The sequence below is a fragment of the Roseivivax sp. CAU 1761 genome, assembly GCF_054482755.1.
Genome location: NZ_JBTLRM010000020.1, coordinates 1 through 51,920, shown reverse-complemented (window position 1 = coordinate 51,920; position 51,920 = coordinate 1). Strand labels below are relative to the sequence as shown.

The 51,920-nt window shown below is 62.7% G+C and carries 68 protein-coding genes and 1 pseudogene; 39 read left to right on the top strand and 30 right to left on the bottom strand.

What is annotated here, in order from left to right; translation table 11 throughout:
* Nucleotide 1 precedes the first annotated feature (1 nt).
* The 6 genes from ACXYMW_RS13150 to ACXYMW_RS13125 form a co-directional block, all read right to left on the bottom strand.
* Nucleotides 2–751 (bottom strand): helix-turn-helix transcriptional regulator, encoded by a 750-nt coding sequence (locus ACXYMW_RS13150; protein ID WP_459035781.1) that lies wholly within the window; start codon nucleotides 749–751, stop codon nucleotides 2–4.
* Nucleotides 752–871: 120 nt separating this feature from the next.
* Nucleotides 872–1,372, bottom strand: coding sequence for a YciE/YciF ferroxidase family protein (locus ACXYMW_RS13145; protein ID WP_459035792.1), 501 nt, complete (start codon nucleotides 1,370–1,372; stop codon nucleotides 872–874).
* A 171-nt stretch (nucleotides 1,373–1,543) separates the two neighbouring features.
* Entirely contained in the window at nucleotides 1,544–1,765 is a 222-nt protein-coding gene (locus ACXYMW_RS13140) for a DUF1127 domain-containing protein (protein ID WP_459035780.1), read from the bottom strand.
* 149 nt (nucleotides 1,766–1,914) lie between these two features.
* Nucleotides 1,915–2,517, bottom strand: a complete 603-nt coding sequence (locus ACXYMW_RS13135) for a hypothetical protein (protein ID WP_459035779.1) — start codon at nucleotides 2,515–2,517, stop codon at nucleotides 1,915–1,917.
* Between the two features lie 387 nt (nucleotides 2,518–2,904).
* On the bottom strand, nucleotides 2,905–3,582 hold the full coding sequence (locus ACXYMW_RS13130; RefSeq protein WP_459035778.1) for an XF1762 family protein: 678 nt from the start codon (nucleotides 3,580–3,582) through the stop codon (nucleotides 2,905–2,907).
* 2 nt (nucleotides 3,583–3,584) lie between these two features.
* Complete coding sequence (locus ACXYMW_RS13125) at nucleotides 3,585–3,821, bottom strand: hypothetical protein (RefSeq protein ID WP_459035777.1); 237 nt, start codon at nucleotides 3,819–3,821, stop codon at nucleotides 3,585–3,587.
* 79 nt (nucleotides 3,822–3,900) lie between these two features.
* On the opposite strand from ACXYMW_RS13125, the gene ACXYMW_RS13120 reads away from it, so the two are divergent.
* A complete protein-coding gene (locus ACXYMW_RS13120; protein ID WP_459035776.1) occupies nucleotides 3,901–4,692 on the top strand; it encodes a DUF2243 domain-containing protein in 792 nt (263 codons plus the stop codon).
* 10 nt (nucleotides 4,693–4,702) lie between these two features.
* On the opposite strand, the gene ACXYMW_RS13115 is transcribed toward ACXYMW_RS13120, so the two are convergent.
* Entirely contained in the window at nucleotides 4,703–4,924 is a 222-nt protein-coding gene (locus ACXYMW_RS13115) for a hypothetical protein (RefSeq protein WP_459035775.1), read from the bottom strand.
* The gene (locus ACXYMW_RS13110) at nucleotides 4,911–5,336 is read right to left on the bottom strand and encodes a hypothetical protein (protein ID WP_459035774.1); all 426 of its coding nucleotides are present in this window, start codon (nucleotides 5,334–5,336) and stop codon (nucleotides 4,911–4,913) included. The genes ACXYMW_RS13115 and ACXYMW_RS13110 overlap by 14 nt, the downstream gene beginning before the upstream one ends.
* 375 nt (nucleotides 5,337–5,711) lie before the next feature.
* On the opposite strand from ACXYMW_RS13110, the gene ACXYMW_RS13105 reads away from it, so the two are divergent.
* Both ACXYMW_RS13105 and ACXYMW_RS13100 read left to right on the top strand, forming a co-directional pair.
* Nucleotides 5,712–6,206, top strand: a complete 495-nt coding sequence (locus ACXYMW_RS13105) for an MbcA/ParS/Xre antitoxin family protein (protein ID WP_459035773.1) — start codon at nucleotides 5,712–5,714, stop codon at nucleotides 6,204–6,206.
* Nucleotides 6,203–6,466 (top strand): hypothetical protein, encoded by a 264-nt coding sequence (locus ACXYMW_RS13100; protein ID WP_459035772.1) that lies wholly within the window; start codon nucleotides 6,203–6,205, stop codon nucleotides 6,464–6,466. The genes ACXYMW_RS13105 and ACXYMW_RS13100 overlap by 4 nt, the downstream gene beginning before the upstream one ends.
* Here ACXYMW_RS13100 and ACXYMW_RS13095 read toward each other — a convergent pair.
* Both ACXYMW_RS13095 and ACXYMW_RS13090 read right to left on the bottom strand, forming a co-directional pair.
* The gene (locus ACXYMW_RS13095) at nucleotides 6,447–6,746 is read right to left on the bottom strand and encodes a hypothetical protein (protein WP_459035771.1); all 300 of its coding nucleotides are present in this window, start codon (nucleotides 6,744–6,746) and stop codon (nucleotides 6,447–6,449) included. The two genes, ACXYMW_RS13100 and ACXYMW_RS13095, sit on opposite strands and share 20 nt — an antisense overlap.
* A 65-nt stretch (nucleotides 6,747–6,811) precedes the next feature.
* Nucleotides 6,812–7,705, bottom strand: a complete 894-nt coding sequence (locus tag ACXYMW_RS13090) for a hypothetical protein (protein WP_459035770.1) — start codon at nucleotides 7,703–7,705, stop codon at nucleotides 6,812–6,814.
* A gap of 207 nt (nucleotides 7,706–7,912) precedes the next feature.
* Here ACXYMW_RS13090 and ACXYMW_RS13085 point away from each other — a divergent pair, with 207 nt between their 5' ends.
* From ACXYMW_RS13085 to ACXYMW_RS13055, 7 genes are all read left to right on the top strand, one after another.
* Nucleotides 7,913–8,164, top strand: a complete 252-nt coding sequence (locus ACXYMW_RS13085; RefSeq protein WP_459035769.1) for a hypothetical protein — start codon at nucleotides 7,913–7,915, stop codon at nucleotides 8,162–8,164.
* Entirely contained in the window at nucleotides 8,161–8,376 is a 216-nt protein-coding gene (locus ACXYMW_RS13080) for a hypothetical protein (RefSeq protein WP_459035768.1), read from the top strand. The genes ACXYMW_RS13085 and ACXYMW_RS13080 overlap by 4 nt, the downstream gene beginning before the upstream one ends.
* Nucleotides 8,377–8,379: 3 nt before the next feature.
* A complete protein-coding gene (locus ACXYMW_RS13075) occupies nucleotides 8,380–8,787 on the top strand; it encodes a hypothetical protein (protein WP_459035767.1) in 408 nt (135 codons plus the stop codon).
* 358 nt (nucleotides 8,788–9,145) lie between these two features.
* A complete protein-coding gene (locus ACXYMW_RS13070) occupies nucleotides 9,146–10,096 on the top strand; it encodes a transferrin-binding protein-like solute binding protein (protein ID WP_459035766.1) in 951 nt (316 codons plus the stop codon).
* A gap of 477 nt (nucleotides 10,097–10,573) precedes the next feature.
* Nucleotides 10,574–11,455, top strand: coding sequence for a transferrin-binding protein-like solute binding protein (locus tag ACXYMW_RS13065; RefSeq protein WP_459035765.1), 882 nt, complete (start codon nucleotides 10,574–10,576; stop codon nucleotides 11,453–11,455).
* 2 nt (nucleotides 11,456–11,457) lie between these two features.
* Nucleotides 11,458–12,699, top strand: coding sequence for a surface lipoprotein assembly modifier (locus ACXYMW_RS13060; protein WP_459035764.1), 1,242 nt, complete (start codon nucleotides 11,458–11,460; stop codon nucleotides 12,697–12,699).
* A 151-nt stretch (nucleotides 12,700–12,850) separates the two neighbouring features.
* Nucleotides 12,851–13,027: a hypothetical protein gene (locus tag ACXYMW_RS13055; RefSeq protein ID WP_459035763.1), complete on the top strand. Its 177-nt coding sequence runs from the start codon at nucleotides 12,851–12,853 to the stop codon at nucleotides 13,025–13,027.
* Between the two features lie 59 nt (nucleotides 13,028–13,086).
* Here the strand turns inward: ACXYMW_RS13055 and ACXYMW_RS13050 are convergent, their stop codons facing one another.
* Nucleotides 13,087–13,311, bottom strand: a complete 225-nt coding sequence (locus ACXYMW_RS13050; RefSeq protein WP_459035762.1) for a DUF1127 domain-containing protein — start codon at nucleotides 13,309–13,311, stop codon at nucleotides 13,087–13,089.
* Nucleotides 13,312–13,438: 127 nt separating this feature from the next.
* Nucleotides 13,439–17,116: a calcium-binding protein gene (locus tag ACXYMW_RS13045; RefSeq protein ID WP_459035761.1), complete on the bottom strand. Its 3,678-nt coding sequence runs from the start codon at nucleotides 17,114–17,116 to the stop codon at nucleotides 13,439–13,441.
* 240 nt (nucleotides 17,117–17,356) lie between these two features.
* Between ACXYMW_RS13045 and ACXYMW_RS13040 the strand changes: the two genes are divergently transcribed.
* Nucleotides 17,357–17,779, top strand: coding sequence for a chlorhexidine efflux transporter (locus tag ACXYMW_RS13040; RefSeq protein WP_459035760.1), 423 nt, complete (start codon nucleotides 17,357–17,359; stop codon nucleotides 17,777–17,779).
* On the opposite strand, the gene ACXYMW_RS13035 is transcribed toward ACXYMW_RS13040, so the two are convergent.
* Nucleotides 17,773–18,450 (bottom strand): SOS response-associated peptidase, encoded by a 678-nt coding sequence (locus tag ACXYMW_RS13035; RefSeq protein ID WP_459035759.1) that lies wholly within the window; start codon nucleotides 18,448–18,450, stop codon nucleotides 17,773–17,775. The two genes, ACXYMW_RS13040 and ACXYMW_RS13035, sit on opposite strands and share 7 nt — an antisense overlap.
* Before the next feature lie 188 nt (nucleotides 18,451–18,638).
* Between ACXYMW_RS13035 and ACXYMW_RS13030 the strand changes: the two are divergent.
* The 6 genes and pseudogenes from ACXYMW_RS13030 to ACXYMW_RS13005 form a co-directional block, all read left to right on the top strand.
* Nucleotides 18,639–18,989: pseudogene (locus tag ACXYMW_RS13030) on the top strand (FAD-dependent oxidoreductase); the annotation flags it as partial.
* Nucleotides 18,892–20,391, top strand: a complete 1,500-nt coding sequence (locus ACXYMW_RS13025; RefSeq protein ID WP_459035758.1) for a BCCT family transporter — start codon at nucleotides 18,892–18,894, stop codon at nucleotides 20,389–20,391. The pseudogene ACXYMW_RS13030 and the gene ACXYMW_RS13025, both read left to right, overlap by 98 nt.
* Before the next feature lie 58 nt (nucleotides 20,392–20,449).
* Nucleotides 20,450–21,574, top strand: coding sequence for an enolase C-terminal domain-like protein (locus ACXYMW_RS13020; protein WP_459035757.1), 1,125 nt, complete (start codon nucleotides 20,450–20,452; stop codon nucleotides 21,572–21,574).
* Complete coding sequence (locus ACXYMW_RS13015) at nucleotides 21,571–22,728, top strand: mandelate racemase/muconate lactonizing enzyme family protein (protein ID WP_459035756.1); 1,158 nt, start codon at nucleotides 21,571–21,573, stop codon at nucleotides 22,726–22,728. Before ACXYMW_RS13020 ends, ACXYMW_RS13015 begins: the two co-directional genes overlap by 4 nt.
* Nucleotides 22,706–23,359 carry a GntR family transcriptional regulator gene (locus ACXYMW_RS13010; RefSeq protein ID WP_459035755.1) on the top strand — a complete coding sequence of 218 codons (654 nt, stop codon included), beginning with the start codon at nucleotides 22,706–22,708 and terminating at the stop codon, nucleotides 23,357–23,359. The genes ACXYMW_RS13015 and ACXYMW_RS13010 overlap by 23 nt, the downstream gene beginning before the upstream one ends.
* A gap of 86 nt (nucleotides 23,360–23,445) precedes the next feature.
* Nucleotides 23,446–23,898, top strand: a complete 453-nt coding sequence (locus tag ACXYMW_RS13005; RefSeq protein WP_459035754.1) for a hypothetical protein — start codon at nucleotides 23,446–23,448, stop codon at nucleotides 23,896–23,898.
* A gap of 19 nt (nucleotides 23,899–23,917) precedes the next feature.
* Here ACXYMW_RS13005 and ACXYMW_RS13000 read toward each other — a convergent pair whose 3' ends face one another.
* Complete coding sequence (locus ACXYMW_RS13000; RefSeq protein ID WP_459035753.1) at nucleotides 23,918–24,220, bottom strand: hypothetical protein; 303 nt, start codon at nucleotides 24,218–24,220, stop codon at nucleotides 23,918–23,920.
* A gap of 155 nt (nucleotides 24,221–24,375) precedes the next feature.
* On the opposite strand from ACXYMW_RS13000, the gene ACXYMW_RS12995 reads away from it, so the two are divergent.
* Complete coding sequence (locus ACXYMW_RS12995; RefSeq protein ID WP_459035752.1) at nucleotides 24,376–27,288, top strand: calcium-binding protein; 2,913 nt, start codon at nucleotides 24,376–24,378, stop codon at nucleotides 27,286–27,288.
* A 157-nt stretch (nucleotides 27,289–27,445) separates the two neighbouring features.
* Here the strand turns inward: ACXYMW_RS12995 and ACXYMW_RS12990 are convergent, their stop codons facing one another.
* Complete coding sequence (locus ACXYMW_RS12990; RefSeq protein WP_459035791.1) at nucleotides 27,446–27,706, bottom strand: c-type cytochrome domain-containing protein; 261 nt, start codon at nucleotides 27,704–27,706, stop codon at nucleotides 27,446–27,448.
* A gap of 277 nt (nucleotides 27,707–27,983) precedes the next feature.
* Here ACXYMW_RS12990 and ACXYMW_RS12985 point away from each other — a divergent pair, with 277 nt between their 5' ends.
* A complete protein-coding gene (locus tag ACXYMW_RS12985; protein ID WP_459035751.1) occupies nucleotides 27,984–28,565 on the top strand; it encodes a hypothetical protein in 582 nt (193 codons plus the stop codon).
* 143 nt (nucleotides 28,566–28,708) lie between these two features.
* The gene (locus ACXYMW_RS12980) at nucleotides 28,709–28,936 is read left to right on the top strand and encodes an antitoxin Xre/MbcA/ParS toxin-binding domain-containing protein (RefSeq protein ID WP_459035750.1); all 228 of its coding nucleotides are present in this window, start codon (nucleotides 28,709–28,711) and stop codon (nucleotides 28,934–28,936) included.
* 40 nt (nucleotides 28,937–28,976) lie between these two features.
* On the opposite strand, the gene ACXYMW_RS12975 is transcribed toward ACXYMW_RS12980, so the two are convergent.
* A complete protein-coding gene (locus tag ACXYMW_RS12975) occupies nucleotides 28,977–30,692 on the bottom strand; it encodes a hypothetical protein (RefSeq protein WP_459035749.1) in 1,716 nt (571 codons plus the stop codon).
* 303 nt (nucleotides 30,693–30,995) lie between these two features.
* Here ACXYMW_RS12975 and ACXYMW_RS12970 point away from each other — a divergent pair, with 303 nt between their 5' ends.
* Both ACXYMW_RS12970 and ACXYMW_RS12965 read left to right on the top strand, forming a co-directional pair.
* Nucleotides 30,996–31,412 carry a CopG family transcriptional regulator gene (locus ACXYMW_RS12970; protein ID WP_459035748.1) on the top strand — a complete coding sequence of 139 codons (417 nt, stop codon included), beginning with the start codon at nucleotides 30,996–30,998 and terminating at the stop codon, nucleotides 31,410–31,412.
* Nucleotides 31,413–31,438: 26 nt separating this feature from the next.
* Nucleotides 31,439–32,521 (top strand): extracellular catalytic domain type 1 short-chain-length polyhydroxyalkanoate depolymerase, encoded by a 1,083-nt coding sequence (locus tag ACXYMW_RS12965; RefSeq protein ID WP_459035747.1) that lies wholly within the window; start codon nucleotides 31,439–31,441, stop codon nucleotides 32,519–32,521.
* Between the two features lie 596 nt (nucleotides 32,522–33,117).
* Here the strand turns inward: ACXYMW_RS12965 and ACXYMW_RS12960 are convergent.
* Nucleotides 33,118–33,324, bottom strand: a complete 207-nt coding sequence (locus ACXYMW_RS12960) for a cold-shock protein (protein WP_459035746.1) — start codon at nucleotides 33,322–33,324, stop codon at nucleotides 33,118–33,120.
* A 305-nt stretch (nucleotides 33,325–33,629) separates the two neighbouring features.
* Nucleotides 33,630–33,842 carry a hypothetical protein gene (locus tag ACXYMW_RS12955; protein ID WP_459035745.1) on the bottom strand — a complete coding sequence of 71 codons (213 nt, stop codon included), beginning with the start codon at nucleotides 33,840–33,842 and terminating at the stop codon, nucleotides 33,630–33,632.
* Nucleotides 33,843–33,970: 128 nt separating this feature from the next.
* Between ACXYMW_RS12955 and ACXYMW_RS12950 the strand changes: the two genes are divergently transcribed.
* Nucleotides 33,971–34,936, top strand: coding sequence for a LysR family transcriptional regulator (locus ACXYMW_RS12950; protein WP_459035744.1), 966 nt, complete (start codon nucleotides 33,971–33,973; stop codon nucleotides 34,934–34,936).
* 98 nt (nucleotides 34,937–35,034) lie between these two features.
* Complete coding sequence (locus ACXYMW_RS12945) at nucleotides 35,035–35,859, top strand: DUF481 domain-containing protein (protein WP_459035743.1); 825 nt, start codon at nucleotides 35,035–35,037, stop codon at nucleotides 35,857–35,859.
* Nucleotides 35,860–35,915: 56 nt separating this feature from the next.
* Here ACXYMW_RS12945 and ACXYMW_RS12940 read toward each other — a convergent pair whose 3' ends face one another.
* On the bottom strand, nucleotides 35,916–36,299 hold the full coding sequence (locus tag ACXYMW_RS12940; RefSeq protein WP_459035742.1) for a DUF6750 family protein: 384 nt from the start codon (nucleotides 36,297–36,299) through the stop codon (nucleotides 35,916–35,918).
* 144 nt (nucleotides 36,300–36,443) lie between these two features.
* On the opposite strand from ACXYMW_RS12940, the gene ACXYMW_RS12935 reads away from it, so the two are divergent.
* The 3 genes from ACXYMW_RS12935 to ACXYMW_RS12925 are packed head-to-tail and all read left to right on the top strand — an operon-like array spanning nucleotide 36,444 to nucleotide 39,234.
* Entirely contained in the window at nucleotides 36,444–37,466 is a 1,023-nt protein-coding gene (locus ACXYMW_RS12935) for a hypothetical protein (protein WP_459035741.1), read from the top strand.
* A complete protein-coding gene (locus ACXYMW_RS12930; protein WP_459035740.1) occupies nucleotides 37,463–37,774 on the top strand; it encodes a hypothetical protein in 312 nt (103 codons plus the stop codon). Before ACXYMW_RS12935 ends, ACXYMW_RS12930 begins: the two co-directional genes overlap by 4 nt.
* Nucleotides 37,775–37,803: 29 nt before the next feature.
* Complete coding sequence (locus ACXYMW_RS12925) at nucleotides 37,804–39,234, top strand: D-alanyl-D-alanine carboxypeptidase family protein (RefSeq protein WP_459035739.1); 1,431 nt, start codon at nucleotides 37,804–37,806, stop codon at nucleotides 39,232–39,234.
* Here ACXYMW_RS12925 and ACXYMW_RS12920 read toward each other — a convergent pair.
* Complete coding sequence (locus tag ACXYMW_RS12920; RefSeq protein ID WP_459035738.1) at nucleotides 39,218–39,640, bottom strand: hypothetical protein; 423 nt, start codon at nucleotides 39,638–39,640, stop codon at nucleotides 39,218–39,220. The genes ACXYMW_RS12925 and ACXYMW_RS12920 overlap by 17 nt on opposite strands.
* 118 nt (nucleotides 39,641–39,758) lie before the next feature.
* On the opposite strand from ACXYMW_RS12920, the gene ACXYMW_RS12915 reads away from it, so the two are divergent.
* A complete protein-coding gene (locus ACXYMW_RS12915; protein ID WP_459035737.1) occupies nucleotides 39,759–41,087 on the top strand; it encodes a hypothetical protein in 1,329 nt (442 codons plus the stop codon).
* Nucleotides 41,088–41,090: 3 nt separating this feature from the next.
* On the opposite strand, the gene ihfB is transcribed toward ACXYMW_RS12915, so the two are convergent.
* Nucleotides 41,091–41,402, bottom strand: coding sequence for an integration host factor subunit beta (ihfB, locus tag ACXYMW_RS12910; RefSeq protein WP_459035736.1), 312 nt, complete (start codon nucleotides 41,400–41,402; stop codon nucleotides 41,091–41,093).
* Nucleotides 41,403–41,526: 124 nt separating this feature from the next.
* On the opposite strand from ihfB, the gene ACXYMW_RS12905 reads away from it, so the two are divergent.
* Together ACXYMW_RS12905 and ACXYMW_RS12900 are read left to right on the top strand one after the other, a co-directional pair.
* Entirely contained in the window at nucleotides 41,527–41,985 is a 459-nt protein-coding gene (locus ACXYMW_RS12905; protein WP_459035735.1) for a GNAT family N-acetyltransferase, read from the top strand.
* A 64-nt stretch (nucleotides 41,986–42,049) separates the two neighbouring features.
* Nucleotides 42,050–42,670 carry an ApaLI family restriction endonuclease gene (locus ACXYMW_RS12900; RefSeq protein WP_459035790.1) on the top strand — a complete coding sequence of 207 codons (621 nt, stop codon included), beginning with the start codon at nucleotides 42,050–42,052 and terminating at the stop codon, nucleotides 42,668–42,670.
* Between the two features lie 3 nt (nucleotides 42,671–42,673).
* Here the strand turns inward: ACXYMW_RS12900 and ACXYMW_RS12895 are convergent, their stop codons facing one another.
* Complete coding sequence (locus ACXYMW_RS12895) at nucleotides 42,674–43,252, bottom strand: RNA 2'-phosphotransferase (protein ID WP_459035734.1); 579 nt, start codon at nucleotides 43,250–43,252, stop codon at nucleotides 42,674–42,676.
* Nucleotides 43,253–43,379: 127 nt separating this feature from the next.
* Here ACXYMW_RS12895 and ACXYMW_RS12890 point away from each other — a divergent pair, with 127 nt between their 5' ends.
* From ACXYMW_RS12890 to ACXYMW_RS12865, 6 genes are all read left to right on the top strand, one after another.
* On the top strand, nucleotides 43,380–43,943 hold the full coding sequence (locus ACXYMW_RS12890; protein WP_459035733.1) for a hypothetical protein: 564 nt from the start codon (nucleotides 43,380–43,382) through the stop codon (nucleotides 43,941–43,943).
* Nucleotides 43,944–44,019: 76 nt separating this feature from the next.
* Complete coding sequence (locus tag ACXYMW_RS12885; RefSeq protein ID WP_459035732.1) at nucleotides 44,020–44,220, top strand: hypothetical protein; 201 nt, start codon at nucleotides 44,020–44,022, stop codon at nucleotides 44,218–44,220.
* Between the two features lie 18 nt (nucleotides 44,221–44,238).
* Nucleotides 44,239–44,556 carry a hypothetical protein gene (locus ACXYMW_RS12880; RefSeq protein WP_459035731.1) on the top strand — a complete coding sequence of 106 codons (318 nt, stop codon included), beginning with the start codon at nucleotides 44,239–44,241 and terminating at the stop codon, nucleotides 44,554–44,556.
* A 33-nt stretch (nucleotides 44,557–44,589) separates the two neighbouring features.
* The gene (locus ACXYMW_RS12875; protein WP_459035730.1) at nucleotides 44,590–44,892 is read left to right on the top strand and encodes a hypothetical protein; all 303 of its coding nucleotides are present in this window, start codon (nucleotides 44,590–44,592) and stop codon (nucleotides 44,890–44,892) included.
* Between the two features lie 5 nt (nucleotides 44,893–44,897).
* On the top strand, nucleotides 44,898–45,455 hold the full coding sequence (locus tag ACXYMW_RS12870) for a hypothetical protein (RefSeq protein WP_459035729.1): 558 nt from the start codon (nucleotides 44,898–44,900) through the stop codon (nucleotides 45,453–45,455).
* A 15-nt stretch (nucleotides 45,456–45,470) separates the two neighbouring features.
* Nucleotides 45,471–46,310, top strand: a complete 840-nt coding sequence (locus ACXYMW_RS12865; RefSeq protein ID WP_459035728.1) for a hypothetical protein — start codon at nucleotides 45,471–45,473, stop codon at nucleotides 46,308–46,310.
* A gap of 296 nt (nucleotides 46,311–46,606) precedes the next feature.
* Here ACXYMW_RS12865 and ACXYMW_RS12860 read toward each other — a convergent pair whose 3' ends face one another.
* The 3 genes from ACXYMW_RS12860 to ACXYMW_RS12850 form a co-directional block, all read right to left on the bottom strand.
* On the bottom strand, nucleotides 46,607–46,735 hold the full coding sequence (locus tag ACXYMW_RS12860) for a hypothetical protein (protein WP_459035727.1): 129 nt from the start codon (nucleotides 46,733–46,735) through the stop codon (nucleotides 46,607–46,609).
* A 74-nt stretch (nucleotides 46,736–46,809) separates the two neighbouring features.
* On the bottom strand, nucleotides 46,810–46,974 hold the full coding sequence (locus ACXYMW_RS12855) for a hypothetical protein (protein WP_459035726.1): 165 nt from the start codon (nucleotides 46,972–46,974) through the stop codon (nucleotides 46,810–46,812).
* 44 nt (nucleotides 46,975–47,018) lie between these two features.
* On the bottom strand, nucleotides 47,019–47,468 hold the full coding sequence (locus ACXYMW_RS12850; RefSeq protein WP_459035725.1) for a hypothetical protein: 450 nt from the start codon (nucleotides 47,466–47,468) through the stop codon (nucleotides 47,019–47,021).
* A gap of 235 nt (nucleotides 47,469–47,703) precedes the next feature.
* On the opposite strand from ACXYMW_RS12850, the gene ACXYMW_RS12845 reads away from it, so the two are divergent.
* The 3 genes from ACXYMW_RS12845 to ACXYMW_RS12835 are packed head-to-tail and all read left to right on the top strand — an operon-like array spanning nucleotide 47,704 to nucleotide 49,386.
* Nucleotides 47,704–48,075: a hypothetical protein gene (locus ACXYMW_RS12845; protein ID WP_459035724.1), complete on the top strand. Its 372-nt coding sequence runs from the start codon at nucleotides 47,704–47,706 to the stop codon at nucleotides 48,073–48,075.
* Nucleotides 48,076–48,133: 58 nt separating this feature from the next.
* A complete protein-coding gene (locus ACXYMW_RS12840) occupies nucleotides 48,134–48,859 on the top strand; it encodes a hypothetical protein (protein ID WP_459035723.1) in 726 nt (241 codons plus the stop codon).
* A gap of 56 nt (nucleotides 48,860–48,915) precedes the next feature.
* A complete protein-coding gene (locus ACXYMW_RS12835) occupies nucleotides 48,916–49,386 on the top strand; it encodes a CAP domain-containing protein (protein ID WP_459035722.1) in 471 nt (156 codons plus the stop codon).
* A 4-nt stretch (nucleotides 49,387–49,390) separates the two neighbouring features.
* Here ACXYMW_RS12835 and ACXYMW_RS12830 read toward each other — a convergent pair whose 3' ends face one another.
* From ACXYMW_RS12830 to ACXYMW_RS12810, 5 genes are all read right to left on the bottom strand, one after another.
* Nucleotides 49,391–49,567 carry a hypothetical protein gene (locus ACXYMW_RS12830; protein WP_459035721.1) on the bottom strand — a complete coding sequence of 59 codons (177 nt, stop codon included), beginning with the start codon at nucleotides 49,565–49,567 and terminating at the stop codon, nucleotides 49,391–49,393.
* A gap of 66 nt (nucleotides 49,568–49,633) precedes the next feature.
* Nucleotides 49,634–50,818 carry a M24 family metallopeptidase gene (locus ACXYMW_RS12825; protein WP_459035720.1) on the bottom strand — a complete coding sequence of 395 codons (1,185 nt, stop codon included), beginning with the start codon at nucleotides 50,816–50,818 and terminating at the stop codon, nucleotides 49,634–49,636.
* 86 nt (nucleotides 50,819–50,904) lie between these two features.
* Complete coding sequence (locus tag ACXYMW_RS12820) at nucleotides 50,905–51,261, bottom strand: hypothetical protein (protein WP_459035719.1); 357 nt, start codon at nucleotides 51,259–51,261, stop codon at nucleotides 50,905–50,907.
* A complete protein-coding gene (locus ACXYMW_RS12815; RefSeq protein ID WP_459035718.1) occupies nucleotides 51,242–51,604 on the bottom strand; it encodes a hypothetical protein in 363 nt (120 codons plus the stop codon). Before ACXYMW_RS12815 ends, ACXYMW_RS12820 begins: the two co-directional genes overlap by 20 nt.
* Nucleotides 51,605–51,668: 64 nt before the next feature.
* Nucleotides 51,669–51,920, bottom strand: a 252-nt coding sequence (locus tag ACXYMW_RS12810) for a hypothetical protein (RefSeq protein ID WP_459035717.1), incomplete at its 5' end; no start/stop codon positions are given.

Sequence of the window (51,920 nt, the reverse complement as noted above, 5' to 3'; positions counted from 1 at the left end):
GTCAGAGGGCGAGCTGCCCCCGGGTAATAGCCAAAGCGAGCGTCTGGTCACGGGTCTCCGCGCGCATCTTCCGACATGCTTCCTGGATGATGGCCCATACCGCGAGCTCCCGGAGAACCATCTTCTCAGCGATCTCGTCCTCCCTCATGCCGTTGGCCAGGTAGCTCAGTACGGCGCGCTCCCGGCCGTCGAGATGCGACCAGTCCGATCCGAAGGCGTAGCCCTGGTGGGGCTCGGCACCCGGAGGCTGCAGTGCACACGACATCATCGCCGAGATCGAGGCGAAGGCGCGCGCTGTGCCCGGCCCGAACAGGCCGCGGGGGTCATCGAGGCAGCTCAGCGTTACGCCCTTCCCGATGCCCCCTTCAAACCAGCTGTGGGCGACGAAATAGTTCGCGTCGTAATGCGGCAGCGCGTCATGGAGGGCACGAATGCGCGGCACATCGATGTTCACCTTCGCCTCGTAGGAGACATCGTAGACCGAGGGAGGGGCCCCGCTCATCGCGGCCTGGAGAAGGGGGTCGATCTCATGGAAGCGCTGTACGGCGTAGTCGGCCAGCCAAAGGGGATCCATAGAGCTTCGCATCCAGGCGATCTGGGAATTGTCACGCAGGAAGGCGCCGGCATTCACGCCATTCGCGCCGATCTTCCCGGCCACAGCGTTGACCGCCAGCCAAGCCTGCTCGGGTCCATTGGCCTGGGCGAGCCGGTCGGCCGCGTCGATCAGGAGGTTTGCGTATCTGGTCGTCATCGTCGGCCGCATCCGAGGGAGTCGCCGGAGAATGCTGTGCCGCAGCGTCAATGTCCATGCTGGACGTGATTAGCGCCATCTGGACGGCGCCCCCGTACTACAGACGAGGGCGCCGGGCGGTCAGGCCGCCTTGTTCAGGTTGCTTTCGGCGAGCTTGCTCAGTTTCTCGTCGGTGGCCTTCTCTTCCTTCAGCGTCTGCTTGAAGAGCTTGGCGCACTCCTTGTGCCCCATCTCCTCGGCCCAGGCGATCAGGGTGCCGTACCGCGCGATCTCGTAGTGCTCGACCGCCTGGGCGGCCGCGGCGAGGGCTGCGTCGAGGACCTTCTGGTCGGCGATCTCGCCCGAGATCTCGTCAGCTTCCTTGATGATGCCGTCGATGGCCGGGCATTTCTCGGCCTTGGGCTTCTCATCCAGCGACTTGAAGGCATCCTCGAGACGTTTGATTTGGGTCTTCGTCTCTTCGAGATGGTCCTCGAAACCCTTACGAAGGGGGCCTTCTGAGGCCTTCTTGATCATCTTCGGCAGCGACTTCTCGATCTGCTTCTCGGCGTAGTAGATGTCCTGCAGTGTGTGCAGGAAGAGATCGTGGAGACTTTCGATGTCTTTCGACAAGAGCGCCATGTGAGCTTCCTCCAATACAAGCAGCGACCGCTCGCTGCTTCGTGCCGGGAAACTCTGAAAATGCGATGGCGTTCCCACGCCTCTCGCGGGCATCGGCTACTTCCCGCCCAAGGAAGGCGCTCCATGCGGCGTACCGCCGGTAAGCGACCTTCACCTGGGCTCGGAAGCTACTCAGACGTACATCTGGTCGGCGAACACGTGGCGCACGATGTCTTCGCGACGAATGCCGCGGGCCTCGAGCTCGGCGTCCGAAAGCGAGGACAGGAACTCGACGCGGCGGTAGCGGGAGTTGGACTCGGCGACCAGGACGAAGAAGCTCCCGATCCGGGACAGAAGCGCGCGGAACGGGTTGCCTCGGGCGGGTGCCTGGGATTCAAAATCGACTGCGGACATAGTGGCTCTCCTTGTCAGGCTTTCTTTGCCTGTGTTCACGAAGAGAACTAGTTGCTGCGCTGCGGCATGAGAACCGCCATTGCATCATCGCCGCGTCCCGCTGGCTGCATGCCTCTGAAATCCCTCGGCATGAAGCGCCGAGTAAGCGATCAGGCGGCAAGCATTCCATGGTCGTGGTGTTCGACGTCTGTGCCTGGCGCCGGGGTCGAGAGCACGCCGATCTTGGTGGCCACCTCGAGGCGTGCGCGCCGGCGGGCGGCCTGCAGCTTCCGACGGGAGCGCTCGACCAGGGCCAGTGAGACGCCGGACAGGAACAGAGGGATGACCATCTCCGCCAATCCGCCGTTGAGCCCTGCCAGAGCGCTCCAGACGCAAGCGACTAGGACCGTCAGGCACGCCGCGATCTGGACCCATCCGATCATGATGCTTCCCTCCGACGGTGTAGGCTCCCAGCCGGCCGAGACCTTGGCGGGCCGCCAGCGCAGTGGACCGGAAAGGTGGCAGTTCGAGCCTGCCCGCAATCTCAGCACGCTCCAGCACGTCTTGCCGCGGGCCTCGCCCTCGTAAACCAGGACGTCGACGATTTCAGACTTTTTGAGGATTTTCAGGTCGCCAGCATCCAGGTCACAGAACGCGCGCTTGCGGCCGCTGTAGGGCACGATGTCGAGTTCGCACGAACCTGCGACGCCGCCGAGTACGGTTGCGTCGTCGCCTGATACGGCGTCACCGATGATTTCGACATCCTGATGCATGTCGCCCTGCCACGTCTTCTTCCGAGAATCTTCAAGGGGACGGGTAGGACAAGACTAGTTAACGCGGAGTATAAAAATCAGGCGATCTGCTTCGATGTGTGCGAGTGTCACTCACAAGCAACGAGACGTCGGCCATTTGAACGGGGGCGGATACGGATGGTTGTCTGCCGGAGTATACTGATTACCTGCGGGGCAGATCGGGCCGCCCTCCTCCTCCCGAGCGACCCGATCCACGTGAGATGGCGCCCTCCTCCCTTGGCGTCACCTCGATGAGCCGGTCCGTTGGGCTCCCGTTCAGCGGGCCGGCTTTCTCGCCGCACGAAAGTGCACAACCGGCTACATGTAAAGGGAATTCCTCTCTGCACTGCAGCGACAGAGGTTAGCTGATCAGGCGCTACGAAGTACCCTTGCCCACCGCACCTTCGGCTCCGTGGGAGTGGGATTGCTTCTCCCTCGACTTGGGCGTGACCACCCACCTCCGCGGCTGCGGTCTTCTTCCGCCCATCCCGAGGCGCGGAGACTGGCCCCGCTTTCCGAGGACAGCGTGTAGGTGATGATCTTGCTGTATCCCCGGCGCCGGGCTTCGCGGGCCGCCCATCCGTAGAGCATGGAGGAGGCGTTGAAGCGATGCGCGCTGGGCATCGAGCGATCCAGGCAGAGACGGTTCACCTCCAGAACCTGGGTGGCATCGATCATCCGGGCCACGGGACGCCCCACCATCGCCACCCCGATGAGAGACGGCCCGTTCCAGCAGCCGAGGCCGAACTTCCACCCTGCAGGCGGCCGGCAATGCGCATGATGACGGCGGACGAACTCCTTCGCGACCGCGAACCTGACCGGCCGGACGGAAAGTCTGAAATCGAGCAGCAGGGACGGTGTCTCGGAGGATACCCCACGGATCGCGCAACCCAGAAGGACATCGGCACCCATCTGCCGGAGGATTTCGGCCGCGTCTTTCGGATCGCCCGCGAACTCGTGGCCCCATGCCTCGTGGAGCTCGGCGAAGGAAGCCTGCCCGCACCACGGGCAGACGTCCACCTCGGCGCTGGCGGCATCGAAGGCCATTTTCAGAGTTTTGCCTCAATCTCGGAGACGTGGACCAGGAACGGTGGCAGGTGCTTTGGATGCACGTTCCGCGGGTCGGGCCGCCAACTTTCACCGGCATCCTGTTTCGGGAAATGCCCGTGCCAGGCGCCGGTCCGGCACTCCGAACACTGGGCCTCCTCCCGCGCCTTTGCCAACCAGTACCATCCGGTGGCGGTGTTCTCGACGGCGTTGCATTTGGTGCACGCGAAAAGCGGCATGATGGGTCTCCTACATTCTGAAAATTCGTTTCCCGGGCGCGATCAGCGACGACGGGGAACCCCTCAGCCGCGCGGCGCCTTGAGCCACCGGGAGGGCATCGTCATGAATACAAAACGGTCGACTGCATACGGGGTGGTTCTGGGCATTGGGCTCGGAGGCTTCTTCGATGGCATCCTGCTGCACCAGATATTGCAGTGGCACCACTTGCTGAGCTTGGTCCCCGGCATCGACGATCTCCGCACCCAGATCCTCTGGGACGGCTACTTCCACCTGCTCATGTACGTCCTCGCGGGAGCCGGGTTCTGGGGCCTGTGGATGGCTCATCGTCGGGGCGAACCGCTGGGCCAGCGCGCATTGACCGGCTCTCTGATGGCCGGCTTCGGCCTCTGGCACATCCTCGACAGCATTCTCTCGCATTGGGTACTGGGCATTCACCGCATCAAGGTCGACAGCGCCAACCCGCTTCTGTGGGACCTCGGCTGGTTCGCGGTATTCGGCCTCCTCCCCCTCGCCGTGGGGTGGACCTTCCTGAAAGGTGGTGGCGGCCCTGGCAACGGTGCCGGCCCCCGCGGCCGTCCTGTAGCGCTCGGATTGATGTCCGCCATGTCTTTGGGCGCCGGAACTTGGGCCTTGCAGCCACCTTCTGACCAGCCCCTCACCGCGGTGGTTTTCCGGAGCGACCTCGAGGCGGAAGCCATCAGCGCCAGGCTCGAGGACCTGGGCGCCGAGCTCGTCTGGGCAGACCCATCCATGGGGGTGGTGGTTGTCGATCTTCCTCATTCCAGTCGATGGGACCTCTACCGCCACGGGGCGTTGCTGGTGAGCGGAACGGGCGTGCCGGCCGGGTGCTTCTCCTGGAGCGCAGCCTGAGGGTTGCTCATCAGTGCAGTGTCGTGGGGTGAACCAGAGCGTTCCGAGCGATCCCTCTGGCGACGAGCAGCCGCATGGCATTCGCGGCAGCGGCATCCTGGACATCCAGGTTCACCGGGCAGAGATCCTGAATTCGCTGCAGTGCTCCCTCGAGCCGCGCGAGACGGGCATCCAGTGCGGCCAGGTCTGGGTCACTGGCATAGAGAGCAGGCGACTTTTCAGGCTTCGGCATAGGTCTCGAGCTCCTTGGCCGGAAGGTCGTCTGCGAGCGTGTCCGGGAGCGGGACCTTCCCAGGCTTGAGGCTGGCGAGGTACTTCGCGCGGTCCGCAGCGGCGCAGGAGGAGTTGCGGTAGGCGGTCAGCACGAAGAGGCATTCCTGGACGGCTTTGCGCATGTCGGCGTCCTCCCCGATCATCGAGGGTCTCACAGACCCGGCGGGGTCTACGGATCGGCCCGGAAGAATGAGGTTGCACAGCCACTGGACCGGCGCGCCGATCCTGCCGGGGCAGTCAGAGCGCGGGTACTTCACCCGCTCCAGCGTCACCGTTCCGAACTTCGCGAGCAGGTTCAGCAGGCTTTCGGCATCATGCGCTTCGGGCTTGCCGCATCCGCCTGCCAAGAGGCCACTGTCCACAACTCCCATGAGATCACCTTTCCTTGTGGGCAAGGTAACCGAACAAGGAAAGGGAGGCAACAAAGAACTGGCACCCTGCAGGCAGGATGGCCTATTTCAGACCCGCCGCCCGAGCAAGAAAGACAAGTGCCAGCTTTTCGAGCGACGTGAGTGGCGCCGCCATACCTCGCTCGCTGCCGGAGATGACAGCCTCTCATGTGCCGGGTTTGCTTCCTTGGAACTGGCAACCCTCGCAGCGCAGCAAAGCCGCCTGACCGCGTCCCACGCCGGATGCTTACGGGTGCTCGGCCGTCTCGCTCGCATTCAGGCCGGACCGATGGACTAAAGTTTGACATGTCCATATCTGGACCATACATTCGGATCAAGACAAACTCTGTGCATGCCATGCAAGCCGCAACCCGACAGCCGCTCTTCCAGACGCAATACACGGGCCCCGGGCGCGCGCGCTTGAGCGGGCCCGGATTACGCGCATTCCGCAATGTCGCCGATACTTGGCAGCTGACTGAGGTGCAGCGCATTGCAGTTCTGGGCCATCCCGGGCGTTCCACCTATCACGGCTGGATGCAGAAGGCTCGAGATGGCGCGTCGCTGACCCTTCCGCACGACACCCTGCTGCGCGTCTCCGCGGTTCTCGGGATCCACAAGGCATTGCGCATCTTGTTCAGCAATCGCGCGCAGGCGGTCGAATGGCTCACCAGCTCGCACCGCGGCACGGTCTTCGGCGGGGCCTGCCCGCTCGAGTTCATCACCGAGGGCGCGTTGGACGGCATGATGACCGTGCGGCGTTACCTCGACGGATGGCGGGGTGGCCACGTGGGCCACGGTGCTTCGGAGGGCAGCTTCGCCCCTGTCACGGAAGAGGACCTGGTTTTCCTGTGAGCGTCGACCTCTCGGCCGAGCCGCGCTGCCGCGCCCCAGCCGAAACCATCCGTCTGTTCCCGTCCCGGTTTCCGCCGATCAACGCCTTCGAAGACGTCGCCAGCGCCGAGGATCTCGAAGCGGTGATGGAACTGGAGGGCTGGACCAACAATTGCCTTGCCGGACCACGGCTCGACCCGCCTGGCACCAGGCGCCGTGACATCGTCTCCAATGTCGAGCGGTCTGTTCTCATCTCCACGCTCAAAGATCGAAGTAGGTGATGTGGAAGGTTTGCGTGAACTGCGCTCCCACCGGGCCGAGTGCTTCCCAGCCCGTCTTCTGGGCAGCAGCGCGCACTTCTTTGGCACTGAACTCGTGGACCTCGCTGCCGAGCTTCGAGGCGAGTGCATTCAGATCGTCGAGCAGGCTGGCGGAGATTTGGCTGTTCCCGCTCGCCCAGAAGAAGGCGCAATGCGTGTGCTTCTCGGCGAGGCCAGGGTTCAGCATCTTGGCATAGTTGCGCCCCTGATACCCCGTGGACGTCTTGTGGAAGTTCGGCATCTCGATCTCCTTCGTGTCAACATACCGTACCCTGCCGTCTGTCCATGCGCAATGGCACCTATTCCTTATTTTTCCTCCATGTCCTCCTGCAGACGGACGCGGTGGCCCTGCCGCATGCAGGCGGCGCGGAGCTTGGCTTCACGCTTGTTCTGGGGTGGCTTCGGATCGACCTCCCAGAGACCGTTGGCGCTGGGCGCGATGATGAGGTCCCAGGTCTTCCCGATGCCGAGGTCTGCGCGCACGAGGATTTCCTGGGCGTTGGGGTGCGGCCTTCGGACCGCGTATCCACGCCCTCTCAGGAAGCTTATCCATTCGCGGGTCTCGCGTTCCGCTTCCCCGAAGATCCGGATGGCCTCGTCCCGCCGACGGGCCCGGTCTTTCCGGGCCCATGGATCGATCTCGAAGTCCGCGGGAAGCGGCCGTACGGTCTCGATCCTGAAAACGCGGTCCTCCCGGATCGTCCACGGATGGAAATCATGGCCGATGATCGCGCGTGATTGGATGTATGTCCGCTTCCGGCGGGCCAGGCGCACCGTATCGGCCAGGTCGTCGAACTGCCGGCGCAGCTGCCCCTTTCGCCCGTGGATGACGTGATCATCGGTTTCCCGCGCGATCATCAGGGCCAGGTGGTCCAGCTGCTCCTCGAGTTCGGCCGCACAACCGGGCTGGTTCGAGAAGACCACCTCGCCGCGAGCCTCGATGCGTTTGCGCTCCTTGGCCTCCGAGGAGGTTTCCAGGACCTCGATCTCGCATGAGCCGTCTGCTGGCAGCTCGATGACCCGCGGCATCCCCGAGCTGGTGCGGTGAGACGTCGAGGCGATGAAGTACATGCCCGCAACACAGGCGACGGTCCCGACCGTGTGCTCGACCTCGCCCACCTCCTCCACCTCGACAGGGGGCAAGAACCTGGCTTCCACCAAGTCCCCGTGGCCAATTTCAGGAAGTCTTCCGGCCTTCATAATTCTCCCCTTTCAGACGGTGCCGGTCCTCGGCTTGGACGCACTTTCACTGGCTGCCGGCGGTCTGGTTGCGAACTGAAAATCCTTCACCGGAAAGGACACCCCACAGTAGTCATCGGATGACACCAAGTTCAACAGCCAATCCACGCCTAAAGGATTGACCATTCGCTTTCCTTGTGTCGCTGTATAACAAGTAAAGGATACACGATGCGAAAGCTGTTCTCCGACATTCGCCGCGGGGCGGGACGTCTCCCGGACATGGGCGAGCACCCTGGCACGAGCTTTGCTGTCTGCCTGATCCTTCTCACGGGATTGGCAGGCTTTGCGAAAGGCAACTCGGCGGCACTCGTGGGACTGGCAGCAGGGTTTGCAGTCTATGGCCCCTTGTGGGCGCATGGCTGCGTCGAGCGGGCAAGAACGCAGGATCGCATCCTCAAGAAACGGAGAATGAATTCATGACTGTGACAGGCGAAGAGATCGCTTGCTTTGCGGCTGATGAAGCCAAGGCCCTGCGCGCCGAGGTGGCTGAATGCACGCGATGCGGAGAGGACGGCTGGTGCGCGCCCCTCGGGCCGAAAGCCGATGGCAGCTTCGTCACCTCGCGGCCCTGCCCGAACGGATGCGCCGGCCGGATCGCGGATGCCGTGCGCTTCGAGACGGGGAAGTGGTGACCCATGCTTGATGCGGAAGCGGGCTTCGATCTCGAGGATGACATCCATCCCGACGGTGACGAGGGTGCCGAGCCCCGACCGGACTGGATCTCCGACCACGCGGTGAAGCGCATTCGCCAGCGCCTGGGATTGCCGAAACGGGCTGCCCAGCGCGAGGCCGAGCGGGCGCTTGAGGGCGCGCATGTCCGCCACTTCACGGGCAGCTTCCGCCGGTATCTCGACTACCTTCGCCACCTCCACGGAGTGGGCGCCCATTATCGCATCACGCGGTCGGCGATCTTCGCGTTCAAGTACGGCAATCTGGCCACCGTCTTCCCGGTCCCCCCGAAGCACCGGAAGTCCGCGAACGCGCAGATGGAGCGACTGCTAAAACGGGCCGATGCGAACCTGGCGGAAGCGGAGACTTCGTAACCCTGCCGCTCCGGCTTTCCATAGAACGGGTCATTCTACCTGCCCCCGAGCGGCCAGTCGACCCGCCCATTAGGGTGGTTGCCATTTGGCAATCTTGTTCACTGGCAAACAGCGAAGAGAACTGGAAGTTTCCCCTCTCTCCGGTCGGTCCATTACTTTTTGATTCTTTTTTTTGTTTGCTTTTGGGGGTTTACACTCTGCCCTGAGCCGTGCTCGTTTCCCCCTGCCCGCTGATTGCTGGCAGGTCACCATCGGCAGAACGCGCCCCATGTCTATAAGAACATACCGACCGCCGAGAGATGTTCTCGGCAGGGAGAACGATGGCTGGCTAATGAAAAAGACATACTTTCGAGGCACCATGAAATACATCATTCTCACCACTACCGCTATCACCCTGCTCAGCGCATGTGGCTTCGGCGGCGGCATGGGCGATGACTTCGACGACGGAAGCATCGACGGCGGCACCATTGACGGCGGCGGGGATCCGGGAGGTCCTGTCCGCGACTACGACGCAGCAACTCCCCTGAACTCCTTCTCAGAATCCGCCGGACAAGGTGGAACTTACAGTGCCGCGGGTATCGTAACGTCCGCTGAAGTCACCACCAATGGCGGGAAGGTCACGTGGGTCGCTGATCCGGAAACAACGCCGGGCGCACAACTCCACATTCATCTGGAAGATGAACTGCTTCGAGCTGTGCGAGTAAGTCGGAGCGGTGCCGATTTCACCTTGGACGAGGACAACGGAGCACTGATATCAGGCTCCGAAGACGGAACGCGAATTGCGTTGCTTTCCCAGGATGAGCGGACCGGTGCCCTACTGGCCGATCCCCGTGGCACCGGCTTCGAGTACCAGTCGTTCGGCGTATGGGACGTTAGCCAGGGGATGGTCGGACACGGAGCTGCAGGCTCTTTCGGCGTGCGCACCTCAGCAAACGCGTTGCCGGCGGCCGGGACCGCGAGCTACCACGGATCGTCTGTTGGTCAGGTGGTCACAGAGGGGGAAATTTATCTGACCGACTCCCGGGTTGCCGTCACCACCGACTTTGAGACCGTCGCCATGACGAGCTCGGATACCTCAATCGTCGATATGAGCACGGGCAATGCCACTACTGCAGCGCGCCCTGACCTGGACTTTACCGCCTCCGGCACGCTGACCGGCTCGGGTTTCACCTCGAACATCGACACCGCCGGTATCGAAGGCTCGGTGAACGGGCAGTTTTACGGACCTGGCGCCGAGGAGGTGGGCGGGACGTTCGCTGCGAAGGCGGGTCAAAGCACCTACTTGGGCGCCTTCGGCGCGGCTAAGTAAGCGTAGGCCTCTCCCGCGCTGAGAAAGCTTTCCTGTCCTACGACGCGAACGCATAAATCTGACGGAATGCTCACTGTGAGCATTCCGACCCTCTTCTCTTTGAGGCGAACCAATGACTGGGATGCAGTAACCGCACCTCGAGGGGCATCTATTTTACAGTGCATTGCAACTCAGTCGACCCGCCCGTTTGGGCGGTTGCCATTTGGCAATCTTGTTCGTTGGCAAACAGCGTAGAAAAATGGAAGTTTCCCCTTTCCTTAGCCAGCTCGTTGTTGCTTGATTCTGTTTTTTTGTTTCGTTTTAGGGGTTTACACGCCACCCTCAGCCGTGCTCCTTTCCCCCTGCCCGCTGATTGCGGGGTCGCCACCATCCGCAGAACGCGCCCCATGTCGAATACGAATATGCCGATTGCCGAGTAAACCTCCTGGCAGGGAAGCCGATGGCTGGCGTACACGAGAACCTAATTTTCGAGGGACCATGAAACACATCATTCTCACCACTACTGCGCTTACTCTTCTCGGCGCATGCAGCAACGGCGGCGGTAGCGGCGGCATCAATGCGACACCCCTGAAGTCCTTCTCCGAAGCTGTTGAGCAAGGCGGAACCTACCAGACGACCGGGATTGTGACTTCAGCCGCTTACACGACCAACAGTGACGATGAAGTCACCTCGGTTGGCGATGCTGAAACGGCGCCGAACGCCCAGCTTTACATGCACATCGAGGAAGAGTTGCTCCGAGCCGCACGCGTCAACCAAAGCGGCGCGGACTTCGCATTCAACGAAGGCAAAGGGGCAGAGATTGTCGGCTCCGAAGATGGTCAAGTCTTCGTCGTGGTGAACGAAGACGAAACCATGGGCGGGCTGTTCGCCGACCCAGCCGGCATCGGTTTCGAGTATCAGTCGTTCGGCGTCTGGGACGTCATGGGCGAAGACAACGCCGGCCGCGCCGCAGCCGGTTCCTTTGGCGTTCGCACCGCGGCCGACGCCATGCCCACCACGGGTACGGCCTCCTACTCGGGCCAATCCGCGGGGCAAGTCGTTACGGATGGTCAGGCCTACCTTACCGGCTCCCAGGTAACGCTGAGCACTGACTTTGAGACGGTGGACATGTCGAGCACCGATACCACTGTCGTCGACATGTCCACTGGTAACGTCACGACCACAGCCCGTCCTGACTTGGATTTCACCGCGTCGGGCGATCTGGACGGTTCCGGCTTCACCTCGAACATCGACACCGCCGGGTTCGAAGGGTCGGTGAACGGGCAGTTCTATGGCCCCGGCGCCGAGGAAGTGGGCGGCACGTTTGCCGCGACGACCGGCGGCAGCAACTACATGGGCGCCTTCGGCGCAACGCAGTAAGCGTGAGCTTTCGCAAGACAATTGCAGTGGCCGCCCTGGCGGCCGCTGCTTTGGTTTCGGAGGCCGGCGCGCAACCCCAGCAGGCGGCTTCCATCTCCACCGGGACGGCGTTTCAAGCGGCTCTCATTTCTCTGAATTCCGGCCGCCCCGAACCCGCTATCCGAATTTTCAGAAAAATCCTGGCCGCTAATCCGGGCCTGGTGCGCGTTCGCCTCGAGCTTGCCAGGGCCCTCTATGCCGCGGATCAGTATTCCCAAGCCAAGGAGCAGTTCCGCATCGTCCTGTCGAGCGGTGACCTTCCCCCGAATGTGCGGGCCAACGTCATACGCTTCATCCGGCGGATCGATGAGGACCGCGGCCTGCGAACCGATTTCAGCATTGGTCTCCGCGCGCCGTCCGGGAGCGGGCGATCCTACGAGAGCGACGAGATCGAGGTCATCATGAATGGCCGTCCGTTGACGTTCCAGATGGATCGGGAAGACCCGCCCGCCACGGGAGTCGACCTGCAGGGCTCGATCCGAAAGCAGTGGCCTCTGAGGACCTATGAGAACGGCTCGAAGCTCACTGGATACCTTCGCGGCAAGGGCGCAGTCTACGAGACGCGCGACACGGAGTGGGACACCGCCAACGCCGAGGTCGGGGCGGGCCTCCAGCTCACATGGCCGAAGTCCACTGGCTTCGTCGAGGCTACGTATGGGCGCGGCTTCGAGGCATGGGAGCTGACCGAAACCCGGGTGGGAGTGGGCTCCGGCATCCAGGTCCGCCGGGATTCCGGCCTGACAACCGCGGTCAGCCTGTCGTTCCAGGACGTTACCCTTGCGAAGTACTCGGATGCCAAGGCCGCGCGCACGAACGTGTCGTTCGAGGTGATCCGCCCTCTCGCAGGCCGCGACCAACTGACGCTCGGGGTGTCTTACCAGCGCCAGAACGCAGATCGCGGGGACCTGGCATACGATTTCGCGGAGATCAGGGCGTCCCGGAAGACCGAGACTGCCGGCGGGTTCGTACTGGAGCCGTCGCTCTACGCACAGATCTTCCGGCAGGAGGACCCCACGCCCGGGCTCCCGCGCTCACGGTCCGAGGAGGAATACGGCGTCGATCTCCGCGTCGAGAAGCCTGACGTCTTCGTCTTTGGCCGTCTGACCCCGTACGTCGAGGTGGGCGCCTCGAAGCGGAACAGCAACTTTGATGCCTACAGCTACCGCGACGTACGCATCAACGCGGGGTTCTCGAGCGCGTTCTGACCACGAACCGGACTGTTTCCCTGCCGGCCCGCGGGAGAGCTTGCATGCTCCTGCGGGCCGGCCTATTTCCAGTTCATGACCTGATTTCTTGCCTCCGCTGCACCGTTCATGCCCGCCATCCCGGTGGGCCGGTGCCTATGGAGGCAGATTAGTGAAGCACGACAAGATCGGCGAGCGCGACCGCGCAGCCAAACGGGACCGCATCATCCGCACGGCGGAATGGGTCCTCCTCAAGGCCTACCGGGCGTCCTACCGCAAGGAAATCCTCGAGAGCCAGTTCCGCATCAAGGAAGGCATCATTCGCGAGATGCGGCGGCGGGCCAGGTAACAAAAGAAGAGGCCGCGCGGCATCCCCGGGCGGCCTCTTCTTTTCAGAATGTCTGGAGTTCAGGCCTTCCAATCGGCCGCTGCCTGCGCCGCGATCCGGCGGATGTCGCTGCGTGCAATGCCGATGTCGGCCAGTTCGCGGTCGTCCATGGCTGCGAGTTCGCGGAACACGCGGTTGGACTCGCGGCGGCGCGAGAACCAGGCAACCAGGCGGTTCCAGGTCGGCTTCGTGTCCTCGAAATGGGATGTCTTGCCGCGGAAGGCGGCGTGGTCTGCGGTCGTCATTTCAGTAGTTTCCTTCATCGTTGAGCAGCAGGTATGCCGCAGCGCAGCGATGGGCAACGGCCGCGGCCGCAAAGGCGGTATGCTCCGCAAGCAAGGCGGGAGCGCTACCATGGGCCGCGGACTCCGGTCACCCGAAGAGAGCGTCTCCCGTAACTCCGTCGTAGCCGAGGAACGTGATGTCAACGGTATCTCTCACGAGGATCGTCGTGCTGCCGTAGGTCAGCAGGGTGTCCGTCCCGGAAGAGGTGTCGACGGTCACGTCCGTGGAATTGTTCGCTCCGGAGAACTGCAGGATGTCCTGAACCGCCGCCGTTCCGTCGTCAAAGCCTTCGACCGTGTCGCTGCCGTCAGACGTGTCGAAGATGAAGGTGTCCGCCATATCCGCGCCAGGGTAGCCCGGATCCTCGCCATAGAGGGTGTCATTCCCGTCGTCGGCGCCACCTTCCACGAAATCGTTCCCGGTCCCGCCGAAGAACTCGTCGTCGCCCGCCCCGCCCAACAGGGTATCGGCACCATCGCCGCCATAAAGGGTGTCGGCCCCGAGGTTACCCATCAGGCTGTCGTTGCCATCCTCGCCGTGCAGCTCGTCGTCTCCATCACCCCCGCAGAGCGTGTCGTCTCCGAGGCCGCCGTAGACGAAGTCGTCTCCTTCGTCCCCGCAGAGTTCGTCGTTACCTGCCCCGCCGATCAGGGTGTCGCTTCCGGTGCCACCGTACGCTTCGTCCGCGTCGTCGCCCCCTTCCAGGATGTCGGCACCGTCTCCTCCGTGCAGCGTGTCAGCACCGGCGCCGCCGAGGATGCTGTCATCGCCGGCGCCGCCGTCGAGGAAGTCCGCCCCCGAGCCCCCATCGAGGGTGTCGTGACCATCTCCACCGTCGAAGTCGTCATTTTCAGAGTTTCCGAGGAGGCTGTCATTGCCGAGGCCACCCTGCAGTGTGTCAGCACCCGTCCCGCCGTCCAGCGTGTCGTTGCCAGCATCTCCGGCCAGGGAGTCATCATCCGCGCCACCGAGGAGGGAGTCGTTGCCCCACCCACCGAGCAGGGTGTCTGACCCCGCATCTCCGTTCAGGGTGTCGTCGTCTTCCTCGCCTTCCAGCCGGTCTGCAGCATCGCCGCCACTCAGGACGTCGGAACCTGAGCCCCCGTACAGCGTGTCGGCATCCGCCCCACCGTCCAGCGCATCGTTGCCGCCCTCGCCGTAGAGAACGTCGACCCCCGATCCGCCCAGCGCCGTGTCGTCTCCATCCCCGCCGCGGAGGGTGTCGTTCCCGTCCTCGCCCTCGAGGCGGTCATTTTCAGAGTTTCCGAGAAGGCTGTCATCGCCGAGGCCGCCTTGAACGGTATCCGCGCCCGCGCCGCCGGCCAGGGTATCGGTGCCGGCCCCACCCGTCAGGGCGTCCTCGCCATCGCCGCCCAGAGCGGAATCGTTGCCGTCCCCTCCATCAATGGTGTCGTTGCCTGCATCCCCGGAGAGGAGGTCATCCCCGGCATCACCCAGAATGCTGTCCCCGCCGGCGCCGCCATAGACGGTGTCGATCCCATCACCGCCGTTGATCGTGTCGGAGCCGGCGTCCCCGTTCAGGAGGTCGGCCTCATCACCCCCGTCGAGAAGGTCGGCACCATCTCCTCCGTGGAGGGTGTCCACCCCTGCACCGCCGCGCAGGTCGTCGTTTTCAGAACCTCCGTCGAGGACATCCGCGCCATCGCCACCCTCCAGGGTGTCGGAACCAGATCCGCCTTCGAGGCTGTCAGCTCCTGCCTCGCCGTAGAGGACGTCTGCATCAGCCCCGCCCAACGCGGTGTCGTCGCCCGTTCCGCCGAACAGGGTGTCATTTCCCTCGTCGCCCTCGAGGACGTCGTTTTCAGAGTTTCCGAGAAGGCTGTCATCGCCAAGGCCGCCGGCCAACGTGTCGGCACCTGCCCCCCCGTCCAGGGTGTCCTGGCCATCTCCACCGGTCATGAGGTCGGCGCCACTGCCGCCCAGCGCCGAGTCATCTCCTGCGCCACCATCGATGGTGTCCTGGCCGGTTCCGCCGTGGAGGGTATCGGCCCCTTGCCCGGCATCGAGCTCATCGGCACCAGAGCCGCCTTGCAGGTCGTCATTGCCATCGCCACCGATCAGCGTGTCCGCGCCCATGTCCCCGCGAAGCGTGTCTGCGCCGTCCTCACCCTCGAGGAGATCGGCGCCATCCCCGCCGTGGAGTTCGTCACCGTCGCTTCCGCCGCGGAGGACGTCGTCACCCGCCTCGCCCTGCAGGGTATCCCGACCAGTTCCGCCGCCCAGGACGTCGTCGCCTTCACCGCCCGCCAGGCTGTCATCCCCGGCATCCCCGTCCAGATGGTCAGCGCCAGCCTCACCGAGCAGGGTGTCCGCTCCATCGCCGCCGGAGGCCGTGTCTTCGCCATCGCCCGCGAGAACGCTGTCGTCACCGGCCTCCCCGTAGAGGGCGTCGCCCCCTTCGCGGCCGTAGAGAACATCGTTGCCCTGGCCGCCGAGCACGGTGTCATCGTCCGTACCACCGTCCAGCGTGTCGTCTCCTGTCCCGCCGGCGAGGCTGTCACGACCGTCCTCACCGTAGAGGAGGTCACCGTCTGCGCCTCCATCCAATGTATCGTCGCCCAGACCGCCAGAGATGGTGTCCCGGCCGCTGTCGCCGCGAAGGTCATCGTTTCCGGCATCGCCGTCGACGGAGTCGTTTCCAGCCCCGCCGTGCGCGGTATCCTGGCCCGAGCCACCGTGAACAGTGTCATCCCCGTCACCGGCCTCGAGGAGATCGTCCCCTCCACGCCCATCGACAACGTCATCGCTATCGAGCGACCGGAAGTGCTCGTCTTCGTCGCTGCCCGTGAGGACGTCCTCGAATACCGTCCCAGTGATCGGCCCGGGCTCCGGCGTGGGCTCGGGGACTGGCACAGGTTCCGGCATCGGCTCGGGCTCGGGCTCGGGAGTAGGTTGGGGTTCCGGCTCCGGGACCGGTGCAGGCTCCGGGAGCTCAGGCAGCGGGACCGTCGGCCCAGGACGAGGGAGATCAACCAGGATCGGGTCCTCGAGCGGATCGGGCCCCGGGAGCGGAGACGTCGTCTCGAAGGGCTGCCCAGGGCGAGCGGAATGGCCGCCGTGCCCGGGGTTGACCGAGTACGAAATCTCCAGGATCGACCCGGCCTCTGGTCCTGGGCCACTTCCCTCGCGGAGGGTGCGACCTCCCGATCCCATGTCCCCCGGCACGGGCTCCCCAAACTCAAAGCTCAGATCACCGCCATTTTCAGAGTTTTCCGCCGCCTCCGCAGGGCCGACATCCTCCGGTGAAGGCATTGCTGGAAGCGCTGCGTTCTCCTCCCCCTGGTTCACGACTTTCGCGTCGCCGCCCGCCTCGTGATCGACGCCGTCTTGCCCCTGTTCCGCGGGCTTCCCGAAATCCGGGCGTAGGTGGGCGTACTCGTCGAACATCCGACCCTCGAGATCGGACATCTCTTCGGCCTTCTTGGCACCAGGCTGGTCCGGGAAGCGAAGATCGTTTTCCGGCATCCTCAGCTCATCGATCTCGGCATCCTCCCGGCCGGGCCGCACCTTCAGGGTTTTCGTGAAGTCGGGGCCCCGGTAGATCAGCGCCGAGGCATCTTCACCCCAGTCCTGTTCGCTCGCCGCGGCAATTTCCTCGATCCCGGGCAACGCGTCCGCCTTGGCCTTCATGGTCAGAAGCAGGATCGCCTGGATCTGGAACAGGACAGCCAAAAGCTGCTTTTCGTTGCGGCCACGAAGCATGGACCGCAACTTGTTTCCCGCCTTCGGGGTGCCGTTTTCCATGGCCCGTCCTCCAGTCTCTACACTCGTCTATAAAGTCTGAAGTTGCGGTGAGAACGTGAAAAACAAGTATGACCCCTAACCCATGCAGTGGAAGGAATGCGAAAAAATCGTGGTTTGGAGCGCCTTTGTGTTGACCTCCGCAGGGGAGGCTTTATAGGGGCGCCGAGACAATATCCTTGCCTGTCCTGCACATAGACGGGATCGGCGAGGCGATTCAATGAAAGAGAAGGGGGTGCTGTCATGCGCACTCTTTCCGAGCCGTTGCGCAAGGCGGCGAGCTACGAGTTAGTGTCTGTTGTTTTGGGGCTGCCCATCCTGTCGGGTCTCCATGACCAGGGATACGGGCCGATGTTCTTGCTGCTCACCCTGGGATCGGTGATCGCGGCTACCTGGAACCTGGTCTTCACGAGGGTCGTCGAGAATTCCCTGAAAAAGCGAACCCGCCGTACCGGCATGCAGCACCACTGGACCATGGACCACGCCCTGGCGTATGAGGCAGTCCTACTGGCAATCATGCTTCCGGTGACATCCTGGGCGCTGGGCATTTCCTTTTTCCAGGCCTTCATAGTCAGCGCCACGATCTCGGCCTACTACGCGATCTACAGCGTGGCCTTCACCTGGGTCTACGGCGCCTTCATCTCAGATCCTGAAAACGCCTACTGAAGGGAAGGCTCGCTCTTCATCTCTTCACCGTGCCCTGCGAGCTTCATGCGGGACGCTGGGAACGGTTTGAGGAGGTCGAACGCGTCGGCGGGTGATCCGGACAGCCAGGTCTCGAAGGCGTCCTCCGGAAGGATCACCGGCATGCGGTCCGGGTGCACGGGCTTCACCAGTTCGTTGGGCGTGGACGTCACCATCGAGTAGGTCAGGATGTCGACCTGCTCGTCCTTGTAGTAGCCCCTGTGCTGCTTCCAGATGCCGGCGAACGCGTAGGGCTGTGGTTTCCCTCCACCATCGGTGACGGTGAACCAGTGGTAGTCGGCAGGTGCCCGGCCCTTGGCCTCGCAGAACGACGTCGCGGGGATCAGGCAGCGGCGTTCCTCGAAGCTCTGACGCCAGAAACCCGAGCTGCGGAGCTTGTCGTCCCGAGCGTTGTTGATGGCCTTCGGCTGGATGGGCTTGCCCGTCTTCTTGCTCTTCTGGGGCATCACGAAGCCCCAGTGCATGTCCAGGGCTTCCCGTTCGCCCTCGTTCAGGCGGACCACCGGCCCATCGTATTTCGGGAAGATCGCGCGCCTGGGCTCGAAGTTTCCGAGCCGGTCGTTGGCAGCCGGCACGTCGAACAGCGAGCGCATGGCGTCCTTCGGCATCGAAGCGGCGTATAGATTGCACATCGCGGGCTCCTGACCTTCCTACGGGCAGAATGGCGTGTTTACCTGCTCAGGCAATCACGTAGCCCTCCTAAGGGCTCGAGAAGGGGGGTAGCGATGACCGAGACCGCTCCTCGGATGTCGTTTTCAAGGTGTAAAACGTCGGTTTTCGTTCGCGTATATCCGAAATATATTTGCAATGTATCGACGATATGGAGGGCGCTTGCATGATTCGTTCGGTACAAACACTGGGTTCTGAAATCGCGGCCACGGCGCCGCTGCATGGGAGCTTCGATGTTCTCGTAGTGGGTGCCGGACCGGCCGGGATTGCAGCTTCCGTGACAGCAGCGGAAGCGGGTCACTCAGTCCTGCTTGTCGAGCGGCTTGGATACTGCGGTGGCGCGGCAGTCTCAGGAATGTCAGGCACCATTTGCGGTTCAACGGCCGGTCGAAACAGACCGGCGGATGCAGATCACATCCATCGCGATCATCATTGTCGTCGCCGGAATCCTGTCGGCATTTCCGGAAACAGCGAAGACCACCCTCGACAGCGTCTTCAAGTACATGACACACACTTTCGACTTCGCGTTCCTGCTGATCGGCTTCGCAGCGCTTGTGTTCGTCGTCTGGCTGGCGATGTCGAAGTACGGTGCAACCCGGCTGGGCGGCGCTGAGAGTGGCCCCGAATTCACCTGGGGTGCTTGGGGTGCGATGGTCTTTCTCGCCGGCATCGCGTCTGGCCTCATGCTCTGGGGCGCCACTGAATGGGCATACCACTACGCGTGGACGCCGTTCGGCATCGAGGCGCAGTCGCCGCAGATGTTCACCGTCGGGCAGGCCTACGGCATCTTCCATTGGGGTCCGACTGCCTGGGCTCTCTACTGCGTGCCCGCCGTGGCGATGTCCTACATCTACTACGTGCGAAAGAAGCATGTCTACAAGGTCAGTGAAAGCTGCCGCGGAGCACTGGGTAGCCTCGTCGACGGACCTGTGGGAACGGTCATCAACTACCTCTTCATCTTCGGCATTCTCGGCGCCGCTGCGACCTCGCTGGGACTGGGCACACCGATGATCGGCGGCGCCGTTGCAGCGGTGATTGGAGTCGAGGCAAACCTTTGGCTCGATGTCTCGATCATCATCGCCTGTACGGCCCTGTTCACTCTTTCCTCGGGCCTCGGCCTCGAAAAGGGGATCAAGCGGCTTTCGCTCTTCGGCACGCTGCTCACCCTGGCAATCGTGGTCTACACCTTTCTCGCCGGCCCGAGCGGCTTCATCACCCGCCTCGGAATGGACAGCCTGGGCTACGCAGTCACCAACTTCATCGAGATGAGCCTCTGGACCGACAGCGTCGCCGCATCGGGGTTCCCACAGGCATGGACGGTTTTCTACTGGGCGTGGTGGGTAGCCTATGCGCCGTTCATGGGCCTCTTTGTGACCCGCATTTCGCGCGGCCGGACGATCCGTGAGGTGGTTACGGGAATGCTGTCCTTCGGCTCGGCGGGCTGCGCGATCTTCTACATCGTGCTCGGCGGCTACGGGATCAACCTGCAGATGGAAGGTGCGCTCGACATGGTCGCGCTGGTGAACGAGCAGGGCGTTGCGCCAGCGATCATTGCGATGTTCGAGACCCTTCCGGCTTCCAAGATCGTGCTGCTCGCCGTCGCGGTATCGGGCATTGTCTTGCTCGCCACCACCTTCGACTCGGCGGCATATGTCATGGCTTGCGCAGCCACCAAGGAATTGGACGAAGGCGTCGGTCCGGAGCGCTCCAACCGTCTGTTCTGGTGCGCCGCGATTTCAGTGCTGCCGCTGGCGTTGCTGTTCCTGGGCGGCCTGAAAACGATGCAAACTGCAGCTGTTCTCGTCGGCCTTCCGATCATGCTCATCTTGGTTTGCATGATGATCACGGTCGTCAGCTTCCTGAAACAGGACAACCCGGCGCCGTTATCCGCGCGCGCAGTTTGATCCCACAGGGCGGCCGGACTCCTGGCCGCCCAAAATCTTCTTCAGTAGGCCGAGCATCATGAAAGACGTCGTCGTCAGCAAAATTGACCTTTACGGCATCGGCCCCGACGGCCCCAAAGTCACCTGGTCTTCGCATCTCGGCCCTATGTATGAGGCCATGACGCTGGCGAAGCTTACGCTGTCCGACCAGACGGAAGCAGTTGCCGCAGTCACGAGCTACACGGAACACGAATTCGACCAAACGGTCTTCAGCTCTGCATCTCTGATGGCACCGTTCGTGCTCGGCCGTCCCGTCGTCGACATTCCGCAAATCTACGCCGACATGCGGTCACGTTATGTCCCACTGGGACATCTCTCGACCTCCCTGTTCGACATCGCTCTGCATGATGCGAAGGGCAAGCTCCTCGGCCTTCCAATCTACCAGATGCTGGGCGCCGCTCGTCACCGTATCCGCGCCTACGCCTCCAGCCCGCTGCTGTCGTCGGATGCGGAATACGTCGCGTACTGCGAGAAAATGCTCGCCCGCGGCTACCGCGCCATCAAGATCCACCCGTACTGCAACTTTGCGGACGATTTCCGTTTGGTCGCAGCTCTGGCGGAGCATTTCGCAGGACAGGACATTGGCTGGTCCCTAGATGCCGACGGCAACTACACGATGGAACAAGCATTGCGCATGGGACGCGCCCTGGATGCGGCTGGCTGGGAATTCTTCGAGGCCCCGATCCCGGATGCGGACCTGCCTGGATACAAGTCACTGGCTGATGCGCTCGATCTCGACGTGATCTGCGGCGGGAATGCCCTCCCTGATCTACGGCTCATTCAGCTGGCTTTGCAGATGGGGGCATGGGATCGATCCCGTTTCGACGTCACAGGGATCGGCGGCTTCACCGGCGCCTGCGCCGGAATGGCGCTGACGGCCGCGCACAACCGGAAATGCGAAGTGCAGAGCTGGGGTTATACTCTGACGCAGGCCGCGAACCTTCACCTCATGCTGGCCTACAGCAACTGTGATTACTTCGAGCAGGCCGCACCGTTTGAAAAGTACGAGTTCGGGGCCAAACAGGTCATCCGACCGGATCAGGAGGGGTTCGTGGCTGCCTCTGGATTGCCAGGTCTTGGCGTTGAGATGGACTGGGACAGCATGGCTGACAGTGTCTACGCCCACAGGGAGTTCGCTCAGTGACCGTGAAGATCAGCAGCGTCGAGGTCCTCTGCCTCAAGGATCCCGCCGGTGGGTTCTTTCGGTTCGAAGGTAGTTACCAGAATGTCGTTGTCCGCGTGCACGGCGACAATGGACTCTATGGGGTTGGGGAAACAGATTCCCCGCCGGAGGTTATCCGCGCCATCATCCAGATGGAGGGCTACAATTCGCTGGCCCAGGGCCTCGGCGACGTTCTGAAGGGGCGGTCTCTCGACGACCCTCGGACAATTTGGGATGAGATGTACGACGCCACACAGTGGTTTGGACGGCACGGCGCGGTCATCCATGCGATCTCTGCCCTCGATATCGCGATCTGGGACCTCTACGCAAAGTCCGAGGGACTTCCGTTGCACGCCGTCTTGGGGCGCGCCAGACGCGAAAAATTGCCGGCATATGCTACCATCTACCCAATGGAGGCGAGCTGCGAGGGCATAACTCGGCAGGTTGGCGACCTTCTCGATGCCGGCTTTCGAAACATCAAGTTTTGCGTCGATCCCTGGTGGGACGATATAGAACTGGTGCACACCAACCTTCGGCATCTCAGGCGTCTGGTAGGGCCCAAAACGGGGCTGATGCTGGACGTCGCACAGGAGTTCCACCGTCTGCAGCAATTGGCGCCGTTCCTCGACCTTCTCGAGGAGATCGAGGTCCTTTGGAGCGAGGCCCCCTTCCCTCTCGGAAATGTCGAAGACCATGTTGCGCTGAAAACGCGCACGCGCCTCCCGGTCGGCGTTGGCGACCTTGGCTTTACGACCTGCCGAGAGTTTTCAGAGTATCTGGAACGGGGTGCACTCGACATCGCACAACCCGATCTTTCCATGTTTGGCGGCTTTTCGGAGGCTCTGAGACTGAAGAAGATGCTCACACGCACCGACATCCGTATCGTTCCCCATGGCTACAATACCGATATCACCATCGCTGCGAACCTGCACTTCACAGCGATCCTCGAAGAGGCCAGCTACATCGAGTATTCGACGAGCCCAGCGCGTTTGCGCAGGGAGCTCTGTGTCGGATTGCCCCCCATCGATGGGGATGGCATGATCGCGATCCCGCAGCGCCCCGGACTTGGGGTAGACCTCAATGACCGGTTCCTGAAAGAGATGGCACACGCCCATGTCGCAAAGCTCTGCTCTTAAACTGTCGAAGGCCGATCTTGCCGCCGAACGGCTGGAAACGGCCATCGTCCGTTGCGAGTTAAGGCCTGGCGCATTGTTCGCCGAAGCCGAACTCGCGGAGATGTTGGACCTTGGGCGTACGCCCGTGCGCGAGGCGCTGCTACGGTTAGCGTCGGACAACCTCGTTCAGCTGTCACGGGCTGGCGTTCTCATCCCTCCGTTGGACGCCGTGACGATGCTCAAGCTACTTGAACTGCGTGAACCCCTCGAGCGCGTCTGCATCCAGAAGGCTGCTCAACGTCAGACGGAGGTGGACCGCAGGAGCTTCGAGGAAACCTTCAAGCGCCTTGAACCGCTTCCGCATAGTGACCGAGACGGCTTCCTCTTACTGCTGCGCGACATTCACGTGACCTTGGCCGCAGCTTCGAAGAATGAGTTCATTCTCTCGACGCTGCGTGCCACCCAGGGACTTTCGCGCCGGTTCTGGTTCCACTTCGCCCGTGACGAGGATCAGGATTTCTGCACTGACTTGTACTGCAATCTCCTGCGAGCTCTGATTACCCGAGACGAGACCAAGGCCACCCAGCAATCGAGCCTTCTGATGCAATATCTGCGCGAGTTCACTACAAGCCGGATCGACGCTCTGGTTTGACCCCAGCGGAAGGGAAGCGCGCGCTTCAATGACGATTGCCGATATTGTTCGTTCGGTGCACCTTGTCTCGAAACGGAGGGCGCAAGATGCCAGAATCGGCCACGTCAGCAACGCTCATAATGCGGGGCGCTACCAAATCCTCCGTTCCAGTCAACGAGTACCAAGCCCAATTGCTGGCGAACCTGTTGCGGGAACTGATTGACGAGCATCGCTTCGAGGCCGAACTCAATGCCGTCCCTGAACTGGACCTCGCAATGTTCCGCGACCTACCCGCTTACGGTCGCCTCCTCATCGGCGCCTATGCATGCGGGTTCGTGTGCGACGACCTGGCGCCCGACAGCTTCGACATCAACTGCCCTCCCCGGGAGCTTCGCTATGCGAGCTTTGCAAGCCTCCGCGCCTTCATGCATGTCCTGCTCCGGGCCGAGAGGTGGAACGATGGTGTTTTCAGCCCGATCCACGCGGCACTGATGGCGGGCCACCTGGAAGTCATTCAAGATCGGTTGTTCAACGACCAGGAGCTATACGAGCCCTATTGACCGCAGCTGACACTCCGGATCAGCTCGATGTCTCACCGAGTTCATCCTGCCACTCCGGCCGATCCTCTGGCACGAGGATTTCATTCCCCTTGGCGTCTTCCTTGAACCGCCATTCCGGGTTGTCCCAACAGAAGTGCGTCACCGAGGACGTCTCCAGCACGAGCAAACGGTTCTCCCGCGCGAAGGCGAGGTAGCTCGCCCAATCCGCCTGGGGGTTGCCTGACGCCCAGCGCTGGACTTCTTTGCGGCCTCGGGTGAGGACTACGCCGCGGTAGCTGCCAGCGACGCCTTCGTCGTAGTCAATGGACAGGTGGGTGAACATGGCTAATCCTTTTGGTCGGGGCCATCATACCCCAAAGGAAAGAACTCGTTCAATTCTTAATTTGCGTGTCGGCTTCCCGATGAGCGTCTCCAACTGAACCTGGGCGAAACTATGGCGCGTTAATCGGTCTCCTGAAATTAATTCAGGAGAGTCTTATGGTTGCCCCATCGCCCTGGGCAGGGATCACCCGCGAGGAGGCCGGAACAGCCGGCGTCGACAATGTCGACAAGTCCTCCAGCACCGTCGCATGGAAAGTCCTCGGGTTCGCCGGAAATGACACCCTCATCGGAGGCAACGGCAGCGACTGGATCCTTGTCGGGGACGGTCACGACGACGCCTCCGGCGGGGATGGCGACGACTTCATCGAAGGCCACCATGGGGACGACACCCTGCGAGGCAATGAAGGTTACGACCAGCTCTTCGGCGGGGCGGGGAACGACGAGCTCCGCGGCGGTGCCGGGGAGAATACGCTCACCGGCGGCGCGGGCGCCGACGCCCTCTACGGCTGGAACGGGATCGACACTGCCAGCTACGCGACGGCGCCGTCGGCCGGTGTATCCGTGTACCTCGACAGCAGTGACGGGACCAACACCGGCGATGCGGCAGGTGACACCTACTACGCCATCGAGAATGTCCTCGGATCGAACTTCAATGACGTCTTGCACGGTGATGCGGAAGCCAACAGCCTGAAGGGCAACGGGGGCGGCGACACAATCATAGGCGCCGGTGGCAGCGACCATGCTGCCGGGAACAAGGGGAACGACCTGGTGCACGGCGGCGATGGCAGCGACTTCGTCTTCGGTGACAACGATGCGGACGCCGTGGCCGGCGGCGCGGGCAACGATTACGTGGAGACCAACGCCGGCATGGATCGCTACGCTGACGGTGGCGCCGGAGACGACTTCATCGCGTTCGTGTCCCAGACCGACAGCGGCGGCGCCCCTGACTTCACACGGATGGCGATCACCGGCGCCACGGCCGATACCTACTTCGGCTACAACGGCGCCACCGGCGGGGATGGCAACGACCTCATCAAGGCGGCCGGACTGGTCGGTTTCCTCGACGGCGGAAATGGCTCCGACATCATCGACGGGCGAGATGCGAACTCGAACCGGAACATGGTCGACCCCGCCCTACGTTCAGGCATTAGCGACCCGGAGGAGGCGGCCACCCATATCTTCGGCGGCTCGGGCAATGACATCCTGATCGGCGGGGGCCGCAACAACGTGTTCCACGACGACAGATCGGTGGTCCTGATCGACGCGCTGGGCGGGTCCTCGAAGTGGAACGACGCGGGGGTTGCCCATGCCGACATCCTCGGCGGCTGGGACGATGCGAGCGGGGCGTCCGTCTCGCTGATCTCGGGGATCACCGGCTCAGGCTGGAGCGACAGCGATGTCTACGTGCTGGGCTCGAACTACGCCTACGCTGCGGGAGGGACCTACCACGACACCATCTACGGGTTCGACATCGCGCGCGACAAGCTCGACTTCTCGGATACCGGTCGGACGATGCGCGATCTCCTGGCTGCCGCCTCTCCCCCCGGCACGGATACCGGGATCTTCGCAGAAGGCAACGACACCGTCATTCGGTTCACGATGGATAGCGGCGCGGTACGCCGGGTCGAGCTCAAGAACATCGACAAGGCCGATTTCATGGCGAACCAGGGGGCGATCTTCGATGTCGGGTCGTCGGCCGCCGTGACAGACGCCATGGCGACCCTCGACACCCTCGAGGAGCTCTACCTTCCGAACGATGCCGGCGACCGGTACGACGGGTACAATGGCGACGTGCCCGTCCAGGCGTTCAGCTCCACCGACACGGCGGCGATCAATCTGAGCGGCGGCAACATGTCGTTCAACAACGTCATCCGAAACCAGGGCAATGCCTCCGACACGACCGTGAAGTCCGTGGGCTTCGGGCACGACATCTTCTTCGACAACGCCTCGACCGTCGCGAACAAGATCGCCGGCAATGACGGCCAGGACATCCTGATCATGCGGGCCGGCCACGACAAGGCCCATGGAGACGACCAGGCCGACCTGCTGATGGGCGGCCTCGGGTCCGACTCCATGGAAGGCAACCGCGGGAACGACGTGCTGATCGGTGACGAGCACTACGCCGACAAGGCGTCCGGGACGCATGAGGACCACCTCTCGGGCGGGTGGGGAGACGACATCGCTGATGGCGGCGCCGGGAATGACGTCGTGCAGGGCAACTACGGTGAGGACACCCTCTACGGCGGTGTGGGCGCCGATACCGTGGATGGCGGCTTCGGCGACGACGTCATCTTCGGGGACGGCAAAATCTCGTTTTCAGAGTTTTCGGCCTGGATCGACCGGCTGCCCGATGCTGCCACCGGTGATCGTGGCGGCCTGTACGCCTGGGCGGACGACACCACGGGACAGAACCCCGTCGAAATCCGCCCCGGAGAGGTCGAAATCCGCTATACGTTCGGCTCGGATGTCGAAAGCGCGTTGTACAATTTCGACGCCGTGGCCACGGGCAACGGGAATGACTTCCTCTTCGGGGGCTTCGGCAACGACACCATCTACGGTGGGGGCGGTGACGACGACCTCCGCGGTGGGAGTGGCGATGACTCCCTCGAGGGGGGCGATGGCAAGGACACCCTCTACGGCGGGAGCGGAAACGACACCCTGAATGGTGGGGACCTGCGCGATGAGATCTACGGTGGCCGTGGTAACGACCAGATCGACGGTGGCGCTGGTTGGGACCTCATGTTGGACGGCGGCGATGGAAACGACATCATCCGCTCGGGCGCTGGGCGCGACTTCATCAAGGGCGGCAATGGCGCCGACACCCTCTACGGCGGGGTCCACGACGATGTGTTCATCTTCGACGCCAATGACGGGCGGGACGTGATCCATGACTTCGGACGCAACGACAACCCGGCAGATGATGTGGACGTCTTGCGGTTCGAGGGGCTCGCGGCCAGTGACATCACTCGAAACGAAGTCGTCGGCGCGGACACGATCATCGAGTACGGCCGCTTCAACCAGATCGTCCTAGACGGCTACACCGGCGCGGTGACCTTCGAGTTCGTCTGATCCATGGAAATGGCCACCGCCTCCTCGGGAGCACGGTGGCCATTTGAAGCTTCACGAGCGCGCGCTTTTCAGGGTTTACCATGTGTGAGGCGCTGTGGACGAGCTTCCATGGCCGACAGTACCACGCCCCCGGCGCCGACGCGCCGATGGATTCCGGTCAGTCGCCAGATGTTTCCTGAACCTCGGTACGCGTAGGTTCACTGTCCACCCAAGAGAGAATTAGTTCGACCTCCTCCGCAGGAAGTTGAGGCCCCAGAAAAGGCATTCTGGGGAGGCTTCGACCCGTGATGCGACGCACCAGTTCGCTGCCGTCAGGGTCTCCCCAAACCACGACCGGTCCATTGGAACTGCCATTAAGGAGGTGCTGGAAGGTATCCAAACGCAGGCCGCCCGATGCTCCATGTGCGGAGTGGCACATCGTGCAGCGGGTCTCGAGGATCCGTTTTATTTCCTCCCACGTGGGCGCAGAGCCTGAATTCGCAAAGCCAGGCCCTGCTGCGACGATGCATAGACCCGTGAATGACTTCGACAGCCACGACATGCCCAGGCCCCTCGCGCTGCCCCGTACTGGTTCGTAGAGTACCAGAGGGCAATGAACGCGACCAGCAATCATGGCGTCAGCGTGAGTGCGTGATCCGTGGTATTCTCCCGACATTTATCACGGCCGCGAGTCGGCCCATTCTGGAGGCACTGACATGCCGACCTACCAAGTTTTCTCAGCAGCACTTTTGGTCCTTGGAACGCACGCTTCGGCCGTGGACATCTCCCTCGACGAACTTCGCGCAGCAGTGTCGAAATATCATGACATCGAGCAGGCCTACGCCGATGGCTACATCAACCCCGACAACCACTGCGTCTCGGCCGAGGCTGAGGGCTTGCCTGCCGAGCTGGGCGCCATGGGCATCCACATCATCCATCCGCAGTTGTTGCAGATCACGGCGACCGATCCCCGCGTCGATGGCACCGGAACCCATGTCGACTGGATGCGCCCTGCGATCCTCATTTACGAGCCCCAAGCAGATGGTTCGATGGAGTTGCTGGCCGTCGAGAACCTTGTTTTCGAGGCAAGCTGGAAAGCGTCCGGCCGCAGTATGGATGAGCTTGTCTTTAATGGGCGCAACTGGGATCACATGGCCGATGATCCGGCCACCCCAGGTGACGAAGCACACGGGTTTACGCCGCACTTCGACCAGCATGTTTGGTTGTTCAGGGATAACCCAATGGGCGAACTGATGCCGTTCAACCCATCCGTTTCCTGCGAGTACCATACGCACTAGGCGAACACCCGCCGTCTTTTCTTGCAGAAGCATGTTTCTGCACCCGCGATGCTGCACTGCAACGTGACTTTCCGCGGCGTGTCTTCTATGTTCCCTGATCGCGGCCGAGATCGGATCGCGCACATTTTTTTTGGAGGTACCCGATGATTCCTGTGAGTGAAGAAACGTTGGTATCCCTGCGCCAGTTCGTTCGCGCCAAACTTCAAAAACCCGAGGCCGAGCGCATGTTTATGAAGACGCCGAACACCCTTCTTGGCGGTTTGAGCCCGCTCGAGGTTCTCACAAGGCGGGATCATTTCGAGATGATGCAGCTGAGCACGGTGGTCTCGCAGCTCAAGGGCCTTGCTTCCGGCAACATGAAGGCCGCCTGAAGGCACGAAGCTGGACGCCCGCCGCGGGGGGCGGGCTACCTCACATCATCAAGAGCAATCCGAGGAGCGGCAGCGCAGCTGCCGCCCACACCATGCCGTCCAGGCCTTCGAGGAAGCTGTCTTCCTCGGACTCCTCTTCATCCCCTTCCGGGGGGTCTTCTGGGGGATCGACAAACGGAAGCTCGGGATCATCCCCAGGACCTGCGTTCTCACCCTCCTCCGGGGGGTTGTCAATCTCCTCCATCACCACGCGCATCTCCTCGGTCGGCACGAAATCAGTGAGCTTGATCTGCATGATCTCGTAGGGCTGCAGATCCGCGGAGATGTAGCCGTCGTTGTGGACGTCGGATGGCTGGAGCTGACGCACCACCGGCGTGGAGCTCTGGTCCCCGGGATCGCTGCCTGGCGCGACGCCCAGGACCTGCACATCCAGTGAGCCGACATCCTGGAACATGGAGGAGACGTCGATCTCCTGGCTGATCGGGTTTTCAGAGTTTGACGCAAAGTAGAAGACCGCTTCCCCGTCGCCGTAAAAGGCGTGAACATCGAGGTCGGGGAATGCCGCGTTGTCGGCCATGTCGCCCTGCCCCCGGAGATCGATGACTGACTTGCCGGGGAGGCTTTCCGCCATCATCGAGTACATCTGGCCGGCCGGGGTGAGGCAATCGTGCTCCCAGCCCAGGCTCATGGCGGCCGGCGACCACTGGAGGAGCGGCCAGACCTGCGCGTCGGTGACGCCATGATCAGCGAACTCCTCGACAATCTGCAGCAGCTCGTGGGCGTTCTTCAGCCCGTATTCCTCGTGGCTTGTATAGTCGTAATCCTTCGAGGACTGGTTCCATTCGCTGACATGGGTTTCCACGTCCCGGAAGTTCGGGTCCGCCTTCCAGGTCTGGTCGATCTGGTCGAGCATGAAGCTGCGCTGCCATTCGCCGACATCATCTGAGACCTTGGAGTAGACATGCGCGGTGATCGCGTCGACCGCATCGATCTCCGCGGCCGTGTCGAAGTGTGACTTGATGATCTCGTTGTTGATCGCGGTGAAACCGCCTTGGGGCATGCCCTCAAGCTCGAGCCCGTAGCGCTCGTTGACAGCCTCCACGATTTCAGAATGCGTCATCCCCTCGTAGTCTTCGTCGATGCTAGAATGGCTGAAGTTGGTCCCCATCTGCACGACGATGTCGGTTTCGGCGGCCTGCGGGTGGGTCTCTTCCAACTGCTTGAGCTGGTCGTCGACGATCCTCGACATCTCGCAGGCGACCCGGCCGTACTCGGTGGCGTTCATGCGGCCGGAGCCCCAGTACTCGTTGCCGATCTCGAAGCCCGAGATGGTGACGTCGCCCCACTTCCCGGTGATGGCGTCGCTGACGAACTGGCGCAGGTTCTCCTCGTCCACCTGGGCATACCGGTCGCCGTGCTCGTCGGTTTCCTCGGAGAGCTGGTCGCGCGTATTGAGCACGAGGACCGTGTTCAGACCCTCGGCCTCGGCGTAGCCCATGAACTCTGAAATCTCGATGAAGTCGACCTCTTCGCCAGTCTCCCGGTCGGCGACAAGGGAGCGATCCGGGTCGGCGAAATCGAAGTAGGTCTCGGTGATCGAACCGCCCGGGTAGCGCAGAGTGTGGACGCCAAGGTCATCGATCAGCTCATCGTAGTTGACCGCCTCCTCGAAGGAGTCCCTGTGGGCGAGGAAGTTGCCTCCGAAGAGGCCTTCGCCGACCTCCTTGCCGCCTCCGAATATTTCCAACTTGGGCATAGTTAACCTGCGAACTGCTGTTTGTTCGCAGGTGCCCAACTCGCTTAATCACGGGTTTCCCGGCCGCTGTAGCGACTGAGGCGTTTTCCTACTTCAAAATCCTTGGCTCCTAGGCAAGCAGGCACAACGCTGCCTTGTTCAAACCAGCAAAGGGGAAGTCTGCAAACCGTGGTGGTCCGCTATACAGGGCCGTAGGTGCAGGCTTGTCCGGGCGCGGCGCATTTCGGCGCCCTGTCGGACCGGGCCCCCTTGAACCATCCAGTCTTACATCCATATACCATCCACACGGATGGAGATTTCACCATGGTTGAGATAAGGCAGCTCAGAGGCAAGCCACCCGATAACGAAAAGATTACCATCAATCTCGGCTTCGTCGACCTCGGTCGTATCGATCTTCTGGTGCAGGAGGGGTTCTACTCCAACCGCAGCGACTTCATCCGCACCGCGATCCGTAAGCAACTCGATACGCATGGTGAGGCCGTCGACCGCTCCATCGAGCGTCATACCATGGAACTCGGCCTGCGTGACTTCGGCCGAGCGGAGCTGGAGCAGCTTCGCGCGGCTGGCGAGGTCCTGCACATCAAGGTGGTGGGCCTTGCCCGCATCGGTTCAGACGTCACGCCCGATCTCGCCCGGGCGACCATCGGCTCGATCACCGTCCTCGGCAGCCTTCAGGCGCCCGCGGACATCAAAAAGGCCCTGGCCGACCGCATCCTGTAGCGGCGGCACTTACAAGGACGGATCATATGATCACCTTCAACGCCGGCGCTTGGCGCCCGGCGAACGGGCAGATGCGCGCCGCGCAGCTTGCCTCCGCCAACGACCTCGTGACCCGCACCCTTGCCCAGCACGGTCTGACGGCCGGGCCCGGAGCCGGGCTCTTCGCCCCGGGCGGCACAGAAACGCAGTCTGCCGCGCTTTCCGGTCTGCTGGCCCGCTTCCAACCCCATGGCCAGCCACCAGCAGAACCCTTGGACCTTCCGGACGGCGCAAGCTTTGCCGAGAGCAGCTTTACCTGTGCCGCCGGGACGCGCCGCTACCGCACCTATGTGCCCGCCTCGGCGCAAGAGGGGGTCACAGGCCTTGTGGTGATGCTTCACGGCTGCACTCAGACGCCCGAGGACTTTGCCGCCGGGACTGGCATGAACGCCCTGGCCGAACAACACCGCTTCGTCGTCGTTTATCCGCAGCAATCGCGCGGCGACAACGCTCAATCCTGCTGGAACTGGTTCAGCCGTGGTGACCAGAAGCGCGACCGCGGCGAGCCTGCCATTCTTGCCGGCATGACGCGCGAGATCATCGCCCGTCATGCCATTCCCCAAGACAGGGTCTTCGTGGCAGGCCTTTCAGCGGGGGCGGCGATGGCCGTCATCCTTGGCGGTGTCTATCCGGATCTGTTCAAGGCGGTGGGCGCCCATTCCGGGCTGCCCGCAGGTGCCGCAAAGGACGTCCCCTCCGCCTTCGCAGCAATGGCCGGGTGCGAAACCGCGAGCGCCCCGCCCGCGGCGGCCACGCGGACCATCGTCTTCCACGGCGAAGCCGATGCTACGGTTCATCCGTCGAACGGCGAGCTTATCGTCCGGCAGGCTCTCGGGGGCGGTCCGGGGCAGAGTCTTCAGATAGAGAATGCGGGCACAACGGGCGGACGGTCCTATCGGCGCTGCACGACCTACGACGCCGCCGGCATTGAAGCGGTTGAACACTGGGTCGTAGAGGGCTTGGGGCACGCATGGTCCGGCGGACAATCCGCAGGCAGCTATACCGATCCGCAAGGTCCCGATGCGAGCACAGAGATGATCCGCTTCTTCTTTGGTGGCTCCGTTCGATAGGTCGGGGGAAAGCATCGCTACGGAGTTGCTATCGCGTACAGCAATTGTGAGCCTGACGAATGCTGTTGCACTGCTCTGAAGGAACCTGTCCTGCCAACAAGCCTCGCCCCACCGCCGCGCGAAGGGCGGCAGTGGGGAACCGGCGCCGCGGTACCCGGCCGGAGGCGAATGGTCGCCACAGGCTGGGTACGGCAGGCGTGCCCATGCCATGACTGCGAAGCCTCCTACGTCCAACACGGTGAGTTGGGCTCGAAGCTAAGGTCCCAACGTGGCCGACCCATTCGATCAGGCGCAAGGCACGCAACCATCCCGCCCTCATGCCGAGGGAGAAGCCCGACGGGCACAGACCGCCGAGGTGGCGCCGAAGCCCTCAAGATCGGCACTAACGGCGAGCAGCGAGCCCTGGAGGCCATTTCTCATCCGCAGCATGTAATTGCCAAGCAGTAGGGCGGAGAGGGAAAGGAGCGTACGTGTCATCACCCGGCCAATGTAGACGGCGGAAGGGAGGTTCCTGAGAATGCCCCTTGTAGGCGGGTCCAAACGAAAAAGGGCGCCCTGAGGCGCCCCATCCGTCGAACCGGGTTCGAACCGTCCGTTCAGGCGAGCTGAAGGTTCGAAGCGGACTCGCGGCCATCGCGGCCGCTTTCAATGTCGTAGGTGACCTTCTGGTCATCCTGGAGGCCGGTCAGCCCAGCGCGCTCGACGGCGGAAATGTGGACGAAGACGTCCTTGCCGCCGGTCTCGGGCGCGATGAAGCCGAAGCCTTTAGTAGTGTTGAACCATTTCACGGTGCCAGTGGCCATCGTGTGATCTCCTGTAGTTTTCAACCTGTTCGCGGGGTGCAACAGCGTGGCTTTGTTGGCCAAGATCGAGTTCGCTGAGTTCCGGAGGGAAAAGCAGGGGATCGATTGAGGTAACGTAGCGTGCCCCTTATTGCACGGCACTCGAGGTGTGTCCATCGCAAATTCGTACGCCGGCGGAAAGCCGCTAGAAGAACGCACCGCGAACCCTAGGGCCGAGTGAAGCCGTCGGATGCGGTGCCGACGCAGGAGAACCGCCAGCGGCCCTCGTCAGACGTCGATGCGCGAGGACCGAATGCGCACAGCTTTCATTCGCTGTCGGTCGCCTTCTGGACCGCCGCGTTCGTTCCCTTCACGGCCAGCTTTCCGGCCCCAACGACGCCTTTCACCGCGGTCTTTGTGACGAACAGGGTTCCGTCCACGGTGTTGTCGACCGCTTTCTCCGTGGTGCAATTGGCGAGGGTCATTGCGGCAACGGCCGCGATAACACACAGAACACGGCTCAGATTCATGGTCTTCATCACGGGAACTCCTCGAACTGCTACGCGGGAACTCTGCGGGACACTGACCCGCCGCCCGAGAGAGAGGGTACCCCACAAGCGAACCTGTGAAAAACGAATATGAATTGCGGTTATTATGAGCGAGCCTTATGGTTTCCTACGTGGACACTACGCTGGTGAAGACATTCCTCGAGGTCGCTGCCGCCGGATCATTCGTTTCGGCGGCCGAGCGGTTGTTCGTCGCCCAATCTGCTGTGTCACTTCGGATCCAGCGCCTCGAGCAGGAACTGGGAAAGCGTTTGTTCGAAAGGTCTAAGGCAGGGGCCGACATGACCCCGGCTGGCCGAGAGTTCGAACGGTATGCCCTGTCGCTGCTGAAAGTTTGGGAGGAGGCCCGCCAACAGGTTGGCATCCCTCAAGGGTACAACCGAAGTCTTACCATCGGCGCGCAGTTTTCACTCTGGCCGAGGCTGGGCTTTCGGTGGGTCGATGGCCTGAGGGCGAACGTCCCGGAGCTCAGCCTTCGACTTGAGCTTGGAATGCCCGAACGCCTGATGCGCATGCTCGTGCAGGGCAGCCTTCAAGTGGGCCTGATGTACACACCCCAGCTTCGCCCGGGCCTGATGGCGGACCGCGTCATGGACGATGAGCTCGTTTTGGTCGCCTCGTGGGCCCAGCCCACCCTCGACCTCGAGGGTCGATACGTTTTCGTCGATTGGGGCGAAGAGTTTGTCCACGCCCACGCGCTGGCGATGCCTGGATTGACCAATCCGGGCCTCACGATGGCCCTTGAGGCAATGAGCGCCGAGTACCTTATCGGCCGGAGCGCTGCCGCGTACTTGCCTGCCCGGTATGTCCGCCGATACGTGTCCCAGGGTCTGCTGCACCTCGTCCCCGACGCACCCTCGTTTCCGTACCCGCTTTGGGCCCTCTGGCGTGACGACATCGAGGAGGGGCTTGCGGAGATCGCGCGGGACACTCTCGCCAGCGCCGCTGAAAGAGCAGACGCCGACCAGGACGCGGTGATCGATGAACTGTGTGAAATAAGCAACACCAATGAAATCGAAGTCCTTGGTGAAACACGGGATCTCATACCCGAGAAAAACTCATCTTAACCGCAAATATTATCAATTATCCTTGCCGATGCGATCTCGCCTATCCGGTAAGCGCGGTGCCGTCCACCTCGGCCGTCACCGGTAGAGGAGATCGTTTTATGAAGTACCTTTCGTTTGCCGGCGTTTCGGCCTTTGCCCTTCTACTTGCAGCTCCAGCCCTTGCTCAGGGTGCCTTGGTTGGCATCGAGGCGCTCGACGACCGCATCGACGACATCGAGGAGGATGTCGCAGAGGAAATGCGCGAAGGCGACGATCCGCAACGCTATCGCAGCAATCAGTATGCTCAAGGCTGGACCGGAAGCGTGTCTCTGGGGTTTTCCGGGACAACTGGCAACACCGACACGGCCGACCTTTCCTTCGCCGGGCGCTTCCGCTACGGGGCCGGCCCCTGGAACCATACGTTCGGTTTTGCTGGCGAGTTCGCGGAGGACAATGATGTCCGCAATAAGGAAGAGGTGTTCGCGACATACGACGTGAACCGTTACCTGAACGAAAACCTCTACCTCTTCGGACTGGGAAGCGCCCGGTACGACGATTTCTCGACCAATGAGTGGGATGTCTTCCTGGGCGCCGGCCCGGGCTACCGGGTGGTGAACCAGCCAAACGTCACCTGGCGCGTCCAGGCCGGGCCTGGCGTCCGCTACCTTCTTGACCAGAATGGTGATGACGACCACGAGGCGGCAGGAATTGCGTCGTCGCGTTTTTATTACAAGTTCAGCGAGACCACGTTCATGACGAACGACACGGACTTCCTCTTCTCGGATTCCGACCGGCTGGTGACGAACGACGTCGGCATCAATTTCAAGATCTCCGCCCGCTTAGCGACCCGGTTGAGCTACCGAACCGAGTTCAATAGCGACCCCCTGCCGGGCCTCGAGAAGACAGACAACACGTTGGGACTGTCACTCGTTTACGGGTTCTAAGCGCGTTAGAGGGGCCGCCCGAAGGCGGCCCCTGCTGAGATGTCTCTGACTTCGGATCAGTTGAACCCGCTGCTGAAGCCGATCCCGTCGCCGGCATCCACCCCGAGGGTGTTGCCCATCACGGTAATGACGGCCGGCACTGCGACCATCGCCGAGCCGATGGCAATGCGCCAGATGCCCTCACCGTACTTCACCTGCTGGCCCTGGCTGTCGACCGCCGCCTTCAGGCGCGCCAGACCGAGCCCCACGAAGGCCACACCGGCGACGAAGCTCGCGCTGAGCGCCAGAGTGCCGAAGCTTTCCATCATGCCGTCCAGATCGGAGGCGATGTCGCCAAGGGTGGCCTCCTGCGCGGACGCCTGGCCCGCATAGAAGGCAGCCATGACGCCAGTCACCGCGGCGAGGGGTGCGTTCTTGATCTTCGAAAAGACTTTGTTCATCTGCTCAATCTCCTGAATCTGTCCCCGGCCACCGGGCCGTCGAGCGATACCCGCGAAATTTGCGGGGGTTACTTAAATGGCTTTAAGGAAAGCCGCTTCGTGGGCGTTTCCACCTTCTTAGGATTTCCTCACTCAATCCTGGGCATGGAAATGTACGGACCCACGATGATTACAAGATCGATCCCCCTGCTGGCCGGTCTGGCGGCCGCCCTGCCCCTGGCCTCGCCGGTCGCCGCGTCGCCATCTCCGAAGGTCGAGTACGTGTTCGCCGTGAAGGAAGGCGTCATGAACCGCTGCATTGGGGATGCCGACATCGTCTTTGCGCTGGCGAACGCCGCCCTGGAGGAAAACCTCGAGCTCGGACGCTGCGATGTGCACCGGGTGGTCAACTCCTGCACCTTCCGCTACCGGCACGCCCAGCGCGATGGGCTCACCTACGTCGCCCTCGAGGCCCTGAAGTCCGCGCAACGCGTGGAAGAGGACTGCCGGGAGAGGTACCGGGAGCCTTTGGCGGAAAAGACCTTCGGCCTGATCACAACGTTCACCGGCACGTTCGCCGGCGTGCTGCACGGCAACCTGGTGGACGCCTGTTCGCGGACCCATGATCTCGATTGCGTCGACGAGGCCCTCACACGGACGGCTGAACAGCCCATCGCCAGCGACCTCGCCTGGCTCTACGTCGATGATGACGGCCGGCTCGCTCAGTTGGCCAGCGTCGACCCTGACAAACACGGCACCGTGCCCACTGTGTCGGTATCTTCCGCCGGCGCATCGCGAAGCAGCCACGCCGCCTATTCGGCCGCCCCCAAGGTGGTAGCGGACATCCTGATGCTCCGGGACGTGATGATCGCCGCCTATGAGGGCGAGATCCCCGATGGGAGCCTGGCGGAAGGCGCCAAGATCGGGATCGAGGAAACCGGCTTTACCGTGGAAGACGGTCGCGTGCAGGTATCCAGTGATGTCGGTCCGCTCGAGGTGTCCGGCATCAACGGGATGATGCGCATCACGGCCACCGTATCGCAGGGCATGTGCACCGCGCTGCTCGACCGGGACACCGAGTTCGGCGCCACCGAAATCACCGTGGGCAAGGACCTCTGGGTCCCGGGCTCCGACGCAGAAGCTGTCTGCCCCTCTGGAAACTCTGAAATCGGGATAGTGTACGAATGAGCTACTTCCAACTGAAACTGAAATTCCAGGCACCCTGGCTGCTGGAGGCGCCCACCAGGGAGGCCCGCCTCGACGGTGCCTTCGCCATCAGCGACAAGATCGCCGAGGCCATCGGTACGGAATGCATCGTTGCGATGGATGACCGTGACCGCTTCCTGGTGATCCGGGACTGCTCGGCCGTTACCGAACGCGAGGCCATCGGCACGCTGCTAAGGCCCCTGCTGCAGGCGATCCCGGAGATGGAGGTCCGGGAAATCAGCTCTCGCCCGCTGGGCGCGGTCGTTTACCAGGGCGAAGGCTCTCCCTGATACGTCGTCCTCACGAACGGGAGAACGAGATGCCGCGGGCCTTTGCGACGAAACGGATTCTGATTTCTGCGATGACAGCCACCGTGATGGCATTTTCAGGATCCGCGGCCTTGGCCGTGCCGAAAAGCCTGTCGTGGATTTCGGTCGACGCGAAGACCGGCCGGGTCCTGGCGCAGCACGATGCCTACAAGCTCCGCCATCCGGCCTCGCTGACCAAGATGATGACCATTTACATGGCGCTCGATGCCATCGAGGATGGTCGGTGGACGATGCAGACCCGCCTGAAGGTCTCTGAAAACGCGGGCCGGAAGCCGGCCTCGAAGCTCTACGTGAAGGCAGGCACGACGATCACGGTGAGCGATGCCATCCATGCGCTGGCCATCAAGTCGGCAAACGACGTCGCCACGGTGGTGGCCGAGAACTACAGTGGCACGGAAGCCGAGTTCGCGGAGGCCATGACAAAGGCGGCCCGCCAGCTCGGCATGAAGAACACGACGTTCAAGAATGCCTCCGGACTGCACGACGAGGGTCAGGTGACCACGGCCTACGACATGTACCGCCTCGGCCTGGCGCTCCAGGACCGCTTCCCGCGGGAATACGGCATCTTCGCGAAGACGGGCTTCCGCTACCACGGCAAGTGGATCGGGGGGCATAACCCCTTCCTCGGGAAGTGGCGGGGCGTGGATGGCATCAAGACGGGCTACACCCGGGCGTCGGGCTTCAACCTGGTAACCAACCTGAAGAAGTCGAACCGCCACCTCATCGCCGTGGTGATCGGTGCGGATACCTCTGCCCAGCGCAACGACAAGATGGCGCAGCTGATGTCGTCAACCTTCGCGCGCACCAGCACCGGTGCCCGCACCCTGGCGCGCATCGACCGGGATGTCTGGGTTGAACCCGTGCGCATTACCTGGACCGCGAACATGCGCCCCGAGGTAAAGGCGCGCGACCCGGAAGGCGCGGACATCGAGCCCCCCGAAAAGCCGAGGCTGCTGGCACAAATGACGGAGCAGGACTTCTACGCCAAGGACACAGCCACCCTGCAGCGGATGCTCAACGACATCGCGCGCATGGAGAAAGAGCAGCCCGACGTTCAGGTCGCATCGGCGGATTCTGAAATCGAGGCAGATGAACCGGCGCTCGCGACCGTGGGGCCAGTGGGCACGATCTCGACGCGCGGGAGTGCCGGGCCAAATTGGGACCTCTTTTCCCGCGGCATGAACGACGAAGTGCGCGCCGCCAATCTGGGTGTCCACGAAGAGCGCAACCCGGTCGAGGACTGCCTGAAGGGGCAGGAATGCTACATGGTCGGCGCCGAGATCGACGAGAAGGGACATGTTCGGATCTCGAGCCCGTCGATCTACAGCGCGATGGTCACCTCCGTGGAGCCTGTGACCTCGGGCACCGAGATCGCTGCAGCAGTCCCCGCCATCCGGCCTTGCCTCAGGACTCCTCGGTGAACTGTACCCTGCAAGTACCGTAAAGGTAGCTGGCTGACCAGGTCAGGACCATGAAGCCCAACAGCGAATGGATCATGGCCACGATCCGCATGGGGCCAATGACGCTCATGTTTGTCTGCCCAAGCGTCGCGAAATTGAGCCCCGAATAGTAGTAATAGTCGTTCCATTTGCCCTGAAATGCGCCGCCGAACGCTTCCGGCCAGAGATTTGCGTGCAGCCAAACGTACATCAGCCCCCCGGCGACGATGTGCACGAGGTGAATGAGGCCGAGAAGGATGAACACCGCAATCGGCAGGAACTTCGTCCTCCGCACCCATCCGGGGACCACGGCAGTGGCGATCACGAGCATTCCGCGGTGCGCGAAAGCCGTCACGACGAGCAGTAGAATGCCGATGAGCGTTGCCATGTTCTCCCCCGATGACCTGAGAGCGCTCTTAGCAGGATCCCCCGTTCGGGCAATCCGTGACGTCAGTTTCACGTCCTTTCCCACCTCCCAGGTGAACGACACCCCCGGGAGCCGAGGAATGACCGAGCACTACGAGACGAATGCAAAGAAGTACCTGGCACCGGTGCGTGCGCAGGACGGGGACGCACCGCGCGGATTCCGGCGACCGGAAGACGACGGCACCTTCTTCGACGCGTGCAAGCTCTTCGAGGAGCTGGGCGTCATCGTGCCCTCGAACAGGCTGGACGGATACCGCGGCTTCCTGGGGGCCTCGGGTGAGGCATATCTCTGCTCCTCGGTCGGCCTTGTGGATCGGGTGAAGATCACGCCCGGGAAGCGCATCGACCTCGTGAGAGACTTGGCCGAACCGGGCAACGCGGCGCATTCCGAGAAATGGTCCCACCACCAGAGCCGGTTGGAGAACCCTCACCTCTTTGACCACGCAGCCGCGTCGTCGGAACGGATCGACATCCATGCGATCCAGGCGGCGGGGGTGGACGTGCAGCTCCTGCTGAACCGCCTGAGCTACGAGAACATCTGCCGCCACGACGGCAAGCTCGGCCACGTGAAGGTTCGCATGAGCGTCGAGCATGGCGACGAGAAGGTGATGATCGAGCAGGAAATCGGGGATGACCTCCCCTCCGTGAGATCGAACAAGGAGGCCTTCCGAAGCCAGATGCAGCGGCACGTCTCCGAGAGTTTCCGGGCATTCCGGGCAGCAGCCGCATCCTTCGCGGACATGGTGGGGCCGCCCCTCACGGGCGTGGCCGCAGGCGCGGCGCTCATCGCCGGCGTGATTTACCTCCCCCAGTTCGTCGTCAGCGAGAATGCCAAGGCTGCGAAGTCCGACACGGAGCGCATGTCGGTTCTCTACGACCCCGATACCGGGCACTCCGACTTCGTCGTCAGCACGGGGGACGCGGTGAAGATCATGCGTGACCTCAACAGGCAGGAAAGCTTCGGCGCCATGAGCGCGCCCCTCGACGGGACGCCGGCCGCATCGGTCGCTCAGCGCGCGGCATCTTCTGCCCGTGAGCTGACCGACGAACACGTCATGCGCGGGATCGAGGATGTCTACGCGATCCAGGCGAACTGGAACGAGCGGTACGGCACTGACATCGACGTCGAGATGACCATGGTCCGCGGGGATGAGGCCATCCGCGTGACATCCGTCGACTATGAGCTCGACGCGTCCTTCGTGGCGTTGAACACGGTGACCACCGACATTGGCGGCCCGGAATACAGGACCATGCAGCCGAGCGAGACCCCTGCATACGATCCCCTGGACGGGATTTCGGCTGGGAAGCGGACGGAGATCTGGGCAAAGCTGGTGGAGGGGATCGAGACCCCGGAGATCGAGCTGTCAGAGGTCGATCCCCCGGATGCCCCTGCCTTCGGCAACATGTGAAGTCTACTCGGCGGCGTCGGCCTCCCCGGCGTCGTCGAGCCCGTTCAGCCGGTCGCGCAACAGCTTGCCTGCCTTGAAGAATGGCACGGTTTTCGGCTCCACGGTAACGGCTTCCCCAGTTCTCGGGTTGCGGCCTTCCCGGCCGTCCCGGTGGCGCACGCTGAAGGCGCCGAAATTGCGCAGTTCAACCCGGTCGCCACGTTCCATGGCCTGCGTGATCTCCTCGAAGACGGTCTCCACGATTTTCTCGACCATGCGCGCCGGCAAATTGGGGTTCTCTTCGATCATGGTGCGGATGAGTTCCGATTTGATCATGTCTGTCTCCGTGACCCCAAGCGCGGGAAGCCTACCAGCTAGCTGATGTGGAGCAAGCGAGCCAGTGTTTTCGGGATGTTTTCTTGCCTGACGCCCGCCAGTTCCCGTTCAAGGGAGGGCTGGGATGACGGATGTCCCATACATCGATTGCTCTATCCGCGAGGCCTGGGGCTCGGCCGACGGGTTCGTGTGTGCGCACGACGAGGACGCCTGGCGGGACTACCTCGCCGACATCGGGGTGGGTGACGACATCTTCGAGCCGCTGGAAAGCGCCATGCCGGCCCGTATCGCGGTCTTCCGGGAAATGGACGTCATGGAGGACTCCCGCGGCCAAGGCCATGGCGGTGACCTGGTGGCACGGATGATGCGGTCCTTCCGCGATGCGAAGGCAGACGTCATCGTCCTGTTCGCGGACCTCGATGCCGGGAATGCGTTCGACCTGGAAGCCTGGTACGAGAAGCACGGCTTCCAGCGCGTCGACACAGACAAGACGGCCCCCTGCATGATGATCGGGGCGCCGGACCTTTTGGCCGAGATACGGCGTCGCACCGGCCTCGATGTGGCGTCGCCGTCTCCGCGTTAGCGCCGAAACCCTGCCTTAGTTTCCCCCGGATACTCTGCCCGCGAACCGGAACGGCTAGTGGGCACTGTCATGTGAGGCAGACATCGAGGCTATCGTGGCGCGTCATCGCGAGGCGCTTCAGGCCCGTATCCTGTCCCGCAGGAAGGAGGTCCTCGAGGCTGGGCGAGACCACCACATGGCGTTCGCTGCGCTGGGCGTCTCTTCGGAGGAGGCCGCGGACATCGACCTCCACCAGAGCGTCAGCCGACTGGTCTACCGGCACGCCGGCGCGATGATGGAGGAGCTGGCGTGCCACTGCCTGAAGGCCGCGTACCCCGATGGAGGGAAGGTCCGGATACCGAACCCCGCTGCGGGGAGCCCCGCGACCTACGAGATCGACTTCCTGGCCAGGCGACGGGACGCCATCGAGATAAAGTGGCGCGATGCCACGACCGATGGAGACCACGTGCGCAAGGAGAACGCCCGGCTTCAGGCGACCATCGAGGCAGGCTACCGGCCCGTTCGGCTGATGTTCTTCCTTCCCACCACTGCGGCGGCCGCCAAGATCCAGGCCCGCTTGCAGGCCTCCTACAAGGATGCCGGGGGCATCTATGCCGGAGGGGCCGCCGCCTTCGCGTTCATCAGTCGCCGCACCGGCGTCGACCTCCGTGGCGCGATGCAGAAAACCGGTCGCCCCGCGCAGTAGGCATCACGCAGCAGCCGAGGCCATGTCGGCGAGGAAGTCGCTCTCGTAGACGTGGACGGACAGGAACTCCGGCGGCACGCATTCGGTCAGCCAGAGGCCGTTCTCGGACAGGTAGAAGCGGAAGCCCTCCTGGTGCATCCGCCCGGCCGCCACCTTCAGGATGACGGGGCGTCCATGCCGGCGGCCGACTTCCAGCGCCGTCGTGGCATCGAGGTTCAGGTGCACGTAGTTTCGCTTGGCTGCGTTGAGACCCGTCCTCAGGATGGAGTCGATCCGCGTGGTAGCAGTGCCATGCAGGAGGCGTACTGGTGGCTTTTTCGCGGGGAGCCCGAGGTCCACGGAGATTGAGTGCCCCTGGGCGGCGCGGATGCGCTCTCCCTGGCGGGTGAAACGCTTCTTGTCGTCGCTGTCCACGATCTCGCGCAGCTCCAGGCGGGTGAGCGGCACGCCCGCGGATCGGAACCCGTTCAGGATGTCTGCTTCCCTGGCCCAGCCCCCGGCATCGAGGTCGAGGAACGCGAGGCCCGGCTCATGCCGGAGAACCCGGGCCAGAAAGCGGGATTTCTTCTTCATCTCGGGCATGGCACCCAATCCTCCTCAATCCTTCTCTTCCTGCAGCGGAAGACCGCCGAGGGTCAATACCTTTCCTTATTACTTGCTGGCAGGCGGTGCATATGTCATACACAAGGAAAGCCCGCAGGAGAGTTTCATGCCCATGCACCCGAAGTCGCCCGTGACCGTGTTCCATGAGGGCAAGCCCGCTTTCTTTGCCCGCGAAAGCGTCATCCGCATGGCCGCGAACTACGAGGTCTCCTCGATGCTCCACTACGCGGCCAAGGGTGAGCATGACGGCCTCCTGACGCTTGGCGAGGAAGGTGGCATGGGCCTGGAGCGGTGGGACAACGCGAAGCTCTCTCAACACTGGGCGAACATCGCGGAAGAGTACGACGATTATCGCGAGGCCGGGAAGCTGGTCTTCGAGCACGAAGACCCTGAAATCGTACCGGCAGGCTTTCCCAAGGACATCCTGGAAATCACCGGCAAGGACGGCGAGAAGATCGAGATCGAGCGGAACGCCCTGATCGAGCGCCTGGTCATCACTGCCACGGCCGTGGCTCTGGGTAGCTGGGAGGATCACGGAGCGACGGATTTCCTGGACCACGTGTTCGGCGAAGGCACCCGCGGCTTCCAGAACATGCTGGACGGCGAGCTGATCGCGGAATGGCACGAGGTGAGAAACAGCTTCTACATGAAGTCGGCCGCGGGACCCTGAAGCACGACATCCCGCAGGGCGACCCCGAAGCCGAGCTTCTGAAGCCCGGCGCCTTTCCTGGCATGTGAGGGGTATCATGGTGACTGATCGAATTGGGACACCTTTCGACCTGCCGGCACAGTGGGAAGGCTTCACCACGACGGGGAAGTTCGTCCTCGAACAAGCCTCGCCGAGCGACACCTCCTGGACGTGCTCGTTCGACGATGACACCGGCACCGAGCTGATCTGGGAGGCGTCGAACGCCGTGAAAGCCCGTGCGCAATGCCGCGCTCTGTAGGAACGGGGGCTCGAAGCCGTGATCGAGGCGACTGATCGGTCAGGCGAGCCGATCACCATGTTTCGTCACGAGGCGGTCGACCTGCTGGAACGGTACGACGTCGCGCGCGCCGTAGAGAACTCGCCCACCCCCGACCCCGGGGACCTGATGAAGGCCCTGAACGATATCGCGCGGGACTACGGCTCCATGGACGGTGAGACACTCTCGAAATTCTGGAAGGAGCATTCCGACCAGGTGTGGGAAGCCATCGACCGGCCGGAGAACCGGCATCATTTCCGGGAGCCGAGCGTTCTGTGCCGGTCGGATCAGCCGAACCCCAGTTTCGCGGCGCCCTGAGATCATTCTGAAAAGCGATAGAGGAGTACGCCCATGGAAATGAAAATCCGCCTTCAGGACCATCAACCCGAAGAAGCCGTTGCCGAAGGCGCGCCTGCCGCGGTGGACGCAAAGCTCGAGCTGCAGGATGCGGCTGTGTTGATCCACACCGATGACGGGCGTTCCGTCTGGATCGAGCTCGAGGACGGCAAGATCCGGGTTCACAACTACAACAAGTCCTGCGAAGCGCCGCTCAACATCGAGACCCCTCTCTCCGGGGAGATCGTAATCGACCGGCACGACTACGACATCGAGCGGAAGGCGGAAAACGAGGAACCGGTGGTTCCGGTCCCCTGATACCCATGAACCTCTTCGAGCGCCTCCTTATCCGTTGGTCGAGACCTGAAATCCCGGCCGGCACGGCGACGGGGCACGTGCACGTCTCACCTGGCGCCCTCGACAGCGAGGCCGTGGCACAGGCCCTGAAAGCCGCTATCGAACGGGCTTATGGGGGATCGAACTGGGCGGTCGTGGACGTGCGCGGCGAGAACTACCAGAGCCATAGCCTGAACTCGATCTGCATGCGCCATCGTCATGCCGGCCCCAATTCCCGTCGTCCCCTGGTGATCACCGACAGGCGGTGGTCTGCGCAGTTCTCCATCGACCTCGGCCGCGCGCGGGATTGCGGTGTCGTGGTGGTGGTGGCGAGAAATCGGCCCCGCCAGATCTCCGCGGAACGCGCGTGGTACCATTTCTGCGCCCTGGAGCTGCCGCTCGAGGCGACCCTCCTGAAACGCGGCAGGTTCCACATTACCGAATCCAAGCCGGCTAAACCGCCGTGGCGTCGTCCTTACCCCCGCGCGCGGTGCAATTGCGGGCGAGGCTTCGATATCGGGCTGCATGAGTACGACGCTCGCTGAACGAGGGAGATTGCGATGACGACAAAAATCCAAGTGGGAGCCCCTGAGCGGGCGCGGACGGCCTACTCGGTCGAGCTGGATGTGGAGGACTTCCTGGCCATTACGAAAGCCGAGGATGACGGCAGGATCGCGTATGAGGAAACTTTGAGTGCGCCGCTGGAGGGCATTCACCCGTACACACGGCACGCGGCCGAGGTCGAAGGCATCTCCGCAGTCGAGTACAACGGTCACTTCGGCGCCGCGATCCACTACACGGTCGACGACGAGAACGAGACAGAGGGGACCCACGCCAAGGTCGCCGATATCATCCGCGGCCAGGTCGTCCGCGCTCGCCGCCCGGCGGTGGAGCCTGCCCCGGCGGGGCGCCGGTCCCTGGTGATCGAAACGTGCGTGACACCGGCTGGCAGTACATCGGGCGGAAGCCTATGGTCGAGTGCCGGCGGGCTGCAAGAATACAACGAACCTGGATACATCATGAAAAAGACTGCTACCTCAATTCTCCTCCTCGCCGCGCTGGGCGCCTGTGCCACGCCGCAGCAGCGGTGCGAGTCCCGGGCGTTAAAGGAAGTCCGTGAGATCGAACGCCGCATCGAGGTAGCCCAGGGCAACATCGACCGCGGCTACGCCGTCCATGTGAGCCGCGAGCCTCGGACCTCGGTCGGCGTCTGCACCGGCAACCGGGGACGCGTGAGCGTGTCCACGTGCATGGGCACGAACAACGGCCCGAGGGAGACGCCGGTGGCCATCGACGTGGTTGAGGAGCGCCGGAAGGTCGAGGAACTGCGGGAGCGACTGACAGAAGCGCACATCAGGCTGCAGACGCGGCTTCAGCAATGCTCCGCCTACGGCGGGTGATGGACCCCAAATCGGGCAAGTAATCAAGCGGCCGCCAGCAGCTCGAGGCCATGCCGGCGGCCGCCTCTTTATGGCCTCATGGAGGCTGCGCGCTCAGGGGTATCCGCAGCCTTGGCCTTCAGAGTCCGCGTGTTCACCTCGCAGACATTGAGGCCTTTCCACCGTCCGTCGTCGTAGGCCTCATGGATCGCGTCCCAGAACTCCACTGAATCCAGTTCGATATCGTCCTCCAGCTGGAAGGTTTCCGCTAGGTCCTCCGCCGTAGCCGACCGCGGCCTTGGGCTTCTCAGCGTTCTTCAGCGCCTTCCCGCGGCGGCCGTTCTGGGCGAAGACCCGCCACCCTCTCCGTCCTGCTTCAGCTGTACGCGATACTCCTTGTCGGAGCTGCCCTCAGTGAGGAACAGCGCGATGGATTTCTCTTCCATTCAGATCTCCTTGGTGACCTAAATAGAATAGCCCAAACGCACGCTTTTCTCAAGGACCTAAGGACATCTCGGGCTCAAATTCGACGCTTCCCCGGGGCCTTCTGACTGCTCTTGATGAGCAGGTCGAACGGCTCCCTCATGTCGAACTTCTCGGCCATCTCGATGAGCCTCGCGGGACTGCTCGTAGGGTCCTGCAAATAGGTCGCGACGGCCTCTGTCACGGACTCCTCGTCGACCATGCGCGACAGGTTTTCCTGCCGGCCGCCGAGGGGGGAGTACCGCATCAAGTCGACCAGCGTGCGCTCCTTATTCGTGACCCGTACAGAATGCCCTTGTATGTGGCCACTTGCTCGAACCCTACCTCGAGGGGATCGGCGCTTCGCCAGCGCACGAACTGGATGAGATCTGCTTCCCATTTCGAGCGACCGCGCGGCCAGGGAACGCCGACCATCACGTAAGGGACCGAAAGATCGATGCTCAAGTCATGCCATTGTGCGGCAGAATGAAGACATATTGCAGAATAATCGCCCCCTATGGCACAGGCTTTTGCCATCTCTTCCAGCATGTACGCGCGCGGATGTTCTTCCTCTACTACGACGTAGGCGTCGTCCAGAAGGTACCTTCCTCGGCCCAGGGGATGGATGTACCGCCTTCCTTCAAAACGGGTGATCGTGCGGCCGCTGACCCCCTGATCCCACAGCTCCCGACACGAGTGCACCTTTCCGTCACTCATCAGTTCAATTCCCCGACGCATCTTTGGACCCATATCTGCCTCTCTCGCGTTCTTGTTGAAGGATAGGTAATCCGTTGACAGCAAGAAATCCACAGAAAGCGACAGAGAAACGTCAGCCAAAGGCCGCTCGGAGCGGCAATATTAGTCACTTCTTACCCCATTAAGGGGGGTTGAAAAGTTCGGCGCCGCGCGCAGTTGAGAAAAATAGACAAAAAACCATAAAGGGGGATGTCCCATGCAACGCGCCAGCAGCGCAGAGAACCAAGACAATGGGATGGCAGAGATCCTGTCAGTCAGAGATACAATGCAGGACGCTCTTGCAAAGTACGAAGAGAAGATTTCCGACCTTCTCATTCGCCTCGAGCAGCTCACCGAACAGGGCGAGGATTTCCAGCATTCACAACACAGGGGCCGGGCCGAGAGCCAGCTCCACCTGGCTGAAGACCGCCTCCGCAAGGCGCGAACATGCGCCAAGCTTCCTTCGCGGCCAAACCTGATGAATGGGCGCCGGCATAAGTTCGACATCTCGCGCCGTGTAAAGGTCGCCCGCTCGGCACTTGACGCTTTCGAAGAAGAGATCACGCCATCTACTGGCCTCACGATGTAAAGTCCTCTGGCAATCTCCAGTTCTGTCGAGTACCCTCGATGCAATCAGGAGATTGCCGATGACCAAGAAGAGCGCCGCCCCGGAGGTGAGCTGCGAGGAGCCCTCCGCGGAGGATTGCATTGAGCAGGCCCTCATCGCCGCGGCTGAAACCCAGCCCAGCTGGAAGCATCGCTGCCACGCAATTCTTGCGGCCCTGGGAAGCGATTTCGGGGATCCCGACTGGGAGATGCCCGAGGAAGCGCGTCGCAAGGACATGCTGATCGCCGCGCTGATCGAGAACGGCAGCCAGGTTCTCGACGGCGCGCTCGCATGGCCGCGTGATCCCTCGGAAACTCTGAAATCGGATGCCCGGGTTGTCGGCTTCGGCTGGCACATCCCCATGTCCGTCGCGATCACCGCGTCCGAGGACGGAGGGTTCTGCCTGGATGTCGACGGAGAGCGGTTGCCCGGACCGGTGGCCACGCTGCAGGCCGCTATGGAGCGGGCCAACGCGATCTACCGGGCCCGGATGAATGCCGCCCTTCGCGAAAGGGTCACGGACAAGGGCGGCCTTAAGCGGCGCCGTCTCCAGTGGCACGACGGAGAAGCCTGGTCCCCCATGGGGACGTTCACCGTCACCAGTGAGGACAACGCTTGGCGGTGGCACCTGAAAGCGCATGACGGCGAGCAGGTCGGTGACGCGTGCGAATCCGAGCGTGCCGCCAAGCTCGGGGCTGAGCAAAAGCTCGACCGCATGCTGGTGTCCTGCTTCGCGATGGGCGAGGCCCCCTTCGAGCGACTCTGAAATCCTCCTGAAACTCCGGTGGCGTAGCCCGCTCGGAGACAATACAGGAGATTCCCATGAACCGTTTCCTCATGATGGCCGCCATGTTGGCGGTCACCGCCTGCTCGAGTGGGTCGGGCAACGACCCGGATGAACCCACGCCGCCGGCTCCGGCCCCGGTTACTGGTGATGTCCAGTCGATGCTCAACAATCTTCGCGAACAGAACGGCCGGACCTCGGTCCACGAGAGCCGCCTTCTGCGAAATGCTGCCCTGACGCATGCCCGGGACATGGCAGCGAACAATTTCTTCGATCATGAGGGAAGCAATGGAAGCCAGGTCGGCGACCGGGCCCGTGCCGCGGGCTATGGCTGGTGCCTAATCGCCGAGTACATCGCCCAGGGGCAGCAGGACCGCGAAGCTGCCATGGAAGCCTGGACCCGCTCGCGCGGCCATCGGGCAAACATGCTGATCCCCGACATCACGGAGTTCGGTTTCGCCCAGGCCGAGGATTACTGGGTCATGGTGCTCGGCCGCCCGGGCTGCTGATGCATTACCTGCGAGCGATGCCGCCGGGAGGCAGGTACCGCTCGCAGACGTCCGAGAAATCGAAGAACCGGAGCGGCGGTGTCTCCGCGCCCTGGTTCGCGGCTTCCTCGGCACTCGCGATCCGGTGGCACTCCGCACGCGTGCAGTCACCCGAGCAGCGTACACGGTCTCTGTCGATCATCGGAATTCCTCCCTGTCCTTCAGGGAGGGTGTCTTTGCAGCCTTTCGGACTCGTTTCGAAAGCGGGTCAGGGTTTCACGGTGATCTGGCGGGGGCGATTGCAGAGCGTCTCCGCCGGCCCCTCCTCCCGGATCAGGATGGTCTCGGTGATCTCGACGCCCCAATCGTTCATCCAGAGGCCCGGCATGAAGTGGAACGTCATCCCGGGCTCCAGGACCGTGGTGTCCTCCGCCCGGAGACTGATCGTGTGCTCGCCCCAGTCCGGCGGGTAGCTCAGCCCGACGGAGTAGCCGCACCGCGCGCCGCGCTCGATGCCCGCCCGCTCGAGGGGCACGGCCAGCGCATTGGCGATGTCGCAGGCCCGATTGCCCGCCCGTGCCCAGTCGATCCCTGCTTCCAGCCCTTCGACGAGGGCCGCCTCGGCGCGCTTCATCTCGTCGGGCGGCTCGCCCAGGAAGACCGTGCGGCAGAACGGAACGTGGTACCGGCGGTAGCAGCCCGCGCTCTCAAGGAAGGTCGCCTCGCCCGTCTCGAAGGCGCGGCCGTCCCACGCGAGGTGCGGAGCCGCCGCGTGCGCGCCGGAGGGAAGCATCGGCACGATGGCCGGGTAGTCACCCCAGTGACCGTCGGCCCCGGAGATGGCGTCGCGGTAGATCTCGGCGACGAGGTCGTTCTTCGCCAGGCCCGGCTCGATGCGCTCGATGAAGCCGTCGACGATCTTCTCGGAGATGCGGGCTGCCCGACGCATGAACTCGATCTCGAAATCCGATTTCACCCGGCGCTCCCAGTTCACCAGGTTCGTGGCGTCCCGGAGCTCGGCCTCGGGCAGCATTTTCAGAAGCTCTTCGTGCGCCTTGGCCGAGTAGTAGAAGTTCTCCTTCTCGACGCCGATCACCGCGGTATCGAGGCCCAGCGCGCGGATGTGCTGCGAGAGGTCCTGCATAGGGTGGATGTCAGGGTTCTGGATGAACAGGTCGGGGTATCCCACAACGTACTCGTCACCCATCCAGACCGTCAGGAGCGCGCCGTTGGCGTCCATGCGACGGCCCCACCAGATGGGGTCGTCATCGAAGCTGATGAGGACGCCCTGGTGCACGTAGAAGGACCAGCCGTCGTAGCCGGTGAGCCAGCCCATGTTGGAGGGGTTCGTCACGTAGAGCAGATCGATGCCGGCCTGGTACATCGCGTAGCGTACCAGCTCGAGGCGCCTCCGGTACTCTTCCTCGGGGAACGCTGTGAGCTTGGTACGCATATCGACCTCCTGAATATCACGGGCGCGGTGCCTTGGGGACCATAGTGCAGGAGGCCGGTTTCGTCAGGATTTCAGCGCCCCATGGCTCACGGCGCCGGGCTGGAGGGACCGAGATCGAGGATGTCGATGTCCGGTTCAGCGCCAGGGTACCGCTCCCCCAGATCCTGCAGGATGTCATCGAGCTCGGACGGCGGGCGGTCTTCGATCTCCTCGACGATGGTGTGGCTCTCCAGCGTGAGCGGACAGGAGTTCTTCACAGTGGCACAGACCAGGGTGTCCGGGCCAATCTCGTCGGCTGGCACCGCTTCGTCCGGACCATCGGGCGTCGGGTCCATGTGGATCACGTCGATCTCCAGATGCGAGTACGTCTCTGGTGCGCCGTATTCCCGGATGGTGCGGCCCGCATACGCCACGATGTCGTCGTCATTGCACAGCGCGATCAAGGCGCTCCTGCAGTGCGTTCCGCATGCGCTGCCAAGCCGGCCCCTCCGGATTGGCGACATCGCACTCGTTTAGCAGGCAGCCTTGCGTCACGGATGGCACGGATTCCAGGGGGGTCTGGAACACGAACGTCGCCACGTTCAGCGACGGGTTCGCGTGGTGAACCACCCAGTTCACTTCACCGGGGATTGTCAGTTTGCTCATTAGCCGGCGTTCCCGATCACCCCAGGTGTCAGTCGTGTATGTTTGGTCGACCATCACCTGGCCGTCATCGTCGATGTCGATTCCTAGGAAGTCCCCTTCGTTGGTGCGGGGGACCCATGATTGGGTTGTGGGCGTGACCATCTGCTCGATCCTCTGTGTTCTGTCTGTTTGCGCGGTGCCTCGAAAACTCTGAAATTCGGTGCGCTCACATCCGCATCAGCGGGTCGTCCTCGATATCGAGGAGCATCGCGACCGGTCGGGTGTTTGGGTAGGATTGCTGAACGGAGGCGACGTACATCTCCGAATAATCCGCATCGATGCCGGGATGCGTCTCGATGTGGAGTGCCCCCCATTTCACCGGACAGCCTGGCTGGAGTTGAGCGCTGATCTGAACTCGACGGGCGAGCGCATTGCCAGCGCGGAATGTGGATGGACGGTGTTGTAGTCGTTGAGCCAG

Coding starts and splice junctions, on each gene's coding strand:
- ACXYMW_RS12895 (WP_459035734.1), bottom strand. CDS start 43,252: ATGCCCGAGATGAAGAAGAAATCCCGCTTTCTGGCCCGGGTTCTCCGG.
- ACXYMW_RS12965 (WP_459035747.1), top strand. CDS start 31,439: ATGATCACCTTCAACGCCGGCGCTTGGCGCCCGGCGAACGGGCAGATG.
- ACXYMW_RS12975 (WP_459035749.1), bottom strand. CDS start 30,692: ATGCCCAAGTTGGAAATATTCGGAGGCGGCAAGGAGGTCGGCGAAGGC.
- ACXYMW_RS13045 (WP_459035761.1), bottom strand. CDS start 17,116: ATGGAAAACGGCACCCCGAAGGCGGGAAACAAGTTGCGGTCCATGCTT.
- ACXYMW_RS12845 (WP_459035724.1), top strand. CDS start 47,704: ATGCAACGCGCCAGCAGCGCAGAGAACCAAGACAATGGGATGGCAGAG.
- ACXYMW_RS12955 (WP_459035745.1), bottom strand. CDS start 33,842: ATGAAGACCATGAATCTGAGCCGTGTTCTGTGTGTTATCGCGGCCGTT.
- ACXYMW_RS12945 (WP_459035743.1), top strand. CDS start 35,035: ATGAAGTACCTTTCGTTTGCCGGCGTTTCGGCCTTTGCCCTTCTACTT.
- ACXYMW_RS12865 (WP_459035728.1), top strand. CDS start 45,471: ATGACGACAAAAATCCAAGTGGGAGCCCCTGAGCGGGCGCGGACGGCC.
- ACXYMW_RS12985 (WP_459035751.1), top strand. CDS start 27,984: ATGCCGACCTACCAAGTTTTCTCAGCAGCACTTTTGGTCCTTGGAACG.
- ACXYMW_RS13075 (WP_459035767.1), top strand. CDS start 8,380: ATGCTTGATGCGGAAGCGGGCTTCGATCTCGAGGATGACATCCATCCC.
- ACXYMW_RS12815 (WP_459035718.1), bottom strand. CDS start 51,604: ATGGTCACGCCCACAACCCAATCATGGGTCCCCCGCACCAACGAAGGG.
- ACXYMW_RS13065 (WP_459035765.1), top strand. CDS start 10,574: ATGAAACACATCATTCTCACCACTACTGCGCTTACTCTTCTCGGCGCA.
- ACXYMW_RS13020 (WP_459035757.1), top strand. CDS start 20,450: ATGAAAGACGTCGTCGTCAGCAAAATTGACCTTTACGGCATCGGCCCC.
- ACXYMW_RS12995 (WP_459035752.1), top strand. CDS start 24,376: ATGGTTGCCCCATCGCCCTGGGCAGGGATCACCCGCGAGGAGGCCGGA.
- ACXYMW_RS12890 (WP_459035733.1), top strand. CDS start 43,380: ATGCCCATGCACCCGAAGTCGCCCGTGACCGTGTTCCATGAGGGCAAG.
- ACXYMW_RS13105 (WP_459035773.1), top strand. CDS start 5,712: ATGCAAGCCGCAACCCGACAGCCGCTCTTCCAGACGCAATACACGGGC.
- ACXYMW_RS13070 (WP_459035766.1), top strand. CDS start 9,146: ATGAAATACATCATTCTCACCACTACCGCTATCACCCTGCTCAGCGCA.
- ACXYMW_RS12875 (WP_459035730.1), top strand. CDS start 44,590: ATGGAAATGAAAATCCGCCTTCAGGACCATCAACCCGAAGAAGCCGTT.
- ACXYMW_RS13090 (WP_459035770.1), bottom strand. CDS start 7,705: ATGAAGGCCGGAAGACTTCCTGAAATTGGCCACGGGGACTTGGTGGAA.
- ACXYMW_RS13095 (WP_459035771.1), bottom strand. CDS start 6,746: ATGCCGAACTTCCACAAGACGTCCACGGGGTATCAGGGGCGCAACTAT.
- ACXYMW_RS12925 (WP_459035739.1), top strand. CDS start 37,804: ATGCCGCGGGCCTTTGCGACGAAACGGATTCTGATTTCTGCGATGACA.
- ACXYMW_RS12885 (WP_459035732.1), top strand. CDS start 44,020: ATGGTGACTGATCGAATTGGGACACCTTTCGACCTGCCGGCACAGTGG.
- ACXYMW_RS13125 (WP_459035777.1), bottom strand. CDS start 3,821: ATGCCGCTTTTCGCGTGCACCAAATGCAACGCCGTCGAGAACACCGCC.
- ACXYMW_RS12915 (WP_459035737.1), top strand. CDS start 39,759: ATGACCGAGCACTACGAGACGAATGCAAAGAAGTACCTGGCACCGGTG.
- ACXYMW_RS13040 (WP_459035760.1), top strand. CDS start 17,357: ATGCGCACTCTTTCCGAGCCGTTGCGCAAGGCGGCGAGCTACGAGTTA.
- ACXYMW_RS12850 (WP_459035725.1), bottom strand. CDS start 47,468: ATGAGTGACGGAAAGGTGCACTCGTGTCGGGAGCTGTGGGATCAGGGG.
- ACXYMW_RS13050 (WP_459035762.1), bottom strand. CDS start 13,311: ATGACGACCGCAGACCACGCCGCCTTCCGCGGCAAGACATCCCATTTC.
- ACXYMW_RS13000 (WP_459035753.1), bottom strand. CDS start 24,220: ATGTTCACCCACCTGTCCATTGACTACGACGAAGGCGTCGCTGGCAGC.
- ACXYMW_RS12935 (WP_459035741.1), top strand. CDS start 36,444: ATGGAAATGTACGGACCCACGATGATTACAAGATCGATCCCCCTGCTG.
- ACXYMW_RS13115 (WP_459035775.1), bottom strand. CDS start 4,924: ATGCCGAAGCCTGAAAAGTCGCCTGCTCTCTATGCCAGTGACCCAGAC.
- ACXYMW_RS13110 (WP_459035774.1), bottom strand. CDS start 5,336: ATGGGAGTTGTGGACAGTGGCCTCTTGGCAGGCGGATGCGGCAAGCCC.
- ACXYMW_RS13010 (WP_459035755.1), top strand. CDS start 22,706: ATGTCGCAAAGCTCTGCTCTTAAACTGTCGAAGGCCGATCTTGCCGCC.
- ACXYMW_RS12905 (WP_459035735.1), top strand. CDS start 41,527: ATGACGGATGTCCCATACATCGATTGCTCTATCCGCGAGGCCTGGGGC.
- ACXYMW_RS13130 (WP_459035778.1), bottom strand. CDS start 3,582: ATGGCCTTCGATGCCGCCAGCGCCGAGGTGGACGTCTGCCCGTGGTGC.
- ACXYMW_RS12960 (WP_459035746.1), bottom strand. CDS start 33,324: ATGGCCACTGGCACCGTGAAATGGTTCAACACTACTAAAGGCTTCGGC.
- ACXYMW_RS13035 (WP_459035759.1), bottom strand. CDS start 18,450: ATGTGCAATCTATACGCCGCTTCGATGCCGAAGGACGCCATGCGCTCG.
- ACXYMW_RS13145 (WP_459035792.1), bottom strand. CDS start 1,372: ATGGCGCTCTTGTCGAAAGACATCGAAAGTCTCCACGATCTCTTCCTG.
- ACXYMW_RS12870 (WP_459035729.1), top strand. CDS start 44,898: ATGAACCTCTTCGAGCGCCTCCTTATCCGTTGGTCGAGACCTGAAATC.
- ACXYMW_RS12835 (WP_459035722.1), top strand. CDS start 48,916: ATGAACCGTTTCCTCATGATGGCCGCCATGTTGGCGGTCACCGCCTGC.
- ACXYMW_RS12855 (WP_459035726.1), bottom strand. CDS start 46,974: ATGGTCGACGAGGAGTCCGTGACAGAGGCCGTCGCGACCTATTTGCAG.
- ACXYMW_RS13005 (WP_459035754.1), top strand. CDS start 23,446: ATGCCAGAATCGGCCACGTCAGCAACGCTCATAATGCGGGGCGCTACC.
- ACXYMW_RS13025 (WP_459035758.1), top strand. CDS start 18,892: ATGCAGATCACATCCATCGCGATCATCATTGTCGTCGCCGGAATCCTG.
- ACXYMW_RS13140 (WP_459035780.1), bottom strand. CDS start 1,765: ATGTCCGCAGTCGATTTTGAATCCCAGGCACCCGCCCGAGGCAACCCG.
- ACXYMW_RS12980 (WP_459035750.1), top strand. CDS start 28,709: ATGATTCCTGTGAGTGAAGAAACGTTGGTATCCCTGCGCCAGTTCGTT.
- ACXYMW_RS12860 (WP_459035727.1), bottom strand. CDS start 46,735: ATGGAAGAGAAATCCATCGCGCTGTTCCTCACTGAGGGCAGCTCCGAC.
- ihfB (WP_459035736.1), bottom strand. CDS start 41,402: ATGATCAAATCGGAACTCATCCGCACCATGATCGAAGAGAACCCCAAT.
- ACXYMW_RS12990 (WP_459035791.1), bottom strand. CDS start 27,706: ATGTGCCACTCCGCACATGGAGCATCGGGCGGCCTGCGTTTGGATACC.
- ACXYMW_RS12830 (WP_459035721.1), bottom strand. CDS start 49,567: ATGATCGACAGAGACCGTGTACGCTGCTCGGGTGACTGCACGCGTGCG.
- ACXYMW_RS12970 (WP_459035748.1), top strand. CDS start 30,996: ATGGTTGAGATAAGGCAGCTCAGAGGCAAGCCACCCGATAACGAAAAG.
- ACXYMW_RS12930 (WP_459035740.1), top strand. CDS start 37,463: ATGAGCTACTTCCAACTGAAACTGAAATTCCAGGCACCCTGGCTGCTG.
- ACXYMW_RS13080 (WP_459035768.1), top strand. CDS start 8,161: ATGACTGTGACAGGCGAAGAGATCGCTTGCTTTGCGGCTGATGAAGCC.
- ACXYMW_RS13150 (WP_459035781.1), bottom strand. CDS start 751: ATGACGACCAGATACGCAAACCTCCTGATCGACGCGGCCGACCGGCTC.
- ACXYMW_RS13135 (WP_459035779.1), bottom strand. CDS start 2,517: ATGCATCAGGATGTCGAAATCATCGGTGACGCCGTATCAGGCGACGAC.
- ACXYMW_RS12840 (WP_459035723.1), top strand. CDS start 48,134: ATGACCAAGAAGAGCGCCGCCCCGGAGGTGAGCTGCGAGGAGCCCTCC.
- ACXYMW_RS12920 (WP_459035738.1), bottom strand. CDS start 39,640: ATGGCAACGCTCATCGGCATTCTACTGCTCGTCGTGACGGCTTTCGCG.
- ACXYMW_RS12950 (WP_459035744.1), top strand. CDS start 33,971: ATGGTTTCCTACGTGGACACTACGCTGGTGAAGACATTCCTCGAGGTC.
- ACXYMW_RS12825 (WP_459035720.1), bottom strand. CDS start 50,818: ATGCGTACCAAGCTCACAGCGTTCCCCGAGGAAGAGTACCGGAGGCGC.
- ACXYMW_RS12940 (WP_459035742.1), bottom strand. CDS start 36,299: ATGAACAAAGTCTTTTCGAAGATCAAGAACGCACCCCTCGCCGCGGTG.
- ACXYMW_RS13085 (WP_459035769.1), top strand. CDS start 7,913: ATGCGAAAGCTGTTCTCCGACATTCGCCGCGGGGCGGGACGTCTCCCG.